General features: G+C 38.7%; 51 protein-coding genes (1 of these 51 running past the window's edge). 16 read left to right on the top strand and 35 right to left on the bottom strand.

The features are described from left to right. Both tamL and DUT71_RS18895 read right to left on the bottom strand, forming a co-directional pair. Positions 1–1,479: the 5' portion of a translocation and assembly module lipoprotein TamL gene (tamL, locus tag DUT71_RS18900; RefSeq protein ID WP_113664115.1), read on the bottom strand. The gene continues 822 nt to the left of window position 1, outside the view; 1,479 of the gene's 2,301 nt are visible here — the first part of the coding sequence; its start codon is at positions 1,477–1,479; its stop codon lies off the left edge, out of view. Further along, complete coding sequence (locus DUT71_RS18895; protein ID WP_113664106.1) at positions 1,463–6,460, bottom strand: translocation/assembly module TamB domain-containing protein; 4,998 nt, start codon at positions 6,458–6,460, stop codon at positions 1,463–1,465. Before DUT71_RS18895 ends, tamL begins: the two co-directional genes overlap by 17 nt. A gap of 138 nt (positions 6,461–6,598) precedes the next feature. On the opposite strand from DUT71_RS18895, the gene DUT71_RS18890 reads away from it, so the two are divergent. Then, positions 6,599–7,093: a cytidine deaminase gene (locus DUT71_RS18890; protein ID WP_113664105.1), complete on the top strand. Its 495-nt coding sequence runs from the start codon at positions 6,599–6,601 to the stop codon at positions 7,091–7,093. Here the strand turns inward: DUT71_RS18890 and DUT71_RS18885 are convergent. After that, entirely contained in the window at positions 7,086–7,880 is a 795-nt protein-coding gene (locus DUT71_RS18885) for a glycerophosphodiester phosphodiesterase (protein WP_162796122.1), read from the bottom strand. The two genes, DUT71_RS18890 and DUT71_RS18885, sit on opposite strands and share 8 nt — an antisense overlap. Before the next feature lie 710 nt (positions 7,881–8,590). On the opposite strand from DUT71_RS18885, the gene DUT71_RS18880 reads away from it, so the two are divergent. Together DUT71_RS18880 and DUT71_RS18875 are read left to right on the top strand one after the other, a co-directional pair. After that, positions 8,591–10,228, top strand: coding sequence for an amidohydrolase (locus DUT71_RS18880; RefSeq protein WP_113664103.1), 1,638 nt, complete (start codon positions 8,591–8,593; stop codon positions 10,226–10,228). Further along, complete coding sequence (locus DUT71_RS18875) at positions 10,215–12,032, top strand: serine hydrolase domain-containing protein (protein WP_113664102.1); 1,818 nt, start codon at positions 10,215–10,217, stop codon at positions 12,030–12,032. The genes DUT71_RS18880 and DUT71_RS18875 overlap by 14 nt, the downstream gene beginning before the upstream one ends. A 161-nt stretch (positions 12,033–12,193) precedes the next feature. Here DUT71_RS18875 and DUT71_RS18870 read toward each other — a convergent pair whose 3' ends face one another. Beyond that, positions 12,194–12,778 carry a non-canonical purine NTP diphosphatase gene (locus DUT71_RS18870; protein WP_113664101.1) on the bottom strand — a complete coding sequence of 195 codons (585 nt, stop codon included), beginning with the start codon at positions 12,776–12,778 and terminating at the stop codon, positions 12,194–12,196. After that, positions 12,775–13,341 carry a hypothetical protein gene (locus DUT71_RS18865; protein WP_113664100.1) on the bottom strand — a complete coding sequence of 189 codons (567 nt, stop codon included), beginning with the start codon at positions 13,339–13,341 and terminating at the stop codon, positions 12,775–12,777. Before DUT71_RS18865 ends, DUT71_RS18870 begins: the two co-directional genes overlap by 4 nt. A 94-nt stretch (positions 13,342–13,435) precedes the next feature. Here DUT71_RS18865 and DUT71_RS18860 point away from each other — a divergent pair, with 94 nt between their 5' ends. The 4 genes from DUT71_RS18860 (at position 13,436) to DUT71_RS18845 (ending at position 16,898) form a co-directional block, all read left to right on the top strand. Further along, a complete protein-coding gene (locus DUT71_RS18860; protein WP_113664099.1) occupies positions 13,436–14,026 on the top strand; it encodes a hypothetical protein in 591 nt (196 codons plus the stop codon). 68 nt (positions 14,027–14,094) lie between these two features. Then, positions 14,095–15,468 carry a peptidylprolyl isomerase gene (locus DUT71_RS18855; protein WP_113664098.1) on the top strand — a complete coding sequence of 458 codons (1,374 nt, stop codon included), beginning with the start codon at positions 14,095–14,097 and terminating at the stop codon, positions 15,466–15,468. A gap of 3 nt (positions 15,469–15,471) precedes the next feature. Further along, entirely contained in the window at positions 15,472–16,434 is a 963-nt protein-coding gene (locus tag DUT71_RS18850) for an AAA family ATPase (protein ID WP_113664097.1), read from the top strand. A gap of 80 nt (positions 16,435–16,514) precedes the next feature. Then, the gene (locus DUT71_RS18845) at positions 16,515–16,898 is read left to right on the top strand and encodes a Fur family transcriptional regulator (RefSeq protein ID WP_113664096.1); all 384 of its coding nucleotides are present in this window, start codon (positions 16,515–16,517) and stop codon (positions 16,896–16,898) included. On the opposite strand, the gene DUT71_RS18840 is transcribed toward DUT71_RS18845, so the two are convergent. The 4 genes from DUT71_RS18840 to DUT71_RS18825 form a co-directional block, all read right to left on the bottom strand. Further along, a complete protein-coding gene (locus tag DUT71_RS18840) occupies positions 16,895–17,245 on the bottom strand; it encodes a n-acetylglutamate synthase (protein ID WP_113664095.1) in 351 nt (116 codons plus the stop codon). The genes DUT71_RS18845 and DUT71_RS18840 overlap by 4 nt on opposite strands. A 3-nt stretch (positions 17,246–17,248) precedes the next feature. Next, on the bottom strand, positions 17,249–18,262 hold the full coding sequence (locus tag DUT71_RS18835) for a zinc-binding alcohol dehydrogenase family protein (RefSeq protein ID WP_113664094.1): 1,014 nt from the start codon (positions 18,260–18,262) through the stop codon (positions 17,249–17,251). 286 nt (positions 18,263–18,548) lie between these two features. Continuing rightward, positions 18,549–19,631, bottom strand: coding sequence for a putative type IX sorting system protein PorV2 (locus DUT71_RS18830; protein WP_113664093.1), 1,083 nt, complete (start codon positions 19,629–19,631; stop codon positions 18,549–18,551). Positions 19,632–19,633: 2 nt separating this feature from the next. After that, positions 19,634–20,305 (bottom strand): ACP phosphodiesterase, encoded by a 672-nt coding sequence (locus DUT71_RS18825; protein WP_113664092.1) that lies wholly within the window; start codon positions 20,303–20,305, stop codon positions 19,634–19,636. Between the two features lie 99 nt (positions 20,306–20,404). Here DUT71_RS18825 and tyrS point away from each other — a divergent pair, with 99 nt between their 5' ends. After that, the gene (gene tyrS, locus DUT71_RS18820; protein ID WP_113664114.1) at positions 20,405–21,688 is read left to right on the top strand and encodes a tyrosine--tRNA ligase; all 1,284 of its coding nucleotides are present in this window, start codon (positions 20,405–20,407) and stop codon (positions 21,686–21,688) included. Between the two features lie 242 nt (positions 21,689–21,930). On the opposite strand, the gene DUT71_RS18815 is transcribed toward tyrS, so the two are convergent. The 3 genes from DUT71_RS18815 to DUT71_RS18805 are packed head-to-tail and all read right to left on the bottom strand — an operon-like array spanning position 21,931 to position 25,733. Further along, positions 21,931–22,917 carry a LuxE/PaaK family acyltransferase gene (locus tag DUT71_RS18815; RefSeq protein WP_113664091.1) on the bottom strand — a complete coding sequence of 329 codons (987 nt, stop codon included), beginning with the start codon at positions 22,915–22,917 and terminating at the stop codon, positions 21,931–21,933. A gap of 30 nt (positions 22,918–22,947) precedes the next feature. Beyond that, positions 22,948–23,298: a hypothetical protein gene (locus DUT71_RS18810; RefSeq protein WP_113664090.1), complete on the bottom strand. Its 351-nt coding sequence runs from the start codon at positions 23,296–23,298 to the stop codon at positions 22,948–22,950. A 2-nt stretch (positions 23,299–23,300) separates the two neighbouring features. Further along, positions 23,301–25,733 carry a penicillin acylase family protein gene (locus tag DUT71_RS18805; RefSeq protein ID WP_113664089.1) on the bottom strand — a complete coding sequence of 811 codons (2,433 nt, stop codon included), beginning with the start codon at positions 25,731–25,733 and terminating at the stop codon, positions 23,301–23,303. Between the two features lie 173 nt (positions 25,734–25,906). Here DUT71_RS18805 and DUT71_RS18800 point away from each other — a divergent pair, with 173 nt between their 5' ends. Next, entirely contained in the window at positions 25,907–28,792 is a 2,886-nt protein-coding gene (locus DUT71_RS18800) for a TonB-dependent receptor (protein WP_113664088.1), read from the top strand. Between the two features lie 110 nt (positions 28,793–28,902). On the opposite strand, the gene DUT71_RS18795 is transcribed toward DUT71_RS18800, so the two are convergent. From DUT71_RS18795 to DUT71_RS18785, 3 genes are all read right to left on the bottom strand, one after another. Then, positions 28,903–30,528 carry an ABC-F family ATP-binding cassette domain-containing protein gene (locus DUT71_RS18795; protein WP_113664113.1) on the bottom strand — a complete coding sequence of 542 codons (1,626 nt, stop codon included), beginning with the start codon at positions 30,526–30,528 and terminating at the stop codon, positions 28,903–28,905. 265 nt (positions 30,529–30,793) lie between these two features. Beyond that, the gene (locus tag DUT71_RS18790) at positions 30,794–31,522 is read right to left on the bottom strand and encodes an EcsC family protein (protein ID WP_113664087.1); all 729 of its coding nucleotides are present in this window, start codon (positions 31,520–31,522) and stop codon (positions 30,794–30,796) included. Between the two features lie 520 nt (positions 31,523–32,042). Continuing rightward, complete coding sequence (locus DUT71_RS18785) at positions 32,043–32,645, bottom strand: OmpH family outer membrane protein (RefSeq protein WP_113664086.1); 603 nt, start codon at positions 32,643–32,645, stop codon at positions 32,043–32,045. Positions 32,646–32,880: 235 nt separating this feature from the next. Between DUT71_RS18785 and gyrB the strand changes: the two genes are divergently transcribed. The 3 genes from gyrB (at position 32,881) to DUT71_RS18765 (ending at position 36,016) form a co-directional block, all read left to right on the top strand. Next, complete coding sequence (gene gyrB / locus DUT71_RS18775) at positions 32,881–34,839, top strand: DNA topoisomerase (ATP-hydrolyzing) subunit B (RefSeq protein WP_113664084.1); 1,959 nt, start codon at positions 32,881–32,883, stop codon at positions 34,837–34,839. 123 nt (positions 34,840–34,962) lie between these two features. Further along, complete coding sequence (locus tag DUT71_RS18770; protein ID WP_113664083.1) at positions 34,963–35,301, top strand: PadR family transcriptional regulator; 339 nt, start codon at positions 34,963–34,965, stop codon at positions 35,299–35,301. A 31-nt stretch (positions 35,302–35,332) separates the two neighbouring features. Next, the gene (locus DUT71_RS18765) at positions 35,333–36,016 is read left to right on the top strand and encodes a hypothetical protein (protein ID WP_113664082.1); all 684 of its coding nucleotides are present in this window, start codon (positions 35,333–35,335) and stop codon (positions 36,014–36,016) included. A 75-nt stretch (positions 36,017–36,091) separates the two neighbouring features. On the opposite strand, the gene DUT71_RS18760 is transcribed toward DUT71_RS18765, so the two are convergent. From DUT71_RS18760 to mobA, 16 genes are all read right to left on the bottom strand, one after another. Beyond that, positions 36,092–37,018, bottom strand: a complete 927-nt coding sequence (locus tag DUT71_RS18760) for a bestrophin family protein (protein WP_113664081.1) — start codon at positions 37,016–37,018, stop codon at positions 36,092–36,094. Between the two features lie 32 nt (positions 37,019–37,050). Then, positions 37,051–37,551, bottom strand: a complete 501-nt coding sequence (locus DUT71_RS18755) for a hypothetical protein (protein ID WP_113664080.1) — start codon at positions 37,549–37,551, stop codon at positions 37,051–37,053. 97 nt (positions 37,552–37,648) lie between these two features. Continuing rightward, on the bottom strand, positions 37,649–39,010 hold the full coding sequence (locus DUT71_RS18750) for a sensor histidine kinase (RefSeq protein WP_113664079.1): 1,362 nt from the start codon (positions 39,008–39,010) through the stop codon (positions 37,649–37,651). Next, complete coding sequence (locus DUT71_RS18745; protein ID WP_113664078.1) at positions 39,010–39,687, bottom strand: response regulator transcription factor; 678 nt, start codon at positions 39,685–39,687, stop codon at positions 39,010–39,012. The genes DUT71_RS18750 and DUT71_RS18745 overlap by 1 nt, the downstream gene beginning before the upstream one ends. A 168-nt stretch (positions 39,688–39,855) precedes the next feature. Then, positions 39,856–40,389 (bottom strand): SRPBCC family protein, encoded by a 534-nt coding sequence (locus tag DUT71_RS18740; protein ID WP_113664077.1) that lies wholly within the window; start codon positions 40,387–40,389, stop codon positions 39,856–39,858. A gap of 62 nt (positions 40,390–40,451) precedes the next feature. Beyond that, positions 40,452–41,114, bottom strand: coding sequence for a peptidoglycan recognition protein family protein (locus DUT71_RS18735; protein ID WP_113664076.1), 663 nt, complete (start codon positions 41,112–41,114; stop codon positions 40,452–40,454). Positions 41,115–41,190: 76 nt separating this feature from the next. Further along, positions 41,191–41,619: an aspartyl protease family protein gene (locus tag DUT71_RS18730; protein WP_240186988.1), complete on the bottom strand. Its 429-nt coding sequence runs from the start codon at positions 41,617–41,619 to the stop codon at positions 41,191–41,193. Positions 41,620–41,897: 278 nt separating this feature from the next. Further along, positions 41,898–42,830 (bottom strand): Kiwa anti-phage protein KwaB-like domain-containing protein, encoded by a 933-nt coding sequence (locus DUT71_RS18725; RefSeq protein ID WP_162796121.1) that lies wholly within the window; start codon positions 42,828–42,830, stop codon positions 41,898–41,900. Next, entirely contained in the window at positions 42,814–43,392 is a 579-nt protein-coding gene (locus DUT71_RS18720) for a hypothetical protein (RefSeq protein ID WP_113664073.1), read from the bottom strand. The genes DUT71_RS18725 and DUT71_RS18720 overlap by 17 nt, the downstream gene beginning before the upstream one ends. Positions 43,393–43,461: 69 nt before the next feature. Continuing rightward, on the bottom strand, positions 43,462–45,123 hold the full coding sequence (locus tag DUT71_RS18715; RefSeq protein WP_113664072.1) for an LlaJI family restriction endonuclease: 1,662 nt from the start codon (positions 45,121–45,123) through the stop codon (positions 43,462–43,464). Further along, a complete protein-coding gene (locus DUT71_RS20410; RefSeq protein WP_205313994.1) occupies positions 45,120–46,967 on the bottom strand; it encodes an McrB family protein in 1,848 nt (615 codons plus the stop codon). The genes DUT71_RS18715 and DUT71_RS20410 overlap by 4 nt, the downstream gene beginning before the upstream one ends. Then, positions 46,951–48,012 (bottom strand): DNA cytosine methyltransferase, encoded by a 1,062-nt coding sequence (locus DUT71_RS18705; RefSeq protein WP_038333205.1) that lies wholly within the window; start codon positions 48,010–48,012, stop codon positions 46,951–46,953. Before DUT71_RS18705 ends, DUT71_RS20410 begins: the two co-directional genes overlap by 17 nt. After that, positions 48,009–48,899, bottom strand: coding sequence for a DNA-methyltransferase (locus tag DUT71_RS18700; RefSeq protein ID WP_201772824.1), 891 nt, complete (start codon positions 48,897–48,899; stop codon positions 48,009–48,011). The genes DUT71_RS18705 and DUT71_RS18700 overlap by 4 nt, the downstream gene beginning before the upstream one ends. Positions 48,900–48,907: 8 nt before the next feature. Beyond that, positions 48,908–49,204, bottom strand: coding sequence for a helix-turn-helix domain-containing protein (locus DUT71_RS18695; RefSeq protein WP_038333201.1), 297 nt, complete (start codon positions 49,202–49,204; stop codon positions 48,908–48,910). A gap of 148 nt (positions 49,205–49,352) precedes the next feature. Then, positions 49,353–50,615: a conjugal transfer protein MobB gene (gene mobB, locus DUT71_RS18690; RefSeq protein WP_113664071.1), complete on the bottom strand. Its 1,263-nt coding sequence runs from the start codon at positions 50,613–50,615 to the stop codon at positions 49,353–49,355. A gap of 4 nt (positions 50,616–50,619) precedes the next feature. Next, positions 50,620–51,054, bottom strand: a complete 435-nt coding sequence (gene mobA / locus DUT71_RS18685; protein WP_113664070.1) for a conjugal transfer protein MobA — start codon at positions 51,052–51,054, stop codon at positions 50,620–50,622. A 526-nt stretch (positions 51,055–51,580) separates the two neighbouring features. Between mobA and DUT71_RS18680 the strand changes: the two genes are divergently transcribed. From DUT71_RS18680 to DUT71_RS18660, 4 genes are all read left to right on the top strand, one after another. Next, positions 51,581–52,039: a DUF3408 domain-containing protein gene (locus tag DUT71_RS18680; protein ID WP_113664112.1), complete on the top strand. Its 459-nt coding sequence runs from the start codon at positions 51,581–51,583 to the stop codon at positions 52,037–52,039. Between the two features lie 509 nt (positions 52,040–52,548). After that, positions 52,549–52,932: a hypothetical protein gene (locus DUT71_RS18670; RefSeq protein ID WP_078677548.1), complete on the top strand. Its 384-nt coding sequence runs from the start codon at positions 52,549–52,551 to the stop codon at positions 52,930–52,932. 100 nt (positions 52,933–53,032) lie between these two features. Continuing rightward, the gene (locus DUT71_RS18665; RefSeq protein WP_031504736.1) at positions 53,033–53,329 is read left to right on the top strand and encodes a helix-turn-helix domain-containing protein; all 297 of its coding nucleotides are present in this window, start codon (positions 53,033–53,035) and stop codon (positions 53,327–53,329) included. Continuing rightward, on the top strand, positions 53,326–53,607 hold the full coding sequence (locus DUT71_RS18660) for a helix-turn-helix domain-containing protein (RefSeq protein WP_034979496.1): 282 nt from the start codon (positions 53,326–53,328) through the stop codon (positions 53,605–53,607). Before DUT71_RS18665 ends, DUT71_RS18660 begins: the two co-directional genes overlap by 4 nt. A gap of 127 nt (positions 53,608–53,734) precedes the next feature. On the opposite strand, the gene DUT71_RS18655 is transcribed toward DUT71_RS18660, so the two are convergent. The 4 genes from DUT71_RS18655 to mdh all read right to left on the bottom strand — a co-directional run bounded on the left by DUT71_RS18655 (position 53,735) and on the right by mdh (position 57,223). Next, positions 53,735–54,064, bottom strand: a complete 330-nt coding sequence (locus DUT71_RS18655; protein WP_113664068.1) for a DMT family transporter — start codon at positions 54,062–54,064, stop codon at positions 53,735–53,737. A gap of 60 nt (positions 54,065–54,124) precedes the next feature. Further along, a complete protein-coding gene (locus tag DUT71_RS18650) occupies positions 54,125–54,688 on the bottom strand; it encodes a Crp/Fnr family transcriptional regulator (protein WP_113664067.1) in 564 nt (187 codons plus the stop codon). A gap of 83 nt (positions 54,689–54,771) precedes the next feature. Then, positions 54,772–56,022: a site-specific integrase gene (locus DUT71_RS18645; protein WP_113664066.1), complete on the bottom strand. Its 1,251-nt coding sequence runs from the start codon at positions 56,020–56,022 to the stop codon at positions 54,772–54,774. Between the two features lie 262 nt (positions 56,023–56,284). Continuing rightward, positions 56,285–57,223, bottom strand: coding sequence for a malate dehydrogenase (gene mdh / locus DUT71_RS18640; RefSeq protein ID WP_113664065.1), 939 nt, complete (start codon positions 57,221–57,223; stop codon positions 56,285–56,287). Positions 57,224–57,671: the final 448 nt, after the last annotated feature.

Below are 57,671 nucleotides of genomic sequence, written 5' to 3'. Positions count from 1 at the left end.
GGTATCTTTATTCGAAGTGACCAAGTTAATGGAAGCTGGGAAAAAATTATGTTCCTTAAACTGGTTTTCTTTCCAATTGTAACCATATTGGGCCTTGAAAGAGTTCAGTTTGTAAACGGTATCTCTACTCAATAATTGATAGCCCAACGAAACAATGGTTTTTGGCGTAAAGGCATTGGTGCTTCGCGGCTTATAAAAAGGCACAATAAAGCGAGGGAGTGTGAGTTTTGCTTCTCCAGTAAGCGAATAGGAATTAATGCCCTTGGCTTGCCCGCTGTATTGGGTTTCAAAACCTCCACTGGCGCTAATGTCCAACTGTTCGGCACCTCTAAAGATATTGCGGGTTGTTTGCGTAATTTTCAATTCAGAACCAATAAAGTTGTTGGATTTTTGGGTTCCCGTAACCGAAAAAGTAAGGGAGTTTTTCTTTAGCGGCGTGAGGTAAATATTCAAATCAAGTTGATTGTTTTTGAAACTGTCTATTGGTAAAAACTCTGCCCTTACGTCCTGGAAAGCACCCAAGTTCACCATCCTATTTAGGGACTGGTTGTGATCTTTACGGTTGTACCTTTCTCCTTTTTTAAAGAAAACCAACCTGTCAAACACCCTAGGTTTGTAAGTATTTCGATTGTCGTAAATATTGAAGTCGTTGTATTTTAAAGGCTTTAACCGCCTTAAAATACTATCTCTTCGCAAACTATAACTTGGATAAATGTTAATGTTCCTTACAGTATAAGGTTTCAGCGCGGCATCGGGCGCAATGGTTTTAATGCGCACGTTAATGTTCACCAAATGATTGCCAATGGTACTATCTACCTGTAAGATCAAATGCTCAGGACTAAAATAGAAGTAGCCGCTTTCTTTCAGGTCATTGTCAATTCGGATACGTTCATTTTTGTAGGTATCCAAATCATAAAAATCACCACGTTTCAATAATGTTTTGCCCTTATTTTGATTGATATTGTGAGTCAAATCACCCGTGTCAGGCGGGAAGGTAATCTCATTGATTTTATATCGAGTGCCCGTTAAAGCGGTGTAGATGGCTTTTCCTCTGCGTCTTTTGATGACCGTGTCGCCCGTAACATCGGCCTGTAGATATCCTTGGCTAATTAAATAGCTTTTCAATACATCGCTATTGTATTTCAGTTTTACCTCGCTCATTAGCACGGGTGGTTCGCCTACTTTATTGCGCAACCAATTTCTAAATCCTTTTGGTTTTTTAGGCTCACCTGCAAGATTATAGATGTATAGTTTTGGTTTTAGTCCTAAAATAGACTTATTGGGACGAGGACGTGTTTTATCTTCCAAGGTATTTTTTACCTGTTTTTCATTGGCTATTTTAGATGATGAATCGGGATTGATTTTTACCTCTGCGCCGGTATAAAGATTTTGTCCCGGCTTCAAAAATCTGGTATTGCTACAATTGGCCAGCAGAAAACAAGCCAATATGAAAGCACTTATTTTAATTAGCTTTTTCATTTTTTGGTTTTTGCTCTGCTTCATTTCTGTTTCTGTTTCTACGTTTTTGGAATATTTCTCTAAATCTGTTGTAATCTACCACCAAGGTAAAGCCTAGGCCTGTTTCTATAATTTGGCCTTCAATTACACTTTCGGTTTGGTTGCGTCGATAGGCCCTCAAGCGGTAACGCCCGTCTCTGGACAGGGCATATTCTACGTTTACATTGCCCGCAATATTGGTGGCGCTTTGATTGGCATTTTGCGGCCCTTCCAGTGCAAAAGAGCTTCCTACGGTTACCGTTAAGCGGTCGTTCAGTAATTTTTTAGAGAGGCCTATTTCCAGATCGGTTTTTTGTTCCAGGCTTCCGGTGGAGTAGTCTTCTGATGAGTTGATACCGAAATTAACATCAACCCCTTGGATCAAATCTGATGCGAGGTTGTTCAACTGCTCGGTCAACAATTTACTTACACTTGAACGGGCCAGGGTAGATACCCCGCCACCGCCACCGGCTAAACTTTGGAAAGGATTGTTGGCAATAAATCTCTCTAGGGCCAATAAAGCGAAAACCTGTTTGTTCAATTCGTTTTCATCACGGTTTACGCTTTGTAGCTTGGTATAGGCTTGGCTACCTACTGCCGTGCCTCGCTCATTTTCGGGTAAATCAATTTTAAAGGAGATAATAGGTTTCATTAGTTCGCCTTTCATGTAAAGGTAAACCTGAAACGGCAACTTTGTCTTAGTGGTAGGGTCGTCGGGAGAATTTAGTAGGTCGATAGGCGCTGCGTTCACTTCGTAAAGTGCAGTTAAATTGATATTGGCTTCGGTAGGCTCGCCTGTCCAAACCATGGTGCTTCCTTTTACCAATTTGAAAGGTTTTTTGCCCAGTGGTCCAACAGATAGGCTGTAAGAACCGTCTACAATTTCATAACGACCGGTCATGCTAATTTTACCGCTAGGATCCATCGTAGCATTTAAATCGGCATCGCCTCTAACCGTTAGCATGTCGCCATTGGCAGGGTCAACTACCACATTCAGTTCTGCCTCTGGATCGATATTGATATCGGCAACTAGGTTAATTCCCTTAATTGGCGATTTACTCACACTATCGGCTTTTAAATCCTTTTGTCCGTTAAAAGGTGGTGCATCAGCATCAATAAATTGTACAATTCCTTCCTGGTCAATCACCGAAGGATCGTCGACAGGCATGGCATAATAAAACTTGGTTCCTTTTTCAACGGTAATGTTCATGTTTACATCGGGCTGGTTCAAATCGCCACGTACTCGAATATTACTGCTCAAAAATACTGTTCCGTAAATCATGTCATTGTCTTGGGCGGTGGAGTTAATTGCCCTAAAATTATTGGTACGGATATCCAGTCCAAAGCGTACGTTGCTGAAATCGCTGGTATAAACCATACCGTTAACGGTCGCTTTTTTGCCCAATGAATCAACCAAGGTAAAGTTGTTAAAACGAATGCCTTCGTTGTTAAAGGCAATTTCCTGGGTAGGCATGGTAAAATAGGAGTTAATGTAAGCCACCCTAAAGCCGGCATCATTAAACTTCAAAGCTCCTAAAATTTGTGGTTTGTTCAGCTCCCCTTTTACGGTAAACTGGCCGGTAATGGTTCCCTTTCCCTGCTTAATTTGCCCAAGACTTACGCTTTCTATCTGTCGCAAATCAATTTTATTGATGTCGATATTCAAATCTAAATTACTTTGAGGAGCAGTGTAATAAAACCCTTTGGCCGAAAGCTCGTGCACACCTTTTAAACTCACATCAACCTCAAAAGCATTCTCGGTATTGTTGTTAACGATGGCTTTTAAATCACCCAATTCATCTTTTTGGTAACGTAGTTTAGAAATGGTAATGTCAGCTTCGAATTTAGGATTTGAAACCAAATCTTTTACGTCTACCGTTCCATTGATAGCCCCGCCAACTAAAGTGGTATCGGTTTCGGCAAATTTGGTAAGGGTTTCAATTTGAAAATCTTTAAACTCAACTTTTAACGGCGAGTTTGGAGTGTCGGAAGTACTGTTTACACTCAACAGTTGTGAACCTTGGCTGATGTTGAATTGATGGGCCAAAATGCCCGATTCTCCAAATTGGATATAGTTTTCGGGGGCTACGGTCCATTTTTCGTAATCCAGTAATAGTTTGCTAGGATCTAAGTTGAAACGGAAATCTTTATTGATGGATTGGAAAATACCCGCAATCACATATTTATCTTTGCGTTGCCTATCCCGTAAAAAGACATTTAAATCTAGCTTATTATCTGCTGCGGAACCAGAAACCTCGGTATTGAACAAAGCAATAGATGGATTGGTGATGCTGTTGACAAATAAACGATAATTAAGCTTTTGACCCTCGTTGCCCACATTCAGTTTAATGCTATCTAAGTTGATGTTGTTGTAAGTGATTTTGGGGAATACCGCATTCATCAACAAACTGTCTTTCTCGGTATCAATTAAGCCATTGATTTTGGAAGGGGCAAAGGTGGTGAGCGATGGTACAAAATCCTGTAAAAATTTAGGGTTGTAAATGTTTGCCGTAAAACGGATTCGTTGTGGTGGGATTTTGGTAACCTCTCCAAACTGATAATACTTGTTGATTTGGTTGATGATGGCACTGCCAATTTTGCTCAATTGATATTTACCATCTACGGTTGCGCTAAGCAATTCTGATTTAAGTACCAATTTATTTTCGGTAGCGGTTGACATGGCGTTTAACTGAATGGTATCTACGTTAAACTTTTTGCCTTCTTTTACCAGTTGTAGGCCTGTGGCAAACACATCTCCGTTCAAATAATCCACATCTGCGGTTTTGATGTCGGCTTTGATGTTTCCCGCAAACCTAAATTCGGTTTTACTAAAGTTCAGTTTTTGTAAATCGACTTGTTTTAGGGCCACATTTGCTTTAACCGCAGGATATTTGCCAGCTAAATTGGCGTTGGCGCTGAGTTCCACATTTACGTTACTATCGGGCATGTTTCCTTTGATAGATACATTTTGGTTGGCGTACTTGCCTGATAATTTCAAATTACGATAGTTGTATTTGTTGTAATAGGCACTTAGCACCGTTGCATTAAACTGTGCATTGATTTTTTTAGGATCTAAGCCCGTACCCACTACAGCTGCTTTGGCCGATATTCTGCCCAAGGTTGGTTCTTGCTTCAACAATCGGCCTACATTAAAATTGTTTAAGCTCACATCGGCTTTGTATTTTTCTCTGCCTTTCGGGCCATTCATCGTTGCCGCTAAAACAGCGCCGCCCATGTCTGACTTCACATTCAGGTTGGAGTTAAAATCGCTCATAGAGCCTTTGAATTTGCCACTGGCATCAATGACGTTGGGGAGTTGAATGCTAGGGGGTAAAGATTTTTTAGGTACGATGGCCAAAATATCGCCTTTTGTAAGGTGTACTTTTTTAATGTTTAAATCAAGGTAAGCCTTGTTGATATCGGTCACATTGTTGGCTTTACCACTTACCTCAATTTGTGTATTGTTTAAACCGCTAATTTGTAGCTGTGGAATGTTGAGGCTATTTAGATATCCGTTGACTTTAGCATTTACCTTGATTTTCTGATTGGCGTATTGCTGCGGCAGTGCATCACTGAAAAAAGTAGCGTCCTTTAACCCGATGGTGGTATTTTTGATATCGATTTTTAGTTTTACCCGTTCCGGATTTTTGGTCAGGTCATCCAAAGACGTAAAGCTAAGGTCTGTTGCATTTTCGATATTGGTATTTGGTGTTTTCAATACGAAATTGTCCAGCTTGATTTGCTTGTCGTTATAAATGGCATTACCCCTTAATGCGCTAAGTACAAAGCCACTTTGATCGCTTAGTGAACCATTTTTTACGTTGGCGGTAATGCCTTTACTGCTATAATTCACGTCTTCGGCACCTAAATTAAGGCCTTTAATGTTCAAATGGTTAAAGTCGATTCCTTTCTTAAGCGGTTTGGCCCCTAAGTTATCGAACTGCAATTGATTGTTGATCAGGTTTATTTTTTTGATGGCCAGTGCCAAAGTTGATTCTTCAACTACCACTGTATCCTTAACCTTGCTTAAATCGTTGCTCGGCGCAGGTTTAAAGGCAAATTTGACAAAGGAATTGGCCAGCTCAGCATTATCCGTAATGTATTGGCCATTGGTCAAATCAACCTTTAAATTATCGAAAGCAAGTTTATTGACATTTGCTACGGCATTGGTGGTGGTCAACTGGTCGTTGTAATTAACCTTTACGTTATTGAACTCGAACTTTTGTACCTCAATGTTGGGTAGTTTTCCCTGTTCTTTTTGTGCACTATCTACACTGTTGTTTAGGTGTTGTACCAATTGGGTTAAAGGTTTTTGTTGCAGGTAAACCAGGGAAGTATTGTTTACCACAAAGCTTTTGATGACATACTTTTGGTTGGCCAAATCAAAATCTTTGATTTTCGTTTCCAGTTTACCCAGATAAAACTTTACATTATTGCCGGCTACATCATCTCTGTAGGTAAGCCCAATATCTTCAAAACGAACTTTGTTTACCGAAAATTTTAGCGTTGAAGTGGTATCCTTTTCTACTTTTTCCTCAGGTTTTTTCTGGTCGCTCATAAAGGCATCCACTAAAAAGGAAAAATTGAAGGTAGTATCTGGATTAACCCTTTTTACATTGGCCCTGATATTTTTCAGCTCCAGATAATTAATTTCTACCGTGTTTTTTAGCAGTTTGAAAAGACTGATGTCTACTTGTAGTTTTTCAGCATACAGTAGGGTGTCTTTGTGAAGATCTTCGAGGTAGAATTTGTTAAGTACCACATCTTTTGGGAGTGCTATCTTAATACTTTCCAGTCTTACCTCGGTTTTTGTTTTGTTTTTGAGGTAACCAATGGCTTTATCCTTTACAAAATTTTGTACCGCGGGAATATTTAAGGAAAGCGCAATAAGCACTACCAGTAAAATAATACTGGCAACAATCCATAAAATAATCTTAAGGCCTTTTCTAAAATATTTGTTCAAGAGTAGTTGTTTTTTGATGGTTTAATATAGTTATTTATTTTAAAATGGCTTTTTGCCACTTAAAGCAAACAAAGCTAGCTCCATAAAGTTTTGGTCTGTCTACAATCAATTATTAATTCTAATTTGTATGTTTAATTTATGAATGTACATCACTTTAACATTAGTTACCAAACCTACGAACAGCTCAGCGAGCTTTCTGTAGAGGACAGACTTTTGTGCATACGGGCAGAGGAAGCCCTAAAAACATCATACTCACCCTATTCTAAGTTTAAGGTGGGTACGGCAATACAATTGGCAGATGGGGAAATTGTACTGGGCAGTAATCAAGAAAACGTTGCTTATCCTTCTGGGCTGTGCGCCGAAAGGGTGGCGCTTTTCGCCATAGGTTCTTCAAAGCCAAATGCGGTGGTCAAAACAATGGCCATTACTGCTTTCACCGAAAGTTTTGAAATCAAGAACCCTGTCACTTCCTGTGGGGCTTGTTTACAGGTTATGGCAGAATTTGAGCAAAAGCAAAAATCGCCCATTAGCGTAATTTTTTATTGTTTAAATGGGCAAATTATGAAAGTGGAAGGAATTAAAAGTTTGTTGCCTTTTGTTTTTGTAGAAGATAGATTGGCTGGGATTACCTAACATTTAGGGCCTGTTTGGCATATATATTATCCGTTTGAATAAAATCTGGGTTCATTGCAAAGGCAATTCTAAGCTCGTCTCGGTAGTAGGGCGTCCACAATTGCACTTTTAAACCGGCTTTGCGAGCCGCGGCTACAGTTTCTTTGGTTACCGTTGGATCGGTGTAGTTGCAGCTTAGTCCATCATAGCCCAATCTCAGTGCATTATTTATTTTTTGAGGCATGGGTTCGTATCTCATGAAACAGGTGGTAATTCCCTTGGTGGCATTATTTGATTTCAGTTGGGTACAAAACAACTGGCTATCTACCTCTACCAAAGTCCTATCAATAAATTTATAATTTTGGAATACCTGTGCCAAGCTGGTGGCCAATTGGGTCAAGTAGCCATTTCTATTTCCATATAAACTAAAAGTGGCTGCGCTAAAGGATATTTTAATGTCTAGCGAGAGATAGAGACCTCTGCCCGTATTATTGTTCCAATCCACAATTTCCGAAAGCTTATAAATACGGTCGGTTTTATTTTTGTGGCAAATATTGATCTTTTCGATATCCGTATCTCTCATTTCAGGAATAATGTCCTGGGAAGAGCTATTGCATACAAAGCCGCTCAAATTGCTGTTGTGCCAAACCCACGGGGTACCATCAAGGCTCATTTGAATGTCCAGCTCAACACCATCAAGCCTGCCTGCGGCATTTTGCACTGATGGAAGCGTGTTTTCAATCAAAAAATCGTTGTAATTATTGCTGCCACTGCCTTTGTGTCCCAAAAAATTGATAGGAGTATCCATTGGCGAAGGTCGGCCACAGGAGCTAAGGAACAGCAGAAATCCCGTGAAGCAACTGATAAATAAAACGACACGTCTAATTGGAAAGGGCATTATCAAAATGGGATATTTATTGAAGTTGCAAAGTTATATAATTTAAATACAAGTTTTTACACCGAAAATATTAAGTTTTTCATAGGTAGAAAGGCGTGCTAATAGCGATGGTTTGTTTACTTAGTAGACAAAGGGTCACGCATAGGATTGACGAAATGCTTGTACAGCGATTTAATCCCTTTATCTCTAAAAATATGCCGTAATCAAAATGTGTGTTTAGGTGCAGTAATGCGGGTTTTTGCAAGTTTGGTTGGAGCTTAATGAGGCTTTTTTTCCCCGATGGTTGGAAAAAATGGGGCTGCTTGTATTGCAACTTTCACGCAGCCGATAATCGGTAATATAGCTGCCCCGATCAAGATAGCCCTGCAACGCAGCGATATTTTTAAATTCTTCTCTATCAAATTTTTATGTTCGATATTGAAAAGCCGATGTTAACCAGAACTAACATAAATTGACCCATAAACAAAACGCCCAGTTGGTCTTTCTTTGTCAATGACCAAGTTTTATTTGCTGGCCACCAATAGCAGTTTTGCGGATGTTTTTTAAGGAGATTTAAGGCAAAAACCTTTATAAACCCTAAACTTTCCTATCTTTAAAATGAAAAACCAAAATTATCTTGCATGAGAAAATTCACAGCTGTAATGCTTGCGGCCACCACACTGTTCCTGATGTCCTGCAACACAAAAAAAGCCGACCTGGTAGTTTACAATGCCCGTATTTACACCGTAAATGAAGGCTTTGAAGTGGTAGAAGCCATGGCCATCAACGACGGAAAAATATTGGCCTTAGGAAAATCAGACGATATCCTGTCGCAATATCCCGCTAAGGAAACCCTGAACGGCCAAGGAAAAGCCATCTATCCAGGTTTTATTGACGCCCACGCACATTTTTTTGGTTATGCACAAAGTTTAAATAATGCCAACCTAACGGAGGCTAAATCATGGGATGAAGCGTTGGCCAGGTTGCAGGAATTTGCAAAGGCTCACCCCGAGGGTTGGCTAACCGGCAGGGGATGGGATCAAAACGACTGGCCTGAAAAGCAATTCCCTACCAAAGATAAATTAGACCGGCTTTTTCCTGATAGACCCGTTTTACTTACCAGAATCGACGGACATGCTGCTATTGCTAATCAAAAAGCACTTGAAATTGCTGGAATTACCAAAGCTTATGAACTTACGGGAGGTGAAATTGTAGAAAAAAATGGCAAACTTACCGGTGTACTCATCGATAATGCCGTTGATTTGGTGAACCGCAAAATTCCAGACCTTACCCACACACAAATGAAATCGTTGCTGTTGCAAGCGCAAAATAATTGCTTTGCGGTAGGGTTAACTACCATTGATGATTGTGGCCTCGACTATGATGCCGTGGAGGGAATTGAGCAATTGCAAAAAAATGGCGACTTGAAAATGCGTTTCTACGTCATGCTATCGGATCGTGAAAAAAATTACGACTACCTTATTAAACGCGGCGCAATCAAAACAAATCGGTTAAACGTAAGGTCTTTTAAAGTATATGGCGACGGCGCATTGGGTTCAAGAGGCGCCTGTTTATTACATCCATACAGTGACATGCCTCATAAAAAAGGCTTTATGTTGAGTGATTTAGCCCATTTCGAAAAAGTTGCAAAGAGGATCAATGAACATAATTTCCAAATGTGCACCCATGCCATTGGAGACTCTGCCAATAGGGCCATCCTTAAAATCTATAACCAGGTTTTGGGAGCTAACAACGATAAACGTTGGCGTATTGAGCACGCCCAAGTAGTTGCCCCACAAGATTTTGAACTGTTTGGAAAAGCGAAGATCGTGCCATCGGTGCAGCCCACTCATGCTACTTCCGATATGTACTGGGCACAAGCTCGATTAGGAAAAGATAGGATAAAAGGTGCCTACGCCTACAAACAATTGTTAAAGCAAAATGGTTGGCTTCCTTTGGGGACTGATTTTCCTGTGGAGCAGATTAACCCTATGCTTACCTTTTATGCCGCTACCGCCAGAAAAGATGCAACAGGTTGGCCCGCTGCGGGCTTTCAGGTAGAAAATGCTTTAACGCCCGAAGAAACCATTAGAGGAATGACCATTTGGGCTGCCAAATCAAATTTTGAAGAAAATGAAAAAGGTAGTTTGGAAGTTGGTAAATTCGCCGATTTTGTATGGATGGAAAACGACCTGTTGAAAGCAAATGCAAAACAAATTTTAGAAAATAAAGTAATTAGAACATACGTTAACGGAGAAAAAGTTTATGAGAAAAAATAACCTGATGGGCGTGATCGCCATTTGTTTGACTGCTGTTGTTTCCTTTACTGCCTGCGCCCAAGATCATAAACAAAACCAAAATCGTTTAAACAAGATCAACGACGTGGTAAAGCACACGGTACTGCTTAATAATTACCAAAACTTTATTCCGATAGTGGGTTTGGCGCAGAAGAAAATGGTATCCATAGGTTTGGGCTATCAATATCAGTTAGGTTTTGACAGTCTTTTAAATAAGTATGCCCCCATTGCTAGCTTGAGCGCACTTAAATATACCGATTCAACCACCTTGAATGATCTGGAAGACGATGTGAAATTCTACAATACCATTATCGTGGCATTGAATAGTGACATGGCCCGAAGCGCAAAATATGTAGGCTTTATCAACAATATGGCCAAAAGTAAAAATGTGGTAGTGGCTCTGTTTGGCAACGGCAGTGCTTTAGCTTCGTTTGATCAATTGAATGCCCCGTTGGTTTGGAGCTCAGAGGATAATGAAGAAGCGGCCTTGGTTGCCCCTCAATTTATATTCGGCGGTATTGCCGCCACCCAGTTGCTCGATAAATCCTATTCTACTAAATATGCAAAGGGAGCAGGTTATTTAACCCAAGCCACCCGTTTAAAATACACTGTGCCCGAAGATGCACAGGTAAATAGCAACGATTTGAGAGAGATAGACGAGATCGTGAACGAAGGTATCGCAAAAAAAGCCGCTCCAGGAATGGTGGTATTGGTGGCAAAAGATGGCAAGGTAATCTACAACAAAGCTTTTGGTTACCATACTTATGAAAATTTACAGGCTGATAAGGTAACGGATATCTTTGACCTGGCTTCGGTAACCAAAACAACCGCAACCACGCCAAGTGTAATGCGCTTGGTAGAGGAAAAGAAATTGAAATTGGACACCAATATTGGCTACTACATCGCCAAGGCCCGCAATACGCCCATGAACGGAATTAGTGTAAGAGAGGTAATGCTGCACCAGGCGGGCTTTATCCCATACATTCCCTTTCACAATTTTGTAAAGGAGGGTGATTATAGTAGAGATTCTTCAGCGGCTTATCCAACTAAAGTGGCAGATCGCTACTACATCAAAAAGGGCTTCTTTAACGATTTTATGTGGCCAAAAATGTTGAATTCGCCGATAAAAACCAGAGGCACTTATGTATATAGCGATATCAGCATGTATGTGATGCAGGATATTGTTGAACACATTTCTGAAATGCCCGAAGATCAATACGTACAGCAGAATTTTTATATTCCTTTGGGGATGCAAACGGCAGGATATTTGCCAAGAAACCGATTCTCGAAAGACAGAATTGTGCCTACAGAAGATGATAAGGTGTTTAGAAAAACCTTGTTAGAAGGCTATGTTCATGATCAGGGAGCTGCGTTAAAAGGTGGGGTAGCGGGACACGCCGGCTTATTTGGTACGGCCAATGATTTGGCTATTTACAACCAAATGCTCCTTAATAAAGGAACCTATGGCGGAGAACAGTATTTTACGCCCCAAACGGTAGAGATGTTTACCAGCAAACAATCTAATGTAAGCAGGAGAGGCTTGGGTTTCGATAGATGGGATCCTGATTTGACCAAAAAATATCCTTCGGAGCTAGCTTCTCCGCAAACTTTTGGGCATACGGGTTACACCGGAATTGGTGTTTGGACAGATCCGGCCCGTAACATGGTTTACATCATTTTAACGAACCGGGTAAATCCTACGGTGAGTGAAATGCTAGGTAAACTTAATATCCGCCCGCGCATTCAGGATGTGGTTAACCGAGCAATTGATAAAGGTAAAAATTAATGCCTTGCAACAGATAGGCTTACGGAGCCCCGAAAACTTCGTAAGCCTTTAAGTGCAACTTTCCAATGGATATAGTAAGGAATGAGTAAAAACACAAAATGGTGATATCTCTTTAGCGCAAAGCGCAGATTTCATAACCCTTAAAGGATGTTGTTTCATTCCTAGCTGTGATCTTCTTTTAGAAAATCTACCAGTTTCTGCATGGCCAGGGCCCTATGGCTTATTTTGTTCTTTTCAGACATTTCCATTTCTGCAAAAGTAATATTGTAGCCATTTGGTTGGAAAATCGGATCATAGCCAAATCCTTTGGAACCTGCCGGCTCGGTTCTGATGGTACCTTCAATTACCCCTTCAAATAAATGATTTTCTCCATTTTTAAGTAAAGAAATAACCGTTTTAAAGCGTGCTTTTCTATCGCTTTTACCTTCCATGTTTTTTAGTAAAAGCTGCAGGTTGGTGCTGTCGTCTTTTATACCACTGTATCTTGCAGAAAAAATTCCAGGGGCGTTGTTTAAGGCATCTACTTCCAATCCGCTATCGTCTGCAAAGCAATCCAAATGATAGTTTTGATATACATAACTGCTCTTTAAAGAGGCATTTTCCGCAAAGGTATTGCCTGTTTCGGGAATGTCTACCAAGCAATGGATGTCTTTTAAATTCAGCACTTGGTATTGAGGTGCCAGGATGTTGGCAACCTCAGCTGTTTTATGCACATTGTTGGTGGCAAAAACTATTTTTTGGGTCATATATTCAAGTTTTTTAAAGTTCCCCACAACGTTTTCTTCGCATTTATATCGGCATCTAAGGCATGAAGATTATGGGTGAAAATCATCTGGATGTTTTGGAGCGGATGCAATTGATGCAGCAAATGCTCTCCGAGGCCTAGCTCATTTGATGATACCCCAAAAGAAAGTAAAAACCTGCAAGAGAAAAAGGCATTAAGATGCTCGAATTTAGCCGTTGCATAGGCCGAGTAATTCAGCAAGGCAAAATCGGCGTTTTTCAAGTTGATCGAAAGCACCAGTTTCCTCAGCAATTCAGTACCTTGAGGGGTGCTCACGGGGTGTTTCGCATCATTTACCAGGATCAAGATCTTTTTCTCGTTTTTGCCCAAATATTTGAAATCGAAAACCTCCTTGTCGCCTGGAGCCGGCTCTTCCAGCTTAGGCACCTCCATCTTAGGCTTGTCCGCAATTGTAGCTTCCGGAGCTTGGTTTTCCATCGTTGTAAGCTCACCAGCCAAGTAAACATCATCGGTAAAAAATAAACGTAAAGCTTCTGCGTTAGTAATAAGTTGGCTGCTATTCATTTTTAGGAAAAAATTTCTGTTAAAATTAGTTAAATATCTTATTATAGCACCTTAAATTGTTACTTTTATCCAATAATTAAAAAACGCATCTTTTGTGAAAAAAGCCTGTTTAGCTCTAATTTTTACTGTTGCTGGAAATCTGGTATATGCCCAAAATGTGGCTTCAATCAACGGAAACCCTATCAATAGCAAAGAATTTTTATGGGTTTATAAGAAAAACCATGCGGGTGAAGGAACTTTGAACTACAAAGACCTGGAAGCTTATTTGGAGCTGTATGTCAACTTCAAACTAAAGGTTGCCGAAGCCAAAGCAATGGGCCTAGATGCTGATGAAGCCTACAAGCAAGAAATTGCTGGCTATGAAGAAGCGCTCAAGTCCCAGAATAAAATTCCTGTAAATTCACCAGAATATGGCTATATTATGAACGAATACAGAGAGGGCGTGCTAATGTTCAATGTATGTGAGCAAAAAATTTGGTCAAAGGCACAGGAAGATGATGGCCAGATCAAAACTTATTTCGATAAGAATGCCCAAAAATATGAAGGTAAGCAGTTTAGCGAAGTAAGGGGACAGGTCATCGGTGATTTTCAACAACAACTGGAAAACGATTGGATCAACAGCCTAAGGGCAAAATATAAAATTAAGGTGAACCAATCAGAGCTAAAAAAATTAACCAAGCAATAATAGCTTTGTTGGTGCACTAAGCTCAATAATTTTAACTTTGTAAATTATATACAGAATTTAACATACTAATGAAGAGAATTTTATCAATAGCAAGTCTTTTTTTGTGCTTGTTTTTGAATGTAAAGGCCCAAAATAAAAATCCTAATTTGGATAAAGTGGTGGCGGTAGTGGGAAACAGCATCATTTTGCTCTCTGATCTTAATCAGCAATATGCGATTTATTTAAATCAGGGGAATCCTGCCGATACTCGAGCCAAATGCTACTTCTTGCAGCAAATGCTAATCCAAAAATTGTTAAAGCAGCAAGCTGAAATCGATTCTATTGTGGTAGAGGAAAGCCAGGTTGATGATGAGCTGGATAGAAAAATGCGCTATCAAGTTCAACGTATGGGTGGACAAGAGCGCTTAGAGCAATTTTTGCAAAAATCTTTATTGCAATATAAAGATGAAATGAGACCAGACGTTAAGGAAGGACTGATTGCACAGAAAATGCAGGCAAAAATTACGGAAAACGCTTCGATAACCCCATTAGAAGTAAAGAAATATTTTGACAGTTATCCCAAGGACAGCCTGCCAGACATTGGCGCTGAAGTAGAAGTAGGGGAGATTGTGTTACAGCCTAAGTTAACCAAAGCTGAAAAGCAAAAATATTACGATAAACTAGAGGCACTTCGCTTACGTGTAAAAAGTGGCGAAGATTTTGGGTTCCTGGCTAAAACCTATTCGGAAGATCCAGGTTCAGCCTCAGAAGGTGGTGACTATGGCTTTATTGACAGGCAAACCATGGTAAAGGAATTTACCGCTTGGGCTTTTAAGCTTAAAGCAGGTGAAATGTCGCCAGTTTTTGAAACAGAATACGGCTATCACATTGTACAGGTAATTGAGCGTAGGGGCGAACAGGCCCACGTAAGGCATATTTTGATACGCCCGCAAAACACACCACAAAGTTTAGACCGTACCAAGCTTAAAGCCGACAGTATCTATCAGGATATTATTGGCAAAAAATTACCTTTTGCTACGGCCGCTTCTCTTTACTCGGATAACAAAGACACCCAATACAACGGCGGTATGATGCTTTATGCGGATAACCAAACTGCCAGAACCACTTTTATGCCTGTAGAAAAACTAGATCCAGCGGTTTTTGTGGTAATTGATACCATGAAAGTTGGCAGTATTTCGCAGCCTATTAAGTTCAGCGATCCGCAAAGCGGTAAGGAAGGGTATAAAATTTTCTTTCTAAAATCTAAAATACCGCCACATAAAGCTAGTTTGGAGCAGGATTATCCTAAATTTAAAGAACAGGCCGAAGCTGAGAAGAAAAGCAAGATCATTAGTGAGTGGTTTGAGAAAAGAAGGGAAACCACCTATATTAAGGTTGACAGTGAGTTTGCAACTTGTGACGAACTAAAAATGTGGTTAACGAAAGATAAAGACAGTAAATAGCGAATGCAGTTTAAAAACGAGGTAGAAGCGGTTGATGCCCTACATCAGTCGTTCAAAAATGTACAAGCCGAAATCAGTAAGGTTGTCATTGGACAAGACGAAATTGTAAAATCAGTGCTCATTGCTATTTTTAGCAATGGGCATTGTTTGTTAGTAGGTGTGCCCGGGTTGGCCAAAACACTTTTGGTACAAACCGTGGCCAATGTATTGGACCTCGATTTTAATCGTATTCAATTTACCCCTGATCTGATGCCAAGCGACATCATTGGCGCTGAAATTTTGGGGGAAGATAGACACTTTAAGTTTATCAAAGGCCCCATTTTTTCCAATATCATTTTGGCAGATGAGATTAACCGTACACCACCAAAAACACAAGCAGCACTGTTGGAAGCCATGCAGGAAAAAGCGGTAACTGCGGCTGGTGTTACCCATGCTTTGCCACAACCCTTTTTTGTACTGGCTACTCAAAATCCAATTGAACAGGAGGGAACTTATCCTTTGCCAGAAGCACAATTGGACCGTTTTATGTTCAATATTTCTTTGGATTATCCGGCATTTGCCGATGAATTGACAATTGTAAAAAACACCACCAGCAATAAAACGGTAGCGCTGCAAAAGATTGTAAATGCCGCAGAAATACAATATTTCCAGAAACTTATCCGTAATATTCCCGTAACCGACAATGTGTTGGAATATGCCGTGAAACTGGTTGCAAAAACACGTCCTCATAGTGAATTTGCCACCGTAGAAATCAACAATTATATTTCATGGGGTGCCGGGCCAAGGGCTTCTCAGTTTTTGGTGCTAGGTGCTAAATGCCATGCGGCCATTTCAGGGAAATATGCCCCGGATATTGAGGACGTACAGGCTGTAGCGGAAGCTATTTTGCGCCATAGGATTGTTCGTAACTACAGAGCCGAAGCCGAAGGTTTAACTACTGAGCAAATCATCAAAAACTTGTTTTAGTTTTTCGGCCGGGGCTGTTGGTAGGGCTATTACTAAGTTGATGGCCTATATTTTGTATATTTGTAGCAGCTTTTTATAAAATGAAGATCACAAGAAATACCATAGCGAAAACAGAAATCAAAAAGCTGATCAGTACTTCTGAGGTGGCTTTGTCGCATGCCGAGATACAGCACGAACTGAATGATTTATGTGACCGCGTAACTATTTACAGAGTATTGGACCGTTTGGTTGATGAAGGCGCCATTCATCGGATCGTAAATGTAGATGGGGTAACCAAATATGCAGAGTGCCATGACTGCGAAACGCAGCACCATCATAACCATCTGCATTTTAGCTGTGAGAAATGTAAATCTGTTACTTGCCTGGAGGATGTAATTCCTTCTTTTAAACTGCCAAACAAATATCAGGTGAAGGAAGTTAATTTTACTCTTTCTGGTCTTTGCCCCAAGTGTTCTGGGCTTTAGTCTTCCCTGATCATTTCCTCGATAATTGATTGCCCTTTAGAGCAGTCGCCAGAAGTCCATTCCCACGTTTCATGTAACCTCATTCTTCCATCGGGCAGTATTTCAGGGGTCGATCTGCATTTTCCAGTCATTAGTTCGCCTTTATTGTTCACCTGATGATAGCGCATGTCAATATTTCCGTGCTCGTCTACTAAGCCAATTAAATGCCCATGAATAACCTTACCTCCGCTATATGCGGAAGTAAGGACTGATCCGTTTTGCCTGTAAACGAAAACGGTATCGTTGGACGTTTCGCCATTTTCGGTGTTGCTAATTGGCCTGAATATTTTTTGATCGTAGTTAATCATCACTTAGTATTTAATGGCTATTTTTCCAATAGTTGTTCCAGATTCTAATTGTTGATGTGCTTGTTTCAAGTTTTCTGCCGAAAGCCCGCTGAGCGTTTGGGTAAGGGTGCTTACAAGTGCACCTTCATCTAACAAATTGGCCACTTTATTTAAGATGTGGTGTTGTTCAACCATATCTTCGGTTTGAAAACTGGAACGTGTGTACATGAACTCCCAAGAAAAACTGGCGCTTTTTGTTTTAAGTTTGTTAAGGGCTATTGGCGTGGCGCTACCGGTAATGGACGCGATATGTCCCTGAGGTTTGATCAATTCGGACATGGCGTCCCAATAGCTGTTGGTGTCTACAAAATCTACAATGAAATCAACAAACTGAAACCCTGCTTTTCGAACTTCGTCTACTAAGTTTTTGTGGTTAACTACCAGGTCGGCTCCCATTTGTTTGCACCATTCAATGGTTTGGGGCCTTGATGCGGTAGCTATTACATTAAGGTTGGCAATTTTTTTGGCTAACTGTATGGCAATGGAACCTACGCCCCCGGCGCCGCCAATAACCAGTAAGGTTTTGCCTTTGTCTTTTTCGGCACTGATACGAATCCTGTTAAATAAAATTTCCCAAGCGGTAAGTGCTGTAAGTGGCATTGCGGCAGCGGCTTCGTTGCTTAAGGTTTTTGGCTTTTTACCTACAATGCGCTCATCAACCAGCTGAAACTCTGCATTGCAGCCTGCTTTGGTAATATCGCCGGCGTAATATACTTGGTCGCCAATGTTAAATAGGCTTACGTTTTCGCCTACGGCTTCTACTATTCCGGATGCGTCCCAGCCAATTATCTTTGGCTGTTCCAATATGGTGTCTTTTGCGGCGTTTTGTCTGATTTTGAAATCGACCGGGTTAACTGCAATGGCGTTAATTTTAATAAGGAGCTGATGCCCAACCGGGCTAGGTTTTTCGGTTTCGAATGCTATAAAGCTGTTGGGCTCTGTTATGGGAAGGGAAGTTTTAAATCCTACTGCTTTCATGATGATTAAAGGTTTTAGGCAAATTTAAAAGAGATGGGCAATTCGCTTGTCATTAAAAGGTTGATTTATTGTACCCGAGCTTAATTGTTATATTGCTGGTTGTAATATTATTTTGGGGTATATATTTCGGCACCAGTTGGTGGTTATGCCCTATGTGGTAAGGTTTTGGTTCAATAAACCCGATTGAACGGATAGCCCGAAGGCGAAGTGTAGCGAAGCCGAGGCTATGAGTGAAAGCGGGGCTTGCCTGGATAGTAGCTGCGACATTGCTTTTCAAGAAATGAAATTACTTTTTCTCGAAATCAAGCCTGATGGAAAAGACATTGCTGTAAAGCGCATCGGAGCTGTTGCCCACATTGGTTAATGCGTAATCTAAAGAGAAGTTCTTGATTTTGATGCCTACCCCCATGTTGGGCTGGTAAGTGTAGATTTGCTTGCCGGTAAAATCGGTTGATTTTTGAATGTTGCCCAGCCCGCCACGGAGAAAGATGGTTTTCCTGAAATCAACCGAGAGGCCAAGGGTCGGATCTGCACTTATGGGATCGGCGCTTAGTAAAACATTTCTTTTACCATCGGTAGTTAAATTCACGTTGGTTTCGGCCAGGATATTAAATTTTTCACTTAATGGGGTGGCATAAGCAACGCCCAATACGACACGCGGATTGGTGGTTTCTGTAGAGCTTTTAGGGATATCGTTTCCGGTGGTTGCGTAAACGGTAGAAAGTTTGTCGGCATTGTAGCTCCATGAATTAAAGGTAGAGGTGATGTCTTTCCCTACGGCGGCAAAAATCCATTTTCCTTTTTTATACTGTACGCCGGCATCTAGCCCAAAACCCCATGATTTACCGTACTCGCCCACCAATCGGTGAATAATTTTTACATTGGCTCCGTAGCTCAGGCCATCTTCGTTACCAATGCCTTTTTTACCTTTTTTTCTGGCATAGGAAAATATAAAAGCATAATCGGCAGCAGAAAATTTCTTTACCCGGTCGTAGTTGATATTGCCATCGGCATCGATAAGTTCAGAGGTATCTGGAATGTCATCAACCCCGAAACGTAAAATAGAGGCGCCAACTACCGCGGTATTATCCTGAACGGAGGTAGCAAAGGAGCCATAGTCATATTTAGCGATGCCCGCAAAATATTCGGAGTGCATAAAACTAACCTGACGCGGGGTTTCCATACGGGCCAAACCCGCTGGATTCCAATAGCCTGCAGTAACATCGTTTACGTTTGCAACTACCGAACCCGACAAGCCAAATGCGGTAGAGCCTACGCCAATGTTCAAAAATTCATTGCTGTATTTCCTTTGAGCTTTTGCAGAGATGGTAAAAAAAGCTATAATAATGAGTAGCTGATACTTGCGCATGGTTAGGTTAACCGATTTTCTATTTCCTCAAATATAATCATAAAATCTACTTCCAATTGGTTTTTATAAAATTCCAATATAGAGGTAAGTTGGTAGGTGGTTTTTTCGGTAAAAGGGCGTTCCCACAGGCGCATACAAATGCGTTGTAAGGCATAACTGATATTTTCCAGTTTTTGATAGCTTAGCAGGTACCTGCTTGATTTAAAGCTGTTTAAAAACTTGAAGAATAAGCTGCTGTCGCTTATTTTGCACTGGTGGATAAATTCAGTTAAATGTTGGTGATCAGCAGCCTCTAACTGATCATAAAACGAATAAATGGCTATTTTTTGATGTTGGACAAGTAGATGATCCAAAAGTAGCTCAACACCAATATGTGCTAAAAAAGAAGGCCTTACCGGCGTGTCTTTTAAGATGGGAAGTAGCAGTTGCTTAAGTTCTTGGGTTTTGATGTTGAAAAAATCCGACGAATGAAACAGTATGTCTACTTGTAGATGTCTTTTCCAGCCCGTAAGTATTGGTTGTAAATGGGCTTGCTGGAATAATTCGGGATATTTTTCAGGATGAACATTCCAGTTTTTGTTGGCATTTTTGAGTAGATCAGGCAGCACAGTCCCGATGACGATATTGGCGTTAGTTGTATTCCGATCAAAATAAAAATGCGAAAGAAAGTTCATTTTGTAAATATAACCTAAAAGCCCCAAATCATTAGCTGATTGGCTAATTAGTTAATCAGCTAATTGTTATCTTTGTGCCCTAAAATCGTTAAAAAGATGATAAATTTTGTAGAAGAATTACGTTGGAGAGGCATGTTGCACGACATTATGCCTGATACTGAGCAGAAACTGAACGAAGGCATGTGTGCTGGCTATATTGGTTTTGATCCAACTGCTGATTCTTTGCATGTAGGGCATTTGACCCAGATCATGACCCTGATCCACTTCCAAAGAGCGGGGCATAAGCCGGTAGCGTTGGTAGGCGGTGCAACGGGAATGGTAGGTGACCCGTCTGGAAAATCGGATGAACGTAATCTGCAAACGGAAGAAATGGTTGCTCACAACCTTGATGGGATGAAAAAGCAGTTGGCCAAGTTCTTGAAGTTTGAGGATGAAGGAAATGGTGCGGTAATGGTTAACAATGCCGATTGGTTCAAAAATTTCAATTTCCTGGACTTTATCCGTGAGGTAGGTAAGCACATTACCGTAAACTACATGATGGCAAAGGATAGCGTGAAAAAACGTTTGGAAGGAGATAACGGCATGTCATTTACGGAGTTTAGCTATCAGCTGGTGCAAGGTTACGATTTTTATTATTTGTGGAAACATCATCAATGCGTTTTGCAGATGGGCGGTTCTGATCAATGGGGCAATATCGTTACCGGAACAGAACTGATCAGGAGGAAAGATCAGGGCACGGCCTATGCTTTAACCACCCAATTGATCAAAAAAGCAGATGGAACCAAATTTGGTAAAACCGAAAGTGGGGCAATTTGGCTTGACCCTGCTAAAACTTCGCCGTATAAATACTATCAATTCTGGCTAAATGCTTCAGACAGCGACGTAAAAGCCTGGATAAGAATTTTTACGTTAAAAAGTAAAGCCGAGATAGAAGCTTTGGAAAAACAACATGATGAAGCGCCGCATTTGCGTATTTTACAAAAAGCATTGGCAGAAGATATTACCGTTAGAACCCACTCCGCCGAAGCTTTGGAAACTGCCATTAAAACCTCTGAATTTTTGTTTGGAAATGGTTCTTTGGAATTTCTGAAAGGATTGCCAACGGCAGAGGTGTTAGATATTTTTGAAGGTATCCCCCAGTTTGTTATCGCAAAAGCTGATTTAGCAAATGGTATCGATACGCCGTCGTTATTGGCTGAAAAGACTACTGTTTTTCCTTCCAAAGGAGAAGTGAAAAAGACTGTTCAGGGCGGTGGTTTGAGCATTAATAAAAATAAAGTAACAGATTTAAATGTCGCTTTTTCAGCTGCTGATTTAATTAACGACGAGTTTTTAGTGGTGCAAAAAGGAAAGAAGAACTACTTTTTGATTATCGCCAAGTAGTGAAATAAGCTGATTCCCAAAAAAAATAACGCACTTTAAATGCGTTATTTTTTTGGGCATTTCAAGACAGAATGTATATATTTTGGTGTAATTGTCTGATGATAAACTGGCAGTTTTGGCACCTTCGGTTTTGGTTAAAGAAGAACATAATGGTTTGAGGAATCCAAGTCACAAGGATGCAGGTAAAGTCAAACTGGTTTCAAAGCGGGTCTTTAAATTTGATAGAAGGTTTAAAAATTAAGCTACTGTACTAAAAGATTGCAGCCTCTAATATCTGCATCATCAAACCGGCCCATTATTTCGAAGCGATTTTCTCCGTGTATTTTGCCCAGATCCTGTGTGGCAATGAACGAACAGGAGTTTATATTGGCCAAATCAATTACATTAACGCCGCCAGTGGTATTTGCTGCTGAAAGAAGACTTAGCGGGTCGGAGGTGTCCCGCAACAATATTTTCATCCACGGAGGGCATTCGAAAATACCACTTCCTTTAGAATATGCCTGAGACAGCAGTTCTGTCATCCCATATTCACTATGGATGTGCTCAACCCCAAATGCCGCCGAAAGCAGGTGGTGCAGTTCGGCTCGTACCATTTCTTTTCTTTTTCCTTTCATCCCACCCGTTTCCATAACAATCAGTTCGGGAAATTCAATTTGGTATTGCTCGGTAAAGTCTAAAAGAGCGTAAGTAACACCAATTAAAAGTGTTTTTTGTTTTGTTGCTTTAAGGGTTTGCAATGTTTCGAAAAGCTGTTGGTGGTTGTGCAAAAAATAGCCGCTTAGCAGGTGGGTACTTTGTTTAAGCAGATCATCTACCATGTAGATCAAAGAAGATCCGTCTCGTTCCAGATAAGAAGGTAGGAGTGCCAAGATGCAATACTCGTTAGGGCTGCCGTAAAAAAGCTCAAAAGCTTTATTATAGCTGTTTTCATAAATGGATACATCCTGCACGAAGTGCTTGCTGGTCATTTGCCCGGTAGTGCCTGAGCTGCTAAAAGTAATTTCTGCGGGTTTTGAGGAAGAAGTTACCCTGCGTGATTTGAAAAAGCTGATCGGTAGAAAAGGGATTTGGGTATAATGGCTGATTTCCAAAGGATCGATCCCAAGGTGTGAAATATACTGTTGGTAAATTTCGCAATTTGTTGCTTGATGCCTAAATGCAGCTAAGGCAGATTGGTTAAAATCTTGCTCATTGCTGATTAAAAAAAAATGCCCAGGATTTGAATTCACTGGGCAAAAATACGAAGTTTTTTATACTGATTACGATTTTGCTTTTGGGGTGATAGTTGATTTTCTGAAGTAATAACCGCAAAGACCACTAACTCCCGCGACTAATCCGCCAATAAGCGCACTTAAGGCCAGTATTGCAGGCCAAACCTTTAGCCCAAACATTTCGGCTACTCTTGCTGCCAACAAATGGTGGTTGGGCATACTTTTGTATAACGCCATGGCTGTCCATAGCACCACAATAGCTAAAAATGGTTGCCAGAAAGATATCTTTGCAGTTTTACCAATGATACCGCAAGTAGCAAATGAGGCTACAATAACTACCCACCAGGGGAAAAAAGATTGTAGAGCAAACGATATGATGATGATTACGATGAAAACCATTTTTATTTTTTTGAGATTTTATAACGTGAGATAATTTTTCCTGATTTGTCGTCCATAGATTGCATAAAGAACAAATCATATAGCTTTCCTTGCGCCCAAGTGTCAATCATGTTGTCGTAGAAAGGGCTGCCAGGGTTTCCAGATTGTCCGCCCGGATAAACGCCATGTCCTTTAGGGGTTTTGCCCAATTCAATCACCATTCTCCATGATGGGCCATTACTTTCGCTTAAGGCATTTACGGTACTTTTTGAACCACCTATAAGTAGTTTTTTGGAGCCAAAACCAGGTATTTTTGCTAAATGTGGTACGTTAGTGTTTTTCACCTTGGCCCATTGCCAATCTTCGCCTATTGGACCATATTTTCTTTCGAGGCTGTCGCAGGCATATTTAAATGAGCTATTGACCAAATCCGTCAAGGTTTCTTTTTTGGCGGTGTTCACATTGTCAAACCATCTTGCATTCGGGTCTTTTTGGATCATTTCTATGGTTCTATCGCGAGACGGGTAGCGCATCGGCTGTTGTTTATCGTTAAACTCATCGTCCCAAATTTCAATAGACAATCTCTTTGTCCACAAATCAAATACACTGGCCGCTATAGATTTGGCATCAAAATATTTGTTCCAGTTTGTGCTGAGGTTGTAGGCTTCTTTTTGGGTAGCGTTTAGGTTAGCTGTATTTACCAAAGGAAGTAGGTAGGGCAGTAAATTTTCGGCCATAATGCTGTACGAATCTGTTTGCAGGCGGCGCATGCTGTCGGCAGTAATTTTGTCCATTGATTTTAGCCTGTCGTTAATTCGCTTTCCTCTTTCATAAGGAGAAAACTCCCAATTGATGTAATACGGATAGCTCGGATCGGTAGAGGATTGGTTGGCTGAACTTACAAAATTTCGTGGCGGATTTTTAACTGTTGGATTTTGTGCCGCAGGAATCCAGCCTTGCCAATCGTTACTTGGATCAGTGCCGTCCAAAATGAATTTTCCTTGGTTTTTCCACTTTAAAGGAAATTTGCCATTTGGGGTAATGGCTATATCATTATCTGCACTTGCAAAAATAAAGTTTTGGGCAGGTGCGGTAAAGTAAGGCAAGGCTTTACGATAGTCGTTATAGTTTTTGCCCCTGTTCAATAAATAGAAGGCTTTTAGTTCATTTGATTTATCATGAGCTATCCAGCGTAAAGCATGCCCGGTTGGCACATTGGCTGCCCTACCGTAGCTGGGTTTCTGGAAGTAAACCACGGGGCCATGATGCGTATAAAGCACGGTGTCTACTATATCAGCAGCGCCTTTTACGGTAATTTTTTCATATCGAGGCTTGGTATTTTGCCATTTGTTGTTGTACCAATAGCTTTGGTGCTTATCGTCCTTAAATTTAATCTGATAAAAATCAAGCACATCAGCGGCTACGTTGGTTACGCCCCAAGCAATGTTTTGGTTAAAGCCAATAATGATTCCCGGAGCGCCGGGAAGAGATACTCCATAGGCATTTATTCCAGGAGCGTGTAATTGTATCTGGTACCAGATGGAAGGCAAGGTTAAATCCAGGTGCGGGTCGTTTGCCAAAATTGGAAATCCCGAAGCCGTTTTTATCCCTGATACTGCCCAGTTGTTGCTCCCTATGCCTTCTTCTTTTTGCTTGGTGGCAATGTTAGTGCTCATCATGTCGGTAAAAGATTTAGGTGTGGCCGGAATAGCCAGGGGCGTAAAATCCCATTTGGTGCCTGCCGGGATAATAGGATCTTCCTTAAATGGATAATCGGGGAATAGGTCTTTTGTAATTGCTGGGCCGTATTTTTTAAGGATGTTGGTCATGTAAAACTCGTCGGAGCCCATGGCCAACACCGCCGACATTTGTTTAAGTAGTAAAGCGCATTTTATCGGCGTCCATTTTTCAGGCTTAAAGTCTAGTAGTTTGTATTCTATGGGCAGGTTGTGGCGGTTCAACGATTTGATATAGTCGTTAATACCATCGGTGTAAGCTAAAAGCATTTCCCTGGCATGGGGATCGGCCATCATGCCTTCTAGGGAATTTTCTGCCCCATATACCATGCCCATGCGCCGTTGATATTTATCTACTTCTATGGCTTTTGCCCCAACAACTTCCGATATTCTGCCAGCGGCAAAACGAGTTTGGAAATCCATTTGCCAAAGCCTGTGCATAGCGGTAACATAGCCCTGTGCGTAGTACAAGTCGTGATCATTTTTAGCAAATACATGGGGAATCATACGATCGTCAAATGCAATCTCTATATTGTCTCTGGCGTTCTTCAGGACTAGCTTTTTACTTTTGCTGGGTAACATCCCCTCGGCATTTTGCCAAAATCCGGTAAAAGGATTTAAAAATTTTAAAATAGGAGGAAGATCACCAAATTTTGTATTTAAGAAATATCCCAACAGAATAGGGATGAGAACGCATATCAGTGCTTTAACTCTGTTCATTGGTGCGGGTTATGTTTTTGGTTTGCTTTAGGCCGAAGCCAATTTAATTATAAAAATGAAATGAAGGACAATCTAATTTTAATTAGTGCTTCATCAATGGCAGAATAAAAATTTGTAAGTACCAAAAATTGTATTAAGTTTATGTTAAAATAAACAATATAAACTACAGAAGTATGAACAAAACTATTACTAAAGTATTTCTTGTGCTTTGTGTTTTGCTGTGGACCGGGTTCGCGGCTAGTGCGCAGAGCATTGTGGTTAGTGGCACCGTAACTGATAAGCTAACCAAAGAACCAATTCCCGGGGTAAGTGTAACAGTGAAGGGAAAAACAATAGGTTCTTCTACCGACCAAAATGGCAAATTCTCTTTTACAACTACCGAAAAACCACCTTTTACACTTTCTGTAAGTTTTGTTGGTTTTAATACGGTAGAGCGGGAAATTACCGGTATGGCAACCAATTTGAGCTTTGAACTGGAATCTGGCGCAATTTTGGGCCAGGAAGTGGTAGTCTCAGCATCGCGTACGCCAGAGCGTATCCTAGAATCGCCGGTAACTATCGAACGCATGGGCGCTGCCCAGATTAAGGAAATTGCCGCTCCATCGTTCTACGATGCTATTCAAAACATTAAAGGGGTGGAGATGAGTACGCAAAGTTTAACGTTTAGATCGTACAATACCCGAGGTTTTAATGCCAACGGTAATACCCGTTTCAACCAGTTAATTGACGGAATGGACAACCAGGCGCCTGGCCTAAACTTTTCTGTAGGTAACATTGTGGGTATTACAGAGCTTGATGTAGATAACGTAGAGCTGTTGCCAGGTGCTTCCTCTGCCTTGTATGGTGCTGGAGGTATCAGCGGTACTTTGTTGATGACTTCTAAAGATCCATTTAAATATCAGGGAGCTAGCTTTCAGTTGAAAACAGGAATAAATCATGTTAATGATAATAATACCTCTGTTCAAGAATTTAAGCAATTTGATATGCGCATGGCCAAATCTTGGAACAACAAGTTTGGAGCAAAGTTTGCCTTCTCGTTTTTACAGGCGAAAGACTGGTTTGGCACTAATCAATCGAACTTCGATAGGGCACGTAATATGCCTACGTCGGGCAACCGCCAATCAGATCCAAACTACGATGGAGTGAATGTTTATGGTGATGAAGTTAGTCAAAATATGAGGGCAGTGGCTAACTCTGTTTTAAATGCCGGAACATCCAGTTATGTTAAAGCTGCGTTGGGAATTCCAGGTACTACAATGCCTACTGAGGTTCAGATAAATAATTTTAAATCAGATCCTACACGTTTAGCGATGCTGAATTCTTTTCTGGCAACAAATGCAAATACTCGTGCTTTTTACGCAGGAATTAATACTCCAGCCCTAAATGCGGCACTTAATTCAAACGTTTCCAGAACAGGTTATGATGAGATTAACTTGGTAGATTATAATACCAAATCTTTGAAGATGTCCGGAGGATTGTATTATAATCTGACTAATACTATCCAGCTTTCTGCACTAGCTAACTGGGGTACTGGTACCTCTGTTTATACGGGCTCAGATCGTTATTCGTTACGTAATTTCAACATCGGACTATATAAGTTGGAACTTAAGGGAGAAGATTTTTATGTAAGAGGTTACACTACACAAGAGCGTTCCGGCGACTCGTACATTTCCTCGATCTTGGGCAGCTACATCAACGAGAAGACCAAGGCTTCAACCGTATGGTTTCCACAATATGTTGGAAATTACATAGGAGCAATATCAGGTGGTGCCAATAGCGCCACAGCACATCAAATGGCTCGTAATGCAGCAGATGCAGGTAGAGTTTTGCCAGGCTCAGCCCAGTTCGAAAACTATGCGCAACAAATCAGAAATACCTATATCAGCCAAACTAATATGGATAAGGGTATTTATGGTGCTAAATTCAATGATAAGTCAAATCTTTACCATTACGAGGGGATGTATAATTTCTCTCGTTTGTTCAACAACGTTGTAGAATTTCAAGTAGGCGCTTCGGCCCGTAGATTTGATTTGAATTCTGGTGGAACTATTTTTGATGATTTAAATAGAGAAATAGATATTGATGAATACGCAGCATTTGGACAGTTAGGTAAAAAATTTGGTGAAGCATTTAAGTTAACCGTAGCAGGTCGTTTTGATAAGAGTCAGAATTTTGATGGCCGTTTTACCCCACGCGTTACTGGCGTATGGACCGTGGCTAAAAACTCTAATATCAGGGCGTCGTTCCAAACAGGTTTCCGTAATCCAACCACTCAAAATCAATATATTGACCTGTCAGTTGGGGGAGGTAGCCAGCGTTTAATTGGAGGACTTCCATCTTTCTTAAATAAATATAATTTGTTAACCAATAAACCAATTACCGAGGCAGGATATAGAGCTTTAGTAGCCGGCGCAACAACCACTCCGCCTACTTACACCTTTGATCCTCGAGGTGTACGCCCTGAAAGCGTAACAGCATACGAATTGGGTTATAAAGGTTTATTGGGGTCAAACTTCCTAATTGATATTTATGGTTTCTATAACCAGTATAAAGATTTTATCACTGGGGTAAATGTCTATCAAAATCAGGGAACGCCAACTTCACCTACATTTGTAAAATTTGGTGTGCCTGTAAATGCAACTGGTAAAGTTACTACTTATGGTGGTGCATTTGGTTTAGATTACGTAAGAGGCAAATACACGTTTTCCGGCAATGTATCTTACAACAAATTAAATGATTTACCTGCCGACTACAACAATGATTTCAATACACCAGAAATTCGTTACAACTTAGGGATCAGCAACCGCGAAGTGTTTAAAAACGTAGGTTTTAATGTGAACTATCGTTGGCAAGATAAATTCGTTTGGTTCTCTTCATTTGCCGGTGGCGAAGTGCCAGCATTTGGTACTGTAGATGCTCAGGTGAATTTTAAAGTGCCTTCAGTAAATTCATTAATTAAAATTGGTGGGTCAAACATTCTGAACAAATACTATATCACTTCTTATGGTAACCCCGAAGTTGGTGCAATGTACTATGTTTCATTGGCGTTCAACCCATAATGGGGTTTAAATAACGATAATCATGAAAGCGCCCCGGGAAATTATTTCCCGGGGCGCTTTCTGCAATAATAGCAATCCAACCCGAAGCTTTTCGGGGCAATGGCCTTAAATTATTTATACATTTCTGCTCTCAACCTGGCCACGTCATCATTGTTGATGTACTCGTCGTAAGTCATCAATTTATCAATAATTCCATTTGGGGTAATTTCAATAATACGATTAGCTACCGACTCGGTTAAGGCATGATCTCGTGAGGTAAACAACATGGTGCCCTTAAAATCTTTCATGCCGTTGTTTAAAGCCGTAATCGATTCCAAATCCAAGTGATTGGTAGGTTCATCAAACAATAGAAAGTTTGCTTGTTGCAACATCATTCTAGAGAACATGCAGCGCATTTTTTCCCCTCCAGAAAGTACCTTCACATTTTTCAGTACCTCTTCTCCCGAAAACAACATACGTCCCAAAAAACTGCGTACAAATTGCTCGTCGGCGTCGGTTCCAGAGTACTCACGTAGCCAATCCACCAAATTTTCATCTTTGTTGGCAAAAAACTCGGTATTGTCATTGGGAATATCCGCAATACTAATGGTTACGCCAAATTTAAACTCGCCAGTATAGTCTTTGTCATTGCCATTCAGTATATTATAAAAAGCTGCGGTAGCCAAGCTATTCTGCGAAAGAATTGCAATTTTATCACCTTTATTAACCATAAAGGTAATGTCTTTGAACATTACTTCACCGTTAACCGTCTTGCTTAATTTTTCTACCTGTAAAATTTGATCGCCAGCTTCACGGGCGCCATTGTTGTTAAACATAATGGCCGGATACTTGCGGCTAGAAGCCTTGATCTCTGAAATATCAATCTTGTCCAAAGCTTTTTTCCTAGAAGTGGCCTGCTTGGATTTAGAAGCATTGGCGCTAAACCTGCGGATAAATTCCTGCAATTCCTTTACTTTATCCTCTAGTTTCTTGTTTTGGTCGGCACGTTGTTTCAAGGCCAACTGGCTACTTTCGTACCAGAAGCTATAGTTGCCGGTATAGATGTTCATTTTGCCAAAATCGATATCCACAATGTGCGTACAAACCGCATCTAAAAAGTGCCTGTCGTGGCTTACTACCAATACAATGTTCTGGTAATCGGCCAAGAAATTTTCCAACCAAGCAATGGTGTCAATGTCCAAATCGTTGGTAGGTTCATCCAGTAATAAAATATCAGGATTGCCAAATAAAGCCTGTGCCAATAACACGCGTACTTTTTGGTTACCATCCAATTCTTTCAATAACTTGTGGTGAAATTCTTCCTTGATCCCGAGGTTGCTCAACAGGGTAGCAGCATTGCTTTCCATGTTCCAGCCATCCATTTCAGCGAAAAGATTTTCCAATTCGCCAGCACGTTCGCCATCTTTCTCACTAAAATCTTCCTTCATATAGATGGCATCTTTTTCCTTCATGATGTCGTACAGCTGCTTGTGACCCATCATAACCGTTTCAATCACTGGAAACTCGTCAAATTCGTAATGGTTTTGCTTAAGTACCGCCATGCGCTCGCCTGGGGTAAAGGCTACCGAGCCACTAGTTTGCTGTACATCGCCAGATAAAATCTTCATGAAGGTAGATTTACCTGCGCCATTTGCGCCAATTACACCATAGCAGTTGCCATGGGTAAACTTTAGGTTAACGTCCTCAAATAGTGTACGTTTTCCGTAACGTAACGATAGGTTTGAAACTGAAATCATGTTGCTGAAAAATAAGCCGCAAAGGTAGTTAAAAAAGGTGGAAGCTGAAAGGTTTAAGGTTAAAGGTGTTTTTAGCAAAAGTTCATGCCGTGGTTCTTGGTAATGGCAGCCCCGCTTTTCGTTGCAATCTTTTTTTGGCAGCCGTTGAATGACGGCCATCAAAAAAAGGATTTTCACTTCAATCGGGTTTAATTAACAAAGTTTTTGCACCAACTTCGTTCAAAAAGCCAAGTTCGATACTAAATTTTCAGGCCATCCAATGAGCTCATTCTCGTTTTTGGAGCTCCCGCATCCTGTAGCTCATCATTGCGGTTTTCCCCAATTTTTTAATGAGCTGGTAATTGGCAACCGCCCCAACGGCGGCACCTACCACCGGGAGTAACTGTGCCAGTTTAGCTAAGTCAATATAGTCGCGGTATTCCTGCTGGAAAGTTTGCCAGTCAAACTGGTCGCCGTTCTCGGGCAATAAGAAAAGCTTTTGATCCCAGTTTTCCATTTGTGCCAACACTTGTTGGCTCCCCTTTTTGCTAGAAAATGCCAATTGAAAAATATGTAGAACATATAGCCGCTCTCTAAAATCGCCGGCATTGTAGCCGTAAATTGCTGCTATTTCATAAAGCAGCTTAATTTTGATGGCAATCAATACCGGAAAATCGGCCATGCTCATTAAAAAGCCACCGGCACCGGTAATGCCGCCCTCTGCCGCTCCGGTTTTGCAGTAGCTGTCTATTTTGGCTTTCACTAGGGCTTCCCTGTGCAGGAGGCTCATTTCTTGAGGTGGCAACTTGGAGCTGGTAATTTCCGAACCGAACAATACCGCTTTTACCATTTGTTTAATGACGGCGGTAACCGCATTATGTGCCTTTTGCGGGATATAGCTGTTAATTTTTTCCTGCACCTTAGTAGCAATATTGTCCACTAGCGAAGGCTTTTTCATCACTTCCAACTTCCAAAACTGAAGTTCCAGGACTATTTGCTGTTGGTATTGGTCCATGTTGTAGGATTTACAACGAGTTAGAGGTGCAAAAGTTAAAAGATGTTACAGAAAGTTAATGGTATTAGCTAAGCTATTGAATAAAATGAAAACTAGGTATGTTTATCTTTATAATTCTGCAGGGTAGCTTTTTCGATTATTTTTGGTACAAATTCTATTTCTTTTCTAGTTTGGTTACCCTTATCCTATTGGTTAATAGTTTAAAAATAAGCTCATAGACTTGGTTTGGGTCTTTTTCAATATCACTGTTGCTGTAACTTACATGGTAACGATCGAAGCCAACCAATAAGCTATCGGGATCGCTAGCCATCCAAAAAAAGAATCTTTTATGGCAATGAATGATCCATCGCTGTCGTTGGTTTCTATACGGTTAGCAAACGCATTTAGTAGGAGAGACTTGATCTCCCAAAATAATTTTTGACGTGGTTCCATAGGTAGAACTTAATTTATAGATTTTTAAAAGATTTTGCAAAAAAAAGTCCCGCAATTGCGAGACTTTTTAATATTTTATCATCAAAGATTATTTTTTCTCTTTGTTATAAGCTTCATTTAAGCCTTTAATGACCTCTCTAGTTACATCCAAACTTTCATCAGCGAAAAGAATGTCGCCCATACCTTTTTGGTATTTCAGCACCATTTTATAGCCTTTCTCTTTGGCGTAGGTTTTAAGATAATCCGCTACTTTGTTGTAAAGTGCCTCTTGCTCTTTTGCTTGCTCGTTTTGGAAAGCAGCACCGGCATTTTGCTGATAAGCCTGCAACTCTTGTTGTTTACGGCCCAATCTTTCCTCTGTGGCGGCTCTTTGCTCGGCAGTCATGCTGTTTGCTTGCGATTGATATTGTTGCATATCACGTTGGAAGGCTTGCCCTTTTGCCTTAAGATCGGCATCGGCAGCTTTTCCCTTGGCTTCCATTTTGGTTTTCAATACTTTAAAGTATTCGTATTGGTTCAATAAAGAATCTGAATCTACAAATACAATTTTATCCTTGTTGGCATCTACACTTACCGTGGTTTTGGTAGCAGTGCCTTCAGTTTTTGTTTCTTTGTTTCCACAAGCGCTCATCACAGAAACGATGGCAACTGCGGTAGCTAGTCCGCTAAATTTTACTGTGTTTAGTTTCATTCTGTCCTTCTAAATTTTAGCAAATATAAAAATCAAATCCGAACATCCTAAAAGTAGGTGGCTATTAAACAATTTAGTTCGCTGAAATGTGGTTTGTTGCCTGGTTTAAAATGCTTTTTTAAGATCATGAGATTGTGACACTTTTTGGACGATTTTAACACTTGAATAGTTATCCACAATGCCCTGAAATCCATAAAAAATGCGTATTTTTGATTCTTAAATTTGAACATAAAATATGAGCGAAGAAAAAGATCCAAACTCAAATTATTCGGCCGATAATATACAGGTTTTAGAAGGTTTAGAAGCTGTTCGTAAGCGTCCTTCCATGTATATCGGTGATACCGGGGTTAAAGGTTTGCACCACTTGGTTTATGAAGTTGTAGATAACTCTATTGATGAGGCGCTTGCAGGCTATTGTACAGACATATTTGTAACCATACATGAAGGTAATTCGATTACCGTAGAAGATAATGGACGTGGTATCCCAACGGGGATCAATAAAAAGGAAGGCAAATCGGCCCTTGAAATTGTAATGACCGTATTGCACGCCGGGGGTAAATTTGATAAGGATACCTATAAAGTTTCTGGTGGTTTACATGGTGTGGGCGTAAGTTGCGTTAATGCCCTGTCAACCCATGTAAAAACAGTTGTGCACCGCGAAGGCAAAATCTTTACGCAGGAATATGAAAGAGGTAAGCCTTTGTTTGATGTAAAGGAAATTGGCACTTCTGATAAGACAGGAACCATCCAAACCTTCCAGCCAGATGCTGAGATTTTTACGCAAACTACAGAGTATAAGTATGATACTTTGGCTGGTCGTTTACGCGAGTTAGCTTTCTTGAATAAAGGCATCAGCTTAACTTTAACTGATGAGCGTGAGAAGAACGACGACGGCACTTTCTTGTCGGAAACTTTCAGGTCGGAAGGTGGCTTAAAAGAGTTTGTTCAGTTTTTGGACGGCACCAGGCCATCATTGATCCCTGAACCTATTTATGTAGAGGGAATTAAAGCGGGTATTCCGGTAGAGCTGGCCATGCAATACAATGACAGCTACTCGGAAAACGTTCACTCTTACGTAAACAACATTAACACCCACGAAGGTGGTACGCACATTGCGGGTTTCCGTCGTGGTTTAACCCGTACGTTAAAAGCTTATGCGGAGAAATCGGGCTTGTTGAAAAACGTAAAATTTGAGATTACCGGCGACGACTTTAGGGAAGGTTTAACGGCGGTAGTATCGGTTAAGGTAGCGGAACCACAGTTTGAGGGACAGACCAAGACCAAGTTAGGCAACTCTGAGGTAATGGGGTCCGTGGATCAGGCGGTGGGAGAGGCCTTGGGTATTTACCTTGAGGAAAATCCGAAGGAAGCTAAAATGATTGTTAACAAGGTTATTTTGGCGGCCACGGCTAGGGCAGCAGCTCGCAAGGCTCGTGAAATGGTGCAACGTAAGAGCGTAATGGGTGGTTCGGGTTTGCCCGGTAAACTAGCCGATTGCTCGGATAGTGATCCAGAAAAATGTGAGATCTTCCTGGTTGAGGGTGACTCGGCGGGCGGTACCGCTAAACAAGGTCGTGATCGGAACTACCAAGCTATCCTTCCGTTAAAGGGTAAAATCTTAAACGTAGAGAAAGCAATGGAACATAAGATCTACGAAAATGATGAGATCAAAAATATGTTTACGGCTTTAGGTGTAAGTATTGGTACCGAGGAGGATGATAAAGCTTTAAACCTTGCTAAACTGCGTTATCACAAAATCGTAATCATGACCGATGCCGATATTGACGGTTCGCACATTACGACGTTGATCCTGACCTTTTTCTTCCGTTATATGAAGCCGCTAATTGAGGCTGGTTATGTTTACATTGCTGCGCCACCACTGTACCAGGTGAAAAAAGGAAAAGACTTTGAATACGCTTGGAATGATGCACAGCGTGATGCTGCCATCCAACGTTTAAAAGGTGCAGGCAAAGAAGATAGTGTACATGTACAACGTTATAAAGGTTTGGGAGAGATGAACGCAGAGCAGTTGTGGGAAACCACCTTGGATCCTGCCCGTCGGACCCTAATGCAGGCCACCATTGAAAATGCTGCGGAATGTGACCATACCTTCTCCATGTTGATGGGTGATGAGGTTGCACCACGTAGAGAGTTCATTGAGCGTAATGCTAAATACGCAAAAATTGACGCTTAGTCTCTCTTTTTAAGACCCAAATATAAAATTAAAGCCTTCTCTATCTTGTGTAGAGAAGGCTTTTTTTATTTAATTTTTATATACATAATTTTCTTATGTATATAAAAAGTTATATATTTGTATATGTCGACAAATAATGAATTGTTCAAGGGTACGCTTCAAACTATAGTGCTAAAACTATTGTCTGAAAATGATAGGATGTATGGCTATGAAATCACCCAGAAAGTAAAGCAGATTACCAAAGGTGAGCTAATGTTGAAAGAAGGTGCTTTATATCCTGCGCTACATAAACTTGAAGCGGAGGGCTTTTTGGAAACTACTACCGAAGTAGTTGACAACAGGCTCAGAAAATACTATTCCTTATCGAGAAGCGGGAATAAGGAAATGGTTAACAAATTACAAGAGGCCAAAGATTTTATTGCCCAATTGCAATTGTTATTGAACCTAAAACCTACAACATGATACCCTAAAATGAAAATATTAACCGCCTAATATGAACCTAAGCAAAATACAATTAGAGAAAATAAGAGTCTATCTTGATGAGATTGGATTTAAATACATTGATGTTCAAATGGAGATTTTGGATCACATTGCTTCTGCAGTAGAAGAAAAGATGACGGAAGATCCCAATTTGGCATTTCAGGATGCCGTAAATCAAACACGAGTATCTTTTGGAAAGGCTGGCTTTACTAAAATTGAAAAATCAATTGTAAAAGGCTTGAATAAAAAATACTGGAAGCTCTTTTTACAGCATTTTTCCTCATTTTTTGGTATTAAATATATATGGGCTGTCTTTTTGTCGGCTTTTGGAATATATCAATTGCAAAATTTAATATCCAATAAAGATAATTTCTTTGCGGTATTTTTTTTAGCCTTCATTATATTTTTCGCCATACAGGCATATAGAGGTTTTAAGCCGTTAGCTTATAAAAGATACATGGTTTATAAGATCTCTGGCACGTATGCTGGATATTTTGGTTTATTCTTAATGATGGTTTTTCAGGCCATTGTCAAGCCATCAAGCGGTCTGTTGTTTGGCTTAAATAAAGGTTATCTAATTGTATCTATTTTGACTGTTCTTTTCGCTGTGTACTATATCGCTGCACTAAAAACGGAAAAAGACGGTGTTTTAGAGAGTAAAGCCATAGCTGATAAATTGAAGCTTTTATATAGCTAATAAAAAAATAAGCCCTCCAGCATTACGCTTCGGAGGGCTTTCTGATTTGATAAAAAACAAAAACTAAGAAAACTTTTATAAGATGTAATATGACCCTACGGGCGCCATATCTACATGGGCTTTGTCCTCGAAAAGCTTATGGTCGTCTAGCATCTGACAGAGGTCTTTTTCTATGGTCCTGCAAATCGTTGTAGTAGGGGTATCCGTAGGTTTGTTCTCAAACGGATCCTGCAAATGCACCGCCATTTTTTCTACCAGTAAGAAGAATACTGAAATGGAAATCACTACAGGAATCTCCATCAGGCCAAAATATTCGATCAATCCAAAAGGCAACATCATGATAAATAAAAAGATAGACATGTGGATGTATTTGCTATAGGTTACCGGAAAAATTGTTTTCTTGATCCGTTCACATCCACCCATGTGGTTACATAGTGCATTAAGCGTCTTATCTATTTCAATTTGTTGGTATTTGTTGATCCAACCTTCCTGTAAAGCTTTTTTCAGATCCATGGCGTGAAGTTCTAGTAATGCCATGGTAACATTGTTCTGTCTTTTAATGTAAGCGTATTCCTCGCTGGTCAGGTATCTTTCCAGTCCTTTGGAGGAGCTATAGCCTCTTAATGACTGGCTCAGGGCATAGCACCAGGCAATTTGTCGTTTAATGAACCTGTCTTTAAACGCATCCGTTTCCTCCAAAGCGTAGGGACTGTCTACAAATGACATGATTTGTCTTGCAAGTGATCTGGAGTCGTTTACAATGGCGCCCCACAAAATTCTGGCTTCCCACCAACGATCATACGCTTGGTTAGACCTAAAGGCCAATAGCAACGATATAATGGTGCCCAGCAATGCCGGAACAGCAATTGGAATAGAGATACGTGTAACGTGAAAATTTTGGTAAAGTACTACTACGCCTACTGAATATAGTACCACGAAAAGTAGTTCTTGCTTAATTTTCCCAAATATGTAGGTGATTGGTATGTTTTTTCGTAACAGCATGATATTGGGTTTTTAATGTTGATAATTTAAAACTAGGCACTAATCGTTTTGGCCGTTTTTATAGGCTGCATTTTAGTTTCGAAAAGTTCCTGTTCTTTGGCAATTACTTCAGTATCCAGTTCAAGTACTTGGCAGCCGCAGCGTGCGGTAAGATACTTAGGATCAATACTGTATTTGTTTATTGGAGCGAAATGGTGGTTTTGGGCATATACCACCAGGTCTATTTGTAAACCCTCGATAAGGTTCCTGAAGGCAGCGGCGGTGCTTCCGTAAAAAAATTCTATGCCAATCCCTTTGATTTTGTTCTCATATTTTGTGGTATAGAAATCAATTTTCTGGTTAAAATCATCGCTGATATGTTCATAATCACGGCTTCTTCTGCTTAGCATAAGCATATCTGTAATAGAATCAGATAGTTTGAAAGCATGCAAAAAGATCACGGTTACTTCTTCTAAGCCTTGGTGCAATGCAATGGCGTCAATTATTTTAGTACTTTCTACATTGAAATCTGTTGGAACTAATACTCTTTTCATAACCCTTATTGTTAAATGATCAAATAAATATTTGACACAATATTAGGGCAGAGAAATTATAGCCGTTTAAGAGCGAGATTAGAATGAGATTAGAATTTTAATTAATGGGCAGCATTACTTTAATTTCGGTTCCCAAACCCTCCTGTGTTTTAATGCCAATACTGCCTCGGTGTAACCTGATGATATTTAGGGATAGGGGGAGGCCTACACCATAACCTTTAAAGTTACTGGTGTTGGAAGCCCTAAAAAACGGCTCGAAAATATGTTGGATATCATCCTGGGGGATGCCAATGCCTTGGTCAACTACGGCAATGGACAATAAGTTGTTGTTGCTTTCCAGTTTTACGCTCACGGGCTTAAAATCAGAATATTTGCAGGCATTGCTTACAATATTGGTAATGGCCAATTTCAACAGGTTTTTGTTGGCCTTTAAGGTAACGGCCGCTTCATCTTCCGGTAGTTTGCTCAAATCAAGTTCTATCTTGCTTTCGGGATGTACCTGGTAAACGGCGTCTTTAATTTCCCAAAGTAGTTCATCAATCCTAACCTCCTCACGGGGCTGCACCTTTCCATTAAACCCAGATTGTGCCAAGCCCAGTAGGCTGGTCAAAATATGTTCCAGTCTGTCTGCTTCGCTTTTGATTTTGTTCAGTGCTTGCAGATGTTCTTTGGATCCCATTTCCGCATCCATGGCCAATTCCACTTCGCCACTAATGATGGTTAGCGGAGTCCTCAATTCATGAGATGCATTGCTGATGAAATTGTTTTGTGTCTCGAAAGCAGTTTCCAGCCTGTTAAGCATATTGTTAAAGGTTTGCGCCAGTTCCGACATTTCGTCGCCACCGTAACTTTTCACGTCAAGGCGTAGGTGCAGGTTTTCGGCCTTGATCTTTTTCATGCTCTTGATGATATTCCGGAGCGGATCAAGGGTGTAGTTGGAAAATTTCCAGCCTACAATAAAAGAAAGTATAATGGAAAGAAAAAAACCGGCAATCAGGATTTTTTGCAGATCTCTTAGCTCGCGGAAGCCAAAAGGATCGCTTGCGGCAATAATTACAATATAGCCTTGTTGGTTGATGTCAAAATACTTGCCGGCATAAAAATGGTTTTCCTTACGGTAACGGGCCATTTTCCCATCCTTAATCCGGTCATAAAAGCTTTTAGGTAGCGCATCGTCGGTATTGATGTTTGGGTGAGTATTGGTATCTGCTTTAATTACGTATTCTTTTTCAGAAGGCAGATGCTCCAGATACTGCCTGCGCATTTTGGAATATGCTTCGTTGTTTTCATCTTCTACCAATTTAATTTGGGCGGCGATGTTTACCCTGGCCTCTAAACGTTTGTAAAAGTCTTCAAAGGCAAATTCATTGGAAAAGTACCAAACAAAGCCACTTAACAGGGAAATGATAACGGCCGATAGAATGGCAAATAGTAGAGTTATTTTTTTGGCTATATGCATTAGGCTTCTTTCAGTACATAACCCAATCCAACGGCGGTATGTATTAATTTTTGGTCGCTATTTTTATCTATTTTTTTGCGGAGATAATTCACATAAACATCCACTACGTTGGTGCCTAGGTTAAAATCTATATCCCAAACATTTTCTAAAATATCAATTCTGGAAAGGATTTTCGATTTGTTTTTCGCTAAAAATTCAAGCAATCTGTACTCCGTTGCGGTAAGTGTAATTTCATTTTCGCCACGCTTAACGTTTTTTGCGGTAAGGTTAATCTGCAAATCGCTGATGCTGATGATTTGATCGGGGTTAACAGAACCGCTGTACCTGCGGAGCAACATCCTGATGCGGGCAAAAAGTTCGGCAAACTTAAACGGTTTGATCAAATAATCATCGGCACCATTGTCTAAACCCGCTACTACATTTTCAGTGCTGCCCAATGCCGTAAGCATGATAATGGGCACATTAGGTTTTTCTTTTTTGATGATTTTACAAAGCTCTAGCCCATTAATGCCTGGCAGCATAATGTCGAGGATGATGAGGTCGAAATGGTTTCCCAAAGCCATTTTTTCGCCCGTGTGCCCATCAGGGGCTACGCTTACCTTAAATCCTTCGGCGGCCAAACCGCGTACCACTACTGATACTACATTGGGTTCATCTTCAACTAGCAATAAATTCATCAGGGGCAAATAGTTTAAAAAAAAGCAGATAAAAAAATATTATTTGAAAATCGGCAGAAATTTTACCGTTCATTAACCAACAGTAATTGGAGTAAAAAGTTTGGCGCTACCACCAAAAAAAAGCCCTGCCGTAAAATGGCAGGGCCCAATATTTTAAATGAAATAAATTTATTTCTGCTCTGATTTTTCCTTTAGGGCTTTCAGTCCTTCTTCAAAATCTTTACCAATCATGGAATCCATGCTGTTGAAAACACACATCCATTTGCTGATGATGTTATGCTCACCGCTCATGGTCCACGTGACTTTGGTGCCATCTCCTTCCTTTGCCAAGTCAAATGCAACGTTAGCTAAGCTCTCAAAAGGCTTAATAAATTTTAGATCCATTTTAATTTGCTCCAAAGGTTTTACCGCAGTGATTTTCATTTCGCCTTCGCCCATTTTTTTGCCCGCCCAATGGTATTGATGCCCCACCTGCTCAGGCGTTCCGGTTACATTGTATTTTGTAGTGCTGTCCATTTTAGACCATGCATTCCATTGTAGGAAGTTGTTAAAATCCGCAATGTTTTTATATACCACGCTGTCCTTGGCCGCAATATCAATTGATCTGTGTACGGAGTAGGTTTTGGGAAGTAACGTGCCCCCAACGAAAAAGATGGCAATTAATACGATGACTATCGCCAAAAAGATTTTTAAAAATTTCATGTCTTTATTTTGTTTGATTACTTAAAGTTAAGGAATTTTATAATCAATTCACCGCCAGTTTTTTACTGTGCAGGTACCCCTTTTAAGTTTAAATCTTTAACACGATTTCTAATCTTTTGCATAAAGTTGGTCCCTGGGTCATTTTTAACTGTCTGATATTTGGGGTTGGTTTCTTTCCACAAGGAGGTACCCTTAAATTTTATGTACTCATAGTGCCCAATCAAATATTCGATCTTATATTTTTTGGAAAGATATCTGACCAGTTCTTCATTTGCTTTTAGCTGGGCATCGGTCAACGGAAAATCGGCGCTGCCTACATTTTCTATCCCAATGGCACAGTAGTTCAAACCAATTACGTGGCGTGCAAAATAATTGTCGGGCATGAGCCGGTAAATGGTGCCATCCCGATCAATCAAATACTGCGATGAAGTATTTAAACTGCTTACCACGGCAATGTCCTTTCTGTCGCCATTGGGTAGCTTTGAAGTATTAAAAGCATTGAAAGTAGAGGAAAAAGTTTTTGCCGCAGTCCAGTGCAATACAATCATTTTAGGCTGTATTGTGTGGGTATTTTGGATAATGCCATGCCTTTCTTTCAAATATTCAATGGAAAGCCTAACCCGTACGGAATCGTACGTAATGGGTTTGTCTATAATTTTTATTTCTTGGGTGAACCCTGGCAGAGCAATAAAATTCAGCATCAGGAACATGAATATTTTTTGCATAGTCAATTTGTATTAAGCCATTAAGCGATGAAGGTGATCATGTTTTTCTCGATTACTCTTGGTTTTAGATTGTTCTTCAGTCTTTGTAAAATCGCAATATCCTTTTCTGGTAATCAATTTTGCATTTAAATTGCATTAAGATATCCCCGCCAATGATGCCAGCAATAGAAGGTTGTCCCATTTGAATATAGGTGTCTGAAACACTTTGCAGGTCAATAGCTACCGTTTCATAGTCGGGTAATTTTAACTTTCCTATTTGCAGTAGCGGTATGGTGCCTACCAAAGTGGTGGTGCTGCTAAAAATGGTTGCCGCTTGCTGCTCTTGGTTTTCTTGTAAATGCGATATGTGTTTTTCGACAAGGCCTTTATCAAAAACTGAACGTGAAGCACCAGTATCAACCACTGCAAATTGTTTCTCTCCAAAAACAACAATTTCCACTAAAATGTGGAAACCGTTGTCTTGTAAGTTCACTAAAATTAAAGGAACTGAAATTGTCTTCATCATATTTTTACCATTAAGAAATCTAGGTCATTAAGCTTTAGTCCTTAATGTGCGTTAATTCCTTAACGTTTTTTATTTTAAAGTTTTCAGGAAAAAGCTGTATTGCCTGAATACTAAGCTTTTATAAAGATTATCAAAAAAGTCAGGTAACGATTTGGTAACGGTGCTTATTGCTTTGTTTTTCAACGTGTTTCCGTTAGCTCATAGCAAATATACAAAACTTAGCATATAACGACACATTGAATTTAATAATCTATGTGTCGTATATATTTTTTATAACTCTACATTTCTAAACGTTTAGCGCTATCAACATCAAAAGTTTCATCCGTTAATTCTGAATGCAGTCTTTTATTTTGTAATAACGTAAGTACAGCATCTAGTGTTTCCTCTGTAATTACAATTTGTCCCTCTTGAAATTCAATTCCCCAATTTCTTTGTTGGCTAATTAATCTGAGACGTTGTAAGTAATCATTGTTTTGATAATAGCCTAAATTTTTTATAGTGGCTATTTTTCGTAAGTAACGTTGATTATTACCAACCCTATTAGTAAGAATTTCTATATTGACAAATAGATTGATTTCCCGAACTTCTTGATATAATTCATCTGCTTTTGCTAACATTCCATTACGGAAATTAAGTCCGCTCTCAAAATTCTTCTTTGAAAGAATAAAAAGTGCTTCATTGAAATAAATCAAGTCAACAAAAGAAGATATACTGAAAACATTTTCTTCTTCTAAATCTTCAAAACGGTTTTCTCTGTAAAGAAGAGGAATTAATCCTCGGTCTCGTTTCATTTTCCAGTTTTCAGGTAATGTCTTAAACCCTACAACCTGAATTCCTTCTTCATTGCGTAGTATAATTAAATAGGCTTTTGCTTTAACAAGTTCTTCAATGTTTTCTATTATGTCTTCTTCAGGATTTAAATCTTGTAATTGCTCGAATATCCTGTAAAAGTCTGTTTCTTCATAATTGATTGCTCTTACTTGGTCTTCTTCTGGTTCAGGACAATCAAAGGTGTAGTCTTCAAATGTATTTGCTGAATTTATTTTACGAGTTACAATGTTCCGTAAACGAGTTTCTAAATTGGGGTTAATTTGTACGTAATTAACCATATACTTAGATTCTCTATTCTTTTTATACTCCTTAACAATTGCTAACGACACATCAGCATTTTGTAAATCAAGGTCTTTTAATGCTCTAAATTTCTGTCTCATCGTTAGCATTATTATTAATTTTCTTTTCTATTACTATATATAAAAATCTGGTTAGGCTTCGTATGTAAAAACGTTCATCGGTATACATTTCCTCTTTGCTTATTACGATGGTTGAGCAAGTTTTGCCGTCAAACTCATATTCTAAATCATAAAGGTTATAGCCAGCTAATAATAAGATAGGATTCATAAAAACGGATTTACTTTTGATTGTTAGCAACAGCATTAATAATAAGAAAATACTTAATGAAATCATATCTTCGATTTTAGATAGATCAAAACTGAAAAAGGAAACTATATAAGGGATAGTATAATTGATTAAATCAACAGAACGGTTCTTAACTGATTTTATCTTTACAGGCATATTACCCCTCTTTGTGGAAGCAACCGTAAGAAATAACAATAATACACTCAATAAAGCAATGCCGAGCATAGTATAAATTGCAATTGGGTGCTTAAAATGATATGAACAATTAAAATCAAAATCCTTCACTGCCAAAATCAGGAACAAGGGCGAATAAGCACTTATAAAAAGTAATATTGCTGTTAATAATTTTGGTTTCATAATGCTATTTATATTTGACCCAATTTAATATTTTTTTATTCTTGTAACCATTTGATTTTTAAATTATTTTCATTCTAATACATATACCGATTTTTCTTCTAATTCAGCTTCAATTTGTGAAATTACTCCGTCAATGTCAGAGCCTTTTTCAAAGGCTAAAATCAGTTGATTTTCAAGTTGTGATGGTTTGTAAACCTTACCATTTAGCAGTTTAAAATGTTTATAGATGAAATTCTCTTCAATCGGTTTGACTTTATAAAACTGATATTTTTCATTGATAAAAGCTACTAACTTTTCTCTGAATATTTTCTGCGTATCTTTTTTAAAATTGTTTTTCAAAGTTGAATTTCTTGATAGATAGCCCGAAAGTACAAACAAAAAATTGATGTTGTATGATTGAACAAATAACGTATCCCTATCGAAAAGTCGGTTTTCGAAATGAAATTGCATTATTGGTTTTCCTGTCTCGTTCAAATATGATTTAGAAAAATCAAAATCTTTATTTACAAAGGCAGAAATGAAAAAATTCGGAGTGATGTTATATCCTTCCGTTTCGTTTTCTCTGTATCTTATTCTTTGGTCTAAATCTCCTTTATTAAATAAATCAATATTATACTGAATTACATTTCTGGCATAAGTAAATTGTTTTGCCTTTGAATTTTTCCCTACGCTATTTTGAGGTTTATAATATTTACTGTCTCCAACAAAATAGATTTCATCTTCAATCAGAAGTGATTTATATTTGTAAATATGGTCAACCTGTTTTCCGTCAGCGTGATTTTTTAATTCGGAAAATAAGGTACTATCTCCGATTAAATCATCAATCATATCCTCGAATACAATATTAAAATCCTTGATTAGAAGAATTTCTTCAATTTGTTTCTTAGATTGGGTTCTTTCACTTCGTTCAAAGTAGGTAAATAGCAAATTGTACAAACAAATCATTTTGTCCGAAAAGTATTTGTACTTAATATTTTTCAATAATCTGCATCCTCTTCTTAAAACCGTCTCAAATTGATGCCCTTTAATTAGAATATAATTTTGAGGGATTTGAAAATTAAACGCATACTTTTCTTTAATGTGATTTAGCGTTGAATAAAAAAGTATGAGTAACTCTTCGTCATCATTTACTCTTTTTCTAGTTGTTGCTAAATCAACATAAATTGGTTGGTTATTATGAATAATTGGCTGTTTTTTATTAATAGTTTTATGCCAATTGATTTTGTTTTGTTGTGAGTGTGCTGTTTTTGCAATGAATGTAAATAAGTCCTGATTTTCCTTATGAAACCTCAATAAACTTAAAATAATATCAAGTTCAGTACTTGAATTTTCATCCAAATTGGTTACAATTTGATTGATAAATTGATTTTCTGAAATCGAATTGTAAAAATGCCTTTTATTGAATTGTTGAATTGCCCGATACAACCAAGTTGAAATTTCAAAAATCAGCTTGTCTTTTCCTGTTTCGGTTAATCTTTGTGTTGTTTCAAATGTTGGACTGATTAAGGATTCTGGCGTAAACTCATCAAAAGCTAAATTATGTTTATTGATAAAAACTTTCGGAAATATGATGACAACATCGCCTTTTCCGTCATTTATTTGCGGATTGAAGTAATACCCAACAAAGTTAATTTTTGATTCAATACCATTAATAGGGAAATAGTACCTTTCAGTTAAAACTTTTGAAAGGTCTTCCGTTTTGTAATGATATTCTTCAAATAATATTATCATTGTTCAGGTTCTAATCCGTTAAACTTCAAAAATGACAATACAATATCTGTTGCGTTGTCGTTATAAAGCGCTCCAAATTGGAAATCTATTGGATTATTTTCTTCAAGTTCATATTTGAAAATTGAACTCTGAGTTCCAAATTCATCCTTGTAAACTTCCGACCATAAATAAAACAAGACTTTAGACCTGAATTGGTCAAACGTTATGTTTTTGTCTTTAGGATTTACAAAGCGGTTTCCAAGTTGTTTGTCTTCACTACCTGTCAGTTCTTTAATTTTCGGATTGATATTCTTAATAAATTTCCCCCAGTTAAATGTACTATCTCCGATAATGATGTTTAAAGAATTCGCATCATCATAATTGATTGGTACAAACTCCCAATCCCAACGTCTTTTGAATGCACTATCCATTGGGAATAAAGATTGGTCAGAAGTGTTCATCGTTGCCAAAATATAAAGATTATTTGGCAGAATCATTTTATCAAAATCTTCTGTTTGAATTATCGCTTTGTAGCTTTCCACTGCTTTCGTATTGGCAGAACTTTCAAATACAAATTTTAGATAATTTGCTAAATCCTTGTCACAATTGATTTCATACTTTGAAAAGCCATTATCATCCCTATCTAAACATTGAAATAAGTCTCCGAAAATTTGAGCACAATTTCCCCTGTTAATTTCTTCAATGATTAGAAAATAGGGCTGTTCAGGATTTAACCAAGCATTGCAATATGCCTTTGTAAATGCTTGCGGAACAAATTCATATTTGATGTTGATTCCGTCCATTACAGGCTTATAACTTCCTACAAAAGAATGATAATCTGTTTCAGGGTGGAACGTTGTTCTTGTTCGATTATGACCATTTGTTCTCATTTCTATCTCTCTACTTTTTCCTGTTCCGGGAGAACCATAGAAAATGATTTGATGAGGGAGGTTTTCTATGTTTTCAGGAGTATTTGGTAGCTCACCCTCATTTTCTATTTCAACAATTTCTATAGATTTCGGAACTAAATCTAATTGATTTGAAACTTTATTTTTATATTGGGTAAAATCTTCTAATAAAGCCTGTTCTCTTAAACTAACATTATCGCCTTCGATTTTCAAATAAGGGTGTAGATTATGAGAAAAAAGTGATTTTAAATTTCTTAAAGTACCCTTAATCTCTTTTACGCCTTTTAAATCTACAACATCTGTGTCATTGTTTATTAAATCATAAATACCCTCTTGTTGGAAAAGAACTTCTGTATTATCATCTAACCAAGTTTTGTACAGCGTGTCTTCTGTGAATATTAATAAAGCGGATTTTAATTTAGCTTCTAAATTCTGATTTTCTGACTCGATAGGTTCATTAAAAATCCAACGATACAAAACTGTTTTTGAAAATTCGGCTACAGTATTATTATTGTCACTTAATATGGATTTGAGCAAAACGAGGTTCGAAGTAAAATTTAATGATTTAGGAACTCTAACTCCTCCCGTTCTTTCTTGACTTGAAGAGCTTGAATTTATAGCCTTTACTTTTGCTAATTTCCAAACTATTTGAAGAGAAACTTGTAAAGGCTCAAGTTGCATTGAAACTAAAGAGTTTTCAGTTCTTAATCTATCAATATTTTGTTCACTATAATTATCAACTGAAGAAAAGAAACTTTTCATCGAACTAATCAAATCATCCTTAATCTGAATTGTATTACCAGATTGAACAGTATAGTCAAGGTATTCCCTCTCTTCATTTATGAGATATAATACAATTGTTAAAGCAATTAGTTCTTTAGGCTTAGGTAATGATGAACCCACAGCCAATTTTGGGTCTATTGGAGTTCTCGTTTTTACATTATTTGGTAAGCTCATTGTCGTTATCTTTTTTAATTAGTTTGGCTATGGAATATGCTAATAAAGGAGGCACAGCATTTCCAACTTGTTTTAATTGAGATGATTTAGTTCCATAAAAAATAAATCTATCAGGAAAAGATTGCAATCTTGCGCCTTCTCGTACTGTAATACATCTGTCTAAAATTGGATGTGTAAACATTCCTGAAGATGGAGTATCAAATCTTGTTGTTATTGTTGGAGCAAATCCGTCTTCTTTAAGTCTAGTCCACGTACCTGAAAAAATAGATTTGGTCAATAATTCTTTAGGTAGAACTTCTTTCCCCATACCTTTCGGAATCATTGATAGCTTTTTCAAAGCCAATTCACTATGTTTTGTTGCCTGATGATTATGGATTTCTTTAGAACCTTTTCTCATTAGTTTTTGATAATCAGATAATGGCTCACAAGGATAATTATCAATTTCTCTTCCTTCCCCAGATTTAATTTTTGGTAAATCATAAATCGCATCAGCAACAGTTGTTTTCTTACCATTTGTTTTTGGTAACAATAACTTTTCTGTTCCTTTTTTTCCTAAGAAAAATGCTCTTTTCCGATTTTGTGGAACTCCAAAATCGGAAGCTGTTAGAATATCTACATCTACTTCATAACCTAAATCATTAAACGCACTAATAATCTCATTTTTAAAGAAACCATTTGATGTTGTGGTTATGTTAGGTACGTTTTCTAACAAAAAATATTTAGGTTTAAAAGCCTTAACAAATTCAATAAAATATCTAAAAAGATAGTTCCGTTCATCGTCCAAACTTAATCTTTTACCTTTTTGAGAAAAACCTTGGCAAGGAGGGCCTCCGATTACAACATCTATATTTTTATATTTCTTTGTCAAATCTTTTAGATTCAACTTTTCTATATCTGTAGAAAAAACATCCGTATTTGGGTGATTTAATTTATATGTATTTGCAATTGATTCATCGTGTTCAATTGCAAATACAGTTTCAAAGTTAGCCATTGTGAAACCAAAAGAAAGTCCGCCAACTCCTGCAAATAAGTCAACTACTCTCATTTTATAGTAATATCTTGAATTCTATTTTTAGAAATATTATAATATTCTTCATTCAGCTCAATTCCAATAAATTGCCTGTTATTTATTTCACAGCTTACTCCAGTAGAACCACTTCCCATAAATGGGTCACATACTACATCTCCTTCATTTGAAAGAACTTTTGTGAAATGATTTAAGACGTCTATTGGCTTTTGAGTGGGATGCTTACCAAATTTTTTCTCACTTTGAGTAGTTAAGGACGATTCTATAAAATCGTGAAGAACTTTATTGTCATTATTAAATGTACCTGTTGTTCCTTCATTGATAAAATAAACCCAAGCTTCGGTTGAATTTACAAAATGTAAGTTCATATTTCTTGGCATTGGATTCGTTTTATGCCAAATTCCTACAGTTTTATAATAGAAGTTATTTTCCTCTGCAAGATTGATAATAGATTCTATTTTCATCAAAGACATAAATAGCAACAAGCTCCCTTTTTTACGTAATATACGATTGCTTTGTTTGAAAAAAGCACTCATTTTCATTAACCATTCATCATATTCTAAATCGTCCCAACCTGCGTATGCAAATTGGTTCTCTCTCATCTTAATAAGGTTTGTACCTCTTTTGTGCATAAAAGAACCTAAGTTAAAAGGAGGGTCGGTAAGAATTAAATCAACACTCTCACTTTCAATATTTGACATTAGATCTTCACAATCTCCATTGGCAATTTTTGAATTACCAGTAATTGATTCAAATGGATTATTTACAGAAATATCAAGATTATCTGTAATTACTTTTTGGTTGAATAAATTATATCGAGGGTTATATATACCACTTGGTTCCTCAAGAAAATTATGCTTTCTTGCAGTTTCATTTAAAACATCTATGTTCTGAGTGTTTTTCATCTTTTTAATCATTTTTTCAAATATTTCACACTTTCTTCAGCTACCATCATTGCTAATAATGCATTCTTTTCATCTTTTACTACTTCACATATTTGGTCAGCTAACCATAGCGTTACTAATTCATCTGAATTTACATTCAGTATTTTAGCTATTTTCAAAACAGTTTCTTTTTTTGCTTGCCTTTCTCCACGCTCAATTTTACTTAATTGAGCTGTATCCATCTCTAATAAAGGTGCGAGTTCTCTTAGAAGTAATTTCTGCTTACCTCTAAGAATTCTTATTTTATGTCCAAATTTACTCTTCATTATTAAAATGATGACTTGTCATATATTGGCAAATATATCGAAAATGATATAAGCATCCTATCCTTTTACTGCGAATTTTTGGAACAAATGAATAGTGAAAAGATAAAGCTATATTAATTAATCTTTTGTACAAATGTGAAATGCTATTCTACATTCTTCTACCTTTCTTCTTTTTCTTCATTTGTTTAGCAAACTGTTCCTCCTCATAATCTTCTCCCTCCGTATTAGGTAATAGACTGAACAATCCCAAATCAGAATTAGACGAATGCTCATTTATAAGAAACTCAAAAAGGTCTTTTGTCGGTAGGCTCTCTATTTCATTTTCTTCAGAAATAGGACTGTTCTGTATCTTCAATCCAGGTTTGCTTCCGTTATTCCACCAATCATTGAACACGTTTGCAGACAAGTTTCTGTCTAATTGCGAACCGTTCCAAACACTTCGGCTTTGGTGGTCGATGAAAGTCATACCGTAAATTCGTCCGTCATTATTACGTCTTACAACGGTGTTAATACCCTGCTCGGATAACTGCTTTTTAAATTCCCTTTCGTTATTTGTGGTATGGATAGCAAGTTCCACCGTATTTTTTAGAACAGACCTTACAGGCGTGGTTTTCATTTTCGCTTTGGACTGTTCAAAATATTTTTGAAGTTGAGCAACGCCTGCGTCTTTTCCGAATAAAGATGCTTTGAACGGATTACTTACTTTGTTCCCATTTTCGTCCAATGCAACATACACCAAACCGTTTACGGTCTGTCCGTTCCGCTCGCCCTTAACTTCTTCTGCCGTGATATTGAATAGCGACAATAAAGCATTGTAGCTTCCCATAGTAGAAAAGTTATAATACTTTGGTAAATGCCGTACTACCGAAGCAATCTGACTTTTGATATCGCCATTTTTATGATTTACAGGCTTGAAAACTTTATTGGCTTGTTTCTGCTCTTGTTCAGTTGCCTTTTTCATATTATATCTCTGTTCCAAATCCCGACAGATTGCCATTGAGCGTGGATGGTCGTAATCATCGGGTATTTTCTTTCCGTCAATGCCTACACAAGTCGAAACGATGTGTATATGCGTTCTGTCAATATCCGTATGTTTGAAAACAATATAGGGCTGATTGCTGTACCCCATACGTTCCATATACTCCTGTGCCATTTCGGCAAACTGTTCATCGCTGACCTTATCTGAAGGATCTGGATTCAGCGAAATATGCCGTACCGTTTTTTCCGTTTTGATGTTTGCCGACAGGTACGGCTCAAAACACTTATTAAAATAAACTACAGAATACCTGCCGTCCACCGTGTCGGGTATCTTGTTCAGTAATAAAACCGCTCCGTTTTCTTTGTCCACTTTCTGCTGATTGTACAAAATAGCTCCATACATATTGTTTCCCTTTCCTATTTTTGCAATCATTTTTCTACTCTTTATTTAGATATTTCTTTTCAAATTCCTGTGTCAAACGGATGACTTCTTTAGTAACTTTTACCAATTCTATGGTTTCTTTTTCCAATTTATAGAGGTATGCAGCTGCTTTTTTATCCGAAAAATTGGCGTTTAATAACTTCACAATCTGATTGTAATTGGTAGCTATTCCCCGAAATTGACCAAAAAATCGGGTTAACTTTTCGTGATACTCTATTGCATTCATATCAATTTTTACAGTCTTAACCGTCTTTTGAAAGATACAGGCTGTAATAAAATGAGCGATTACCTTCATTTCTGACTGGTCAAAAAGGGCAAGGAACTTGGCATTGTCTTCTGCATTCAGGTTAATAGAATACCGATTGACGGCAGGGTCAATCTTTGGTTTTCTTCCTGTTTTCCTAATCTGTTTTGTGTTTCTCTCTTCCATAATAATCCATTTTAATATTAAGCAAACGGGCGACTTCGGAGCCGTTTCCAGCCCCCTGCAAGGGCAAGTACTTTTGAGGTGCCGAAATTCATTTCGAGTACCTCAAAAGATAACTTGCTCTGAACAAGGGTTCAGAAAAATCCGTTTTGCAAACGGATTGGAGTTAGCAGGGAAAACCCATAGCTTCCATTACAAATTTCGGCAAGACTATTTGAATAACAGTTATTTATAACAATGACAATGAACGCCAAATGATGCCACTGAATACCACCTTAAGGCAGATTGGGACTGCTTTTATTTCCTTTGTATATGGCTAGCTAGCTGATTGGTTATATCCTTAATGAAGTAACTAAACAGCATAAATCCCGACAGCAAATCTGCAGACGAATTACAGATTTTTGAGTTAATGAACTACCCAATTAAGGGTATGCAGGTGCTTAGGTAGATAGGTAGATACAACAGTATATACAGTTGATTGCTTAGTTAACCAAACAGCTAATTGGATATAATATTAAAAATGAGAGACATGATACACGAAGAAAACAAAAATCAGCAACCCGAAAAGGAGGATTTCTCTATTGAAAATTTCCTAACTGATGAAAAGAAAGAACCTGAACAAGAGCAGAACACTTTACCGCATAGGGATGACCTTACTGCCATCGAAACAGGCGAAAAATCTGTAGAAACAGAAAATACAAAACCGATTGCAGGCAACACCAAAAGAACCGTTTCAAAACCAAAGAAGCTGACGAAAGAGGATTATTGCGTAGAGTTCTTTAAAATCCCTAAAAGGAATGCAAGCAAAGGCAAATCGGTCTATGTACGGCAGGAACACCACGAAACATTTAACAGACTAACCAATATTATGGGAATTGACAAGCTTACGATTTATGCGTATTTAGATAACATTATCGAATACCATTTTCAGGAGTTTGGGGAATTGATTAGCGAAATCTACAACGAGAAACACAAACCGCTGTTTTGATTATGGTGTTTTGTCAGGTGCGATGCGTTGCTCCCTCTTAAAATTATTTTCCAAAAGAAAAAAACAGAAAAAAAAGAAAGCCATTTTAACAAGGCGGACAGGCGGAAAAACCAAAAGGAAACGGAATAAGTCCCGAAGGGTGGCAGGGCACACAACAAACTCGGAGAAGCCACCATATTTGCCCTGCCATTATGCCGTAGTCTTTTGGTTGGGTGGTACGGTGGCTGTCCGCCTTATCTTTGCTACCTTTTTATTGTTTTTTAATCAATTCCAATCAAAAAAAGGGTACAAAAAACATGTAAAGGCTAAGGATAGGGTGTTTTTTGTATGCTTTCCTTTATCCGTACAAAACTCTTTAAATGTGTGAGGGCTTTGCAAGGAAAATTTAAAGTGTTTTGAGGATTACTTTCTATTCATATTGTGCCAATATAAGGCAAATACTGCCATATAATGCCAAAAGAAAACAATACATTCCATTGTGTTCTATATTGGGGGAAAATTTTGAACCTATGGCACAAAAAGTAATACCTGACAAAGAGCAGAAAAAGAAAGAACAAATCAGAAAAAAAGAACATAGTCCTTTGATACAGGTTGATAAACAGAGCGACCCGATTTCCAATTTCATCGCTAATTTAAAACGTCAGTTCAGGGAAGCAAAAGGCTTAATAGATTGGAACAGACTATTCGGGGGAAAACGTACTGAACAACAAAAGCAGACTTCCGAACCTGAAAGCATAATAGGTGCGACAAAAACGCTTATCCGTTCGGACTTCAAAAATGAAGAAAAAAATCAGGCTATACAGACCAATAAAAAGCCTGCTTTAAAAATGGACAATACAATCATAACGCAACAGTCTCGTCCTAAAAGTAAGAAACCAAAGTTAGGATTATAGCCTAGTATTTGGCAACTGTACGCCAAATACCGCCATCGGATGCAACATTAAAATGACCTATGTGAATAGCTTTTATTTTAGAGGTTTAAATGATGCAGATATGGAAATAACAGTTTTAGACATTCAGATATTGAAAGCATTGCATAGGGAAGTTAAGGAAGTTTCCAATTTGATAGCGGAAATGACTACACCCTACAAAGCACTGCAACAGGCAACGAAATGGCTCGACCAACAGGAAGCCTGCCAATTGCTCAACATCAGCAAAAGAACGTTGCAGACGTATAGGGCAAAAGGCATTCTTGGAGCAACGCAAATTAATCGGAAAACGTATTTCAGATTATCCGAAGTGGAGTTACTTATGCAGGGAGAGCGGCCATTAAAAAAGCAAAAGAAATGAAACAGATTGGAAATTCAAACGAAGATATGCTTGCCTTGCTCGAAGCTGTGGTAGGCATCAAAAACGAACTGCTGTATATCAGGGAATATTTCCACCCACTCTTAAAAGGGGAAATCTACCTTTCGGGCGAACAGGTTTGCGAGATGTTGCATATCAGCAAACGGACGTTGCAACAGTACAGAGATGACGGACTGATACCTTTTATCAAGCTCGAACGGAAAATTTTGTTTCGTGAAAGCGATATTATTAAGGTGTTGGAAGATAACTATCAGCGTTAGCTGATTGTGTGAAACTGTAACTGTATCGGTCAATTAAAGAAACAGCCCACTGCTTAAGCAGTGGGCTGTTTTATTTTTTTAGATATCTGTTAACCCTGTTTTATTAATTTCAAATAACCCACATTTTTTAATGGGTTGCTGTTTTTGAAAAGAAGTTCATTACAAATACGCCTGATACTATCAATATAATTCCAATAATAGCAGGTAAGTCTAAAGATTGCTTAAATACCACAACAGAGATAATTGCAGTTAATACTATCCCTAAACCACCCCAAATAGCATAAGCAATTCCTAAGGGAATATGTTTTAATGCTTGTGATAAAAAGAAAAAACAGACGATATACGCAATAATTGTAATGCTTGTTGGAATGATTTTAGTAAATCCGTTGGATGCTTTCATAAAACTTGAACCGATAACTTCAAGAATAATCGCAAGTGCTAAAAATAGATATTTCATTTTGTTTCTGATTTAGAACGCAAAATTACTTAACCATTTAATGCATTTTTTTGACTTACATCAAAATCGACTTCTTATTCTGCTTAAAGTTTCTTGAGTAATTCCAAGATAAGATGCAATATGTCCTAAATTAATTCTTTGCACTATTTCTGGGCTTTTGTGAATTAATGCCTTATATCTTTGTTCTGCGCTTTCGGTATGTAGTGCAATTATCCGTTCTTCTAAAATTTCACAAAGTTTTTCTGCAATTTTTCGCCCAATCAAATTTAATTCGGGGTATGTTTTGTACATATCGTTCAAGTCATCACTGGAGATAGAATAGATAATGCTGTCTTCCAAAAACTGGATATATTCAAAGGACGGTTGATTAAAATATAAAGGTAAAATAGAACCTATCAACTCATTTTCCATCCCAAACCAAGTATTCACTTCTTTATCTTCTTTTTTAAAAAATGCCCTAATCAATCCTTGTTCAATAACAAAAAGACTTGAATTGATTTGTCCTTGCTTTAAGAAGAAATCCCCTTTTCTTTTTTGAAAGAGTTTAACACGAATATTGAAATCGGATTCTATTTCAGATGATATATTCCCGTATGTTTTAAATTGAGTAATTAAAGGATTCATTTTTTAGCAGTTCTACTCGCTAAAGTACAAAAAAAAGCCAATTCAGTCTATAACATTGGCTTTCAATAATCACTTTGGTGGTTTCAGAGCTGTGAAATAAAAGACTGCTCCATACCCTTAAATTTGTGCGATACTTTTTGCATATCCTTTCCGACTTTCTCGTTAAGTATCTTGGCATAAATCTGTGTGGTAGCAATATTCTTATGTCCTAACATTTTGCTCAAACTTTCCAACGGAACGCCCTCGCTCAAAAACAACGTGGCAAACGTATGGCGTGCCAAATGAAAAGTTACTTTCTTTTCTTTCAGACAGTCAATCTGTTGGGATATTCCTTTTAATCTATCGTTACAGGAACTGTTAGACGGAACAGGAAAAACCCTGCCGTCCTTTGACAGCCCTGCATACTTTTCGATAATCATTTTGGGAATATCCAATAGCATTACATTAGACGATGTGGCTGTCTTTCTCCTGCGGACGATAATCCATTGATTGCCGTCAAAAAACTCCTGAATATTGCTGTTTTTAAGTCCTTTTATATCCGAATACGAAAGCCCTGTAAAGCAACTGAAAACAAACAGGTCTTTAACCAATTCGTCTTTCTTTTTTTCGCAGTTGAACGTTACAAGCTGTTCCAATTCGTTCCGTAGCAGATAGCCACGGTCTTTATCCTTTTTGGTATTCTTGTACTCGCTGAACGGATTAAAAGCAAGATGCTTTCTGGTCATTGCCAATCGGCAAAGCGTAGTAAATCCAATCATATACAGCCAAATGGTGTTGTGTGTTAAACTTTGGTCGTCACGCAGGTAGTAATCAAAGTCCTGCACAAAATCAGGTGTAAGGTCGTTAAAGGACACATCGGAATAGCCGTATTTTGTAAGTGCAAAATTTCGAAGATGTTTCAAAAGTATTTTGTATTTACTGCGTGTGCCATTTACCCGAAGTCCACTATTAACCTTTTTCTCATAGTCCAATAGGAACTGTTCATAGAATTTGAAAAAGGTCAGTTCTCCGCTTTCCATCCCAAGAACGGCATTTTTAAGTTTAGCACTGTTTACAGCCCCCTCATTCTTTAGAATTTTGGAATAGCATTCCTCAATACCCGAACGAATTTTGTCAAGTTTCTTGTTTGTGTCTTGTGCTTCTCGGCTTTTACCTAAAACCCTGCCGTACTTCAAATCCCAATTTGTTGCGGAAATATCCAGCTTTGTACTGAATGCAGACTGTTTGCCGTTTACGGTAATTCTGCACATAACCGTAACTTTTCCGTTTTTCTTTGGGGCGTTCTTTTTAAGGTAGAACAATACCTTAAATGTTGATTTTTTTGTCGTTTCCATACTCACAATTCTTAATGATAAAATTAAACCTATGTGAGCTACGGAACAATATGAAAAACTATGCAGAAAGCTGAAATACAGTATTTTAAATGATTGTTTATAATATGTAAAAGTAACGTTTTAGTAACCTTACTTTTGCCAAACCTCGCTTTTTACTGCTTTTTACCTCATTACCAAAAAATCATAAAACGGCTGTAAAGCCTTTATTTACAACCGTTTTGCCTGTTATTAATCTTTGATGTATTTTTACTGAAACTTTATTTTAAACTAACTTCATTTCGGCCAGTACATTGTTCATGTTGCGTACCGCATCGGCGCTTTTGTTAAATGCCGCTTGTTCCTTTTCGTTTAATTTGTAGTCAATGATTTTTTCCCAACCATTTTTCCCAATAATTACAGGAACACCCAAGCAAATATCATTCTGACCGTACTCACCTTCGAGGGCAACACAGCAAGTGAACAATTTCTTTTCATCTCTTACGATGGCTTCTACCAAGGCCGCACCAGCTGCACCAGGAGCATACCAGGCCGAAGTACCAAGCAGGCCAGTTAGGGTAGCGCCGCCAACCATGGTATCTGCCGCTACTTTTTCCAAAGTGGCTTCATCTAGCAAATCAGTTACGGGCAAACTTTGGTAAGTTGCATATCTGGTTAGGGGAATCATGGTGGTATCGCCGTGCCCGCCCACTACAAAGCCTTGTAAATCATTAGGGTTGCAGTTAAGTGCCTGGCTTAAATAATATTTAAAACGCGAGCTGTCCAAAGTGCCACCCATGCCAATAATTCTGTTTTTAGGTAGTCCGAGTGATTTCAGCGCCAAATAAGTCATGGTGTCCATGGGATTGCTAATCACAATGATAATGGCCTCCGGGGAATATTTCAGGATATTTTCGGCCACACCTTTTACAATGCCTGCATTAATGCCAATCAGTTCTTCTCGGGTCATCCCGGGTTTACGGGGCAAACCCGAGGTGATTACGGCAACCGCCGAACCGGCCGTTTGGCTATAATCATTTGTTACACCTTTTATTTTGGTATCGAAGCCCAGCAAGGTTGCTGTCTGCATCATGTCAATGGCCTTACCTTCGGCAAAACCTTCTTTGATATCTAATAATACTAGTTCTTCTGCTAATTCTTTCCGTGCAATGTTATCTGCACAGGTGGCGCCAACGGCACCAGCACCTACTACTGTTATTTTCATGCTATATAATTTGGTTTTAATACAAGCGAAGCAACCTAAAATAAATACGACTGCTTCATTTAGAGTAATTTATGGGTGTAACACTTAAAGAATTTTTACGAAACTAAGGTATAGATTTGTATCAGCTAAACAAATATTTTTTCCATTTGCGTGCATTATGTTGTGCAATTGCTGCAAAATCAGCGTTTAAGCGCCGTTATGGCCATTTGTATGCCCATGTTTTTCAGTTTTTTAGAAAATCAATTGCATTTTACATCGCAAATGAAATTCAGCTGGCGGTTTTAATTTGCACTGCGTAACCTGGGCCAGGTGTTAGCTCCTGTGCCTTAGGTTTTGAGCGGCTGTTTTTGGCACAGCGGGAACACCAGCTTGCCGAAAGTAGCAGAGGTGTTTGTGAGCTAAACCTTATTGAAGCGGCAGCTCCAAGGCGAGTTTACGAGCTTTGGAC

The sequence above is a fragment of the Pedobacter nanyangensis genome (assembly GCF_003313505.1).
GTDB classification, from domain to species: Bacteria; Bacteroidota; Bacteroidia; order Sphingobacteriales; family Sphingobacteriaceae; genus Pedobacter; species Pedobacter nanyangensis.
This window is presented reverse-complemented; position numbering and strand designations above follow the sequence as displayed.

Excerpts from the sequence above, each read along its gene's own strand:
- DUT71_RS18890 (WP_113664105.1), top strand. The coding sequence starts at position 6,599 with ATGAATGTACATCACTTTAACATTAGTTACCAAACCTACGAACAGCTC.
- DUT71_RS18885 (WP_162796122.1), bottom strand. The coding sequence starts at position 7,880 with ATGGATACTCCTATCAATTTTTTGGGACACAAAGGCAGTGGCAGCAAT.
- DUT71_RS18880 (WP_113664103.1), top strand. The coding sequence starts at position 8,591 with ATGAGAAAATTCACAGCTGTAATGCTTGCGGCCACCACACTGTTCCTG.
- DUT71_RS18875 (WP_113664102.1), top strand. The coding sequence starts at position 10,215 with ATGAGAAAAAATAACCTGATGGGCGTGATCGCCATTTGTTTGACTGCT.
- DUT71_RS18870 (WP_113664101.1), bottom strand. The coding sequence starts at position 12,778 with ATGACCCAAAAAATAGTTTTTGCCACCAACAATGTGCATAAAACAGCT.
- DUT71_RS18865 (WP_113664100.1), bottom strand. The coding sequence starts at position 13,341 with ATGAATAGCAGCCAACTTATTACTAACGCAGAAGCTTTACGTTTATTT.
- DUT71_RS18855 (WP_113664098.1), top strand. The coding sequence starts at position 14,095 with ATGAAGAGAATTTTATCAATAGCAAGTCTTTTTTTGTGCTTGTTTTTG.
- DUT71_RS18850 (WP_113664097.1), top strand. The coding sequence starts at position 15,472 with ATGCAGTTTAAAAACGAGGTAGAAGCGGTTGATGCCCTACATCAGTCG.
- DUT71_RS18845 (WP_113664096.1), top strand. The coding sequence starts at position 16,515 with ATGAAGATCACAAGAAATACCATAGCGAAAACAGAAATCAAAAAGCTG.
- DUT71_RS18840 (WP_113664095.1), bottom strand. The coding sequence starts at position 17,245 with ATGATTAACTACGATCAAAAAATATTCAGGCCAATTAGCAACACCGAA.
- DUT71_RS18835 (WP_113664094.1), bottom strand. The coding sequence starts at position 18,262 with ATGAAAGCAGTAGGATTTAAAACTTCCCTTCCCATAACAGAGCCCAAC.
- DUT71_RS18830 (WP_113664093.1), bottom strand. The coding sequence starts at position 19,631 with ATGCGCAAGTATCAGCTACTCATTATTATAGCTTTTTTTACCATCTCT.
- DUT71_RS18825 (WP_113664092.1), bottom strand. The coding sequence starts at position 20,305 with ATGAACTTTCTTTCGCATTTTTATTTTGATCGGAATACAACTAACGCC.
- DUT71_RS18810 (WP_113664090.1), bottom strand. The coding sequence starts at position 23,298 with ATGGTTTTCATCGTAATCATCATCATATCGTTTGCTCTACAATCTTTT.
- DUT71_RS18805 (WP_113664089.1), bottom strand. The coding sequence starts at position 25,733 with ATGAACAGAGTTAAAGCACTGATATGCGTTCTCATCCCTATTCTGTTG.
- DUT71_RS18800 (WP_113664088.1), top strand. The coding sequence starts at position 25,907 with ATGAACAAAACTATTACTAAAGTATTTCTTGTGCTTTGTGTTTTGCTG.
- DUT71_RS18795 (WP_113664113.1), bottom strand. The coding sequence starts at position 30,528 with ATGATTTCAGTTTCAAACCTATCGTTACGTTACGGAAAACGTACACTA.
- DUT71_RS18790 (WP_113664087.1), bottom strand. The coding sequence starts at position 31,522 with ATGGACCAATACCAACAGCAAATAGTCCTGGAACTTCAGTTTTGGAAG.
- DUT71_RS18785 (WP_113664086.1), bottom strand. The coding sequence starts at position 32,645 with ATGAAACTAAACACAGTAAAATTTAGCGGACTAGCTACCGCAGTTGCC.
- gyrB (WP_113664084.1), top strand. The coding sequence starts at position 32,881 with ATGAGCGAAGAAAAAGATCCAAACTCAAATTATTCGGCCGATAATATA.
- DUT71_RS18770 (WP_113664083.1), top strand. The coding sequence starts at position 34,963 with ATGTCGACAAATAATGAATTGTTCAAGGGTACGCTTCAAACTATAGTG.
- DUT71_RS18765 (WP_113664082.1), top strand. The coding sequence starts at position 35,333 with ATGAACCTAAGCAAAATACAATTAGAGAAAATAAGAGTCTATCTTGAT.
- DUT71_RS18760 (WP_113664081.1), bottom strand. The coding sequence starts at position 37,018 with ATGCTGTTACGAAAAAACATACCAATCACCTACATATTTGGGAAAATT.
- DUT71_RS18755 (WP_113664080.1), bottom strand. The coding sequence starts at position 37,551 with ATGAAAAGAGTATTAGTTCCAACAGATTTCAATGTAGAAAGTACTAAA.
- DUT71_RS18750 (WP_113664079.1), bottom strand. The coding sequence starts at position 39,010 with ATGCATATAGCCAAAAAAATAACTCTACTATTTGCCATTCTATCGGCC.
- DUT71_RS18745 (WP_113664078.1), bottom strand. The coding sequence starts at position 39,687 with ATGAATTTATTGCTAGTTGAAGATGAACCCAATGTAGTATCAGTAGTG.
- DUT71_RS18740 (WP_113664077.1), bottom strand. The coding sequence starts at position 40,389 with ATGAAATTTTTAAAAATCTTTTTGGCGATAGTCATCGTATTAATTGCC.
- DUT71_RS18735 (WP_113664076.1), bottom strand. The coding sequence starts at position 41,114 with ATGCAAAAAATATTCATGTTCCTGATGCTGAATTTTATTGCTCTGCCA.
- DUT71_RS18730 (WP_240186988.1), bottom strand. The coding sequence starts at position 41,619 with ATGATGAAGACAATTTCAGTTCCTTTAATTTTAGTGAACTTACAAGAC.
- DUT71_RS18725 (WP_162796121.1), bottom strand. The coding sequence starts at position 42,830 with ATGAGACAGAAATTTAGAGCATTAAAAGACCTTGATTTACAAAATGCT.
- DUT71_RS18720 (WP_113664073.1), bottom strand. The coding sequence starts at position 43,392 with ATGAAACCAAAATTATTAACAGCAATATTACTTTTTATAAGTGCTTAT.
- DUT71_RS18715 (WP_113664072.1), bottom strand. The coding sequence starts at position 45,123 with ATGATAATATTATTTGAAGAATATCATTACAAAACGGAAGACCTTTCA.
- DUT71_RS20410 (WP_205313994.1), bottom strand. The coding sequence starts at position 46,967 with ATGAGCTTACCAAATAATGTAAAAACGAGAACTCCAATAGACCCAAAA.
- DUT71_RS18705 (WP_038333205.1), bottom strand. The coding sequence starts at position 48,012 with ATGAGAGTAGTTGACTTATTTGCAGGAGTTGGCGGACTTTCTTTTGGT.
- DUT71_RS18700 (WP_201772824.1), bottom strand. The coding sequence starts at position 48,899 with ATGAAAAACACTCAGAACATAGATGTTTTAAATGAAACTGCAAGAAAG.
- DUT71_RS18695 (WP_038333201.1), bottom strand. The coding sequence starts at position 49,204 with ATGAAGAGTAAATTTGGACATAAAATAAGAATTCTTAGAGGTAAGCAG.
- mobB (WP_113664071.1), bottom strand. The coding sequence starts at position 50,615 with ATGATTGCAAAAATAGGAAAGGGAAACAATATGTATGGAGCTATTTTG.
- mobA (WP_113664070.1), bottom strand. The coding sequence starts at position 51,054 with ATGGAAGAGAGAAACACAAAACAGATTAGGAAAACAGGAAGAAAACCA.
- DUT71_RS18680 (WP_113664112.1), top strand. The coding sequence starts at position 51,581 with ATGATACACGAAGAAAACAAAAATCAGCAACCCGAAAAGGAGGATTTC.
- DUT71_RS18670 (WP_078677548.1), top strand. The coding sequence starts at position 52,549 with ATGGCACAAAAAGTAATACCTGACAAAGAGCAGAAAAAGAAAGAACAA.
- DUT71_RS18665 (WP_031504736.1), top strand. The coding sequence starts at position 53,033 with ATGGAAATAACAGTTTTAGACATTCAGATATTGAAAGCATTGCATAGG.
- DUT71_RS18660 (WP_034979496.1), top strand. The coding sequence starts at position 53,326 with ATGAAACAGATTGGAAATTCAAACGAAGATATGCTTGCCTTGCTCGAA.
- DUT71_RS18655 (WP_113664068.1), bottom strand. The coding sequence starts at position 54,064 with ATGAAATATCTATTTTTAGCACTTGCGATTATTCTTGAAGTTATCGGT.
- DUT71_RS18650 (WP_113664067.1), bottom strand. The coding sequence starts at position 54,688 with ATGAATCCTTTAATTACTCAATTTAAAACATACGGGAATATATCATCT.
- DUT71_RS18645 (WP_113664066.1), bottom strand. The coding sequence starts at position 56,022 with ATGGAAACGACAAAAAAATCAACATTTAAGGTATTGTTCTACCTTAAA.
- mdh (WP_113664065.1), bottom strand. The coding sequence starts at position 57,223 with ATGAAAATAACAGTAGTAGGTGCTGGTGCCGTTGGCGCCACCTGTGCA.